The organism is Nostoc sp. ChiSLP03a (assembly GCF_034531215.2).
Lineage (GTDB): Bacteria > Cyanobacteriota > Cyanobacteriia > Cyanobacteriales > Nostocaceae > Nostoc.
Genome location: NZ_JAVRBQ020000040.1, coordinates 1 through 57,671 on the forward strand (window position 1 = coordinate 1; position 57,671 = coordinate 57,671).

The following is a 57,671-nucleotide window of genomic DNA, read 5'->3' on the forward strand; positions in this document are numbered from 1 at the left end:
TCTCTTCTTTACAAGCTTTACGCGAGCGCATCCAAGAAATCTTCGACCAACTCACATTTGAGCAGGTAATTTCTGTCTCTTCTTATAACTTTATCTTGGAAGCTCTATTCTATGCAGCTTCATATTAATTTGGTATTAGAATTGAAAAAAGTGAAAATTATTGTTATACGAGGAGGTCGTAAACCAAAACTATCTATTAAAGAACAAATTATTTTAAAAGGCTCGACCTTAACTTCTCACGAATACATACTGCGTTGTCTTGTAGTCTAAAAATTTACTTTATAAATAGTCTCTTAATTAACGTAACCAATAATTAGTGATGAGCAAATGGGGTCATTAGCTTCATCCACTGTTACATTTCATACCCTAAAACCAAGTATGTCCTTTTGGAATTTAGCACGCGATGTGAAGCAACAAATCGCTACGAATATCCAGCGCAACGAGCTATTTAACGTGAGTTCGACGATTAGAAAAAGGCAACAAGCTTGCTATGTAAGGATTTGGACAACTGAGCATTACAAAGGCGATCGCTATCGTGGATAGAGAATCGGTAAAAAGTCACAAAAAAAGTCGAGACTAAGAATATCTAACAAAAATCAGTGTCTCGGCTATCTCTACCATTGTATCTCGCCTCGATATCACACAAATTTTCTGCGACGTGGATGATTTCTGTCAGCAATGGGAAAATCTTTGGCAACAAGTACCACAATTGCCATCGACAACAGGAGAATGCCGCAGCACTTCCCGAATGCACTTATCAGAAGTGATGACAATAGTCATTGGATTTGATGGCAGTGGATATAAGACTTTCAAAGAATTTTATACAATGCATGTAATTCCTAGTTGGCATAAAGCATTTCCTAATTTGGTTAGCTACACTCGGGAGGGTTACAGTTAATTACCAAGTCTAAAAAGAATATGAAAAACCGCTTGATGAGAATGATTGATAAAATTCTTTTACGCAAGCGGGCAGTAATTGAGTCAGTTAATAACCACCTAAAAAATCTGTGTCAAATAGAACATTATCGTCATCGTAGCGTCTTCAACTTCTTGGTCAACTTGATGGCTGGTTTAGCTGCGTATACCTATTTGTCTCAAAAACCTTCACTTGACATCTATCCTAAAGATTTACCTGCTTTGCCTCCTGCCATTTTTTAATTATCTAACTGATGTTAATTCTCAATCAATCGAGGGCGATCGCTCTTTACTGCCGAGTTGCTCGCATCTCATATCTAGCAAGCTTTTTGCCTTTTTCTAACCGTCGAACTCACGTTAAAAATTAAAGCATAATCAAACCCAGTCGCACACCCACAGCAACAGCCTCAGTGCGGCTAGAGACAGTGAGCTTTTGAAAAATGGATGAAAGATGAAATTTGACAGTATGCTCAGAAATATGCAAACGTTTTGCGATCGCTTTATTTCCCAACCCGGAGCCAAGCATTCCTAAAACTTCTATCTCCCGTGGTGTCAAGCTTTGTACGGGATTTGTTACCACTTTTTCGCGGATAGACAGTAATTCTACAGCATTCGGGTGCAGCACCAGCAAACCAAAAGCGATCGCCTCTACAGCTGCAACAATTTCTGACTCTGTACTAGTACTGGGCAATATTCCCCGAATACCAGAACGTAACGCCGTCTCTAAGTCGATGCTGTCGAGTTCTTCAACAATGACGATTATTCCTAATGGGTATTGCTGTTCTTGAATAATTAGCAATTTTTCCCACACCGCTTGTTGAAAATTACCGCTCAAATCTACCAGCACCACATCCGGCTGTAATTGCCCAACTTCACTCGCCAATACATCCAAATCGGATGCACTCCCCACAACTGTCAACCGAGGATTGGTAGTTACCACAGTTGATAACCCTGCCCGCACCACAGGGGAAGTAGCAACCACCATCACTCGGATCATGTCGCCTCCACAGCAGTTTTATCAGACTGCACGGCAACATAAATCACGAATTGCTGTCTACCGCGTAGGATTTGTAGCGGCACAGATCCTTTACTTTCATGGAGATATTTGGTTAAGTCATTCATGCTAGTGAATAATCGCCCCGAAACTCCAATTAAAACATCGCCGATTTGTATACCAGCATTTTCTGCCGCACTGTTAGGTAAAATTGACAGCACCAATAAACCCAAGCTACGCCTACTTAAAAGCACAGGTTGCAGTGTAACTCCCAACTGCGGACGACTATTTCCCTGTAAAAAACGCTCAACGGTGTTGCTGGGAACCGCCACAGCCAAACCATTAACAATCATCGTATTAATTCCCACGACCAGGCCTTGACAATCGGCAAGTGGCCCCCCAGAATTACCAGGATACAGCTGCAAATCCGCCATAACTGCTCGTGGATTATTTGCATGAATAATTCCAGTTGTCACAGCGCCACTGTCAGCAAAGGGATTACCCACCGCTAAGACTAATTCACCCACTCGTAGCGCCTCCGAATTGCCGATAGTTGCAGCAGTTAAATCAGTAGCAACAATTTTCAGAGCTGCTAAATCTTGCTGTGGATCGAATTGGGTACGCACTGCATCAAATACCCTTCCATCTGCCAATTCCACAGTTGCGCGATTGCTAGTTGCTACATGGGCATTAGTGATAATTAGTCCGTCAGGTTGCCAAATGACACCAGAACCGACTCCCTGAGAGCCGCTTTTTACTTTGACAGTGCGTAGGCGTAGTTTAGCAGCTACCTCTGTCAATTCAGCAGCGATGTTAGTTAATGTTGTGTTTGCCATGTTATACAGTTTTTGAACGTGTGAAAGTAGAATCTAGTGATGTCTTTTGTCATTTGTCCTTTGTCATTTGTCCTTTGTCTTTAGAAACACAAATGACTAATGACTAATGACTAATGACGATTCGAGCAAAAAGGTGCAACTTCCGAGTTCAGAGGCTCAACGTTCGAGCAAAAAGGTGCAACTTCCGAGCAAAAAGATGCAACGTCCGAGCAAAAAGGTGCAACTTCCGAGTTCAGAGGCTCAACGTCCGAGTAAAAAGGTGCAACCTCCGAGCAAAAAGGTGCAACTTCCGAGCAAAAAGGTGCAACCTCCGAGTTCAGAGGCTCAACGTCCGAGTAAAAAGGTCGAATGAATCAAAACATTTAGATAAATATTGACAAAGCTAGTAGTCTGTCAATAAATAATTGATGGATAAATTACCTGTAGAGACGGCAATTTATCGCGTCTCTCTAACCCATCCCAAATTGGCATTATTCCTCCTTAGTAGGTCGTTCGCCAACTGCGATCGCTAACTCAATTAACACTCCACCCCGGACAACTTGGACGTTGACAGCTTTACCAATGCGATCGCTACTATTGAGCAGCGCCAACACATCACCTGTATCGCCTACAGTTACGCCATCGAACGTTACTAAAACATCGCCAAGCAGTATACCTGCATTGTCAGCAGGCCCCGCAGCCTCAACATTGACAACAATTACCCCAGTTGCCGAACTTAAATTGAGGGCAGTTTTCAGATTCTTTGGTAAACGTACAGGTTGCATTCCCACACCCAAGTAGCCCTTAGAAATGCGTCCTTTTGCTACTAATTGGTCAACCACGCGATCGACTGTAGCAGTGGGAATTGTCAGAGCAGTACCACGCCGCCCCGATGTATTCATCCCTACTACAAAACCAGCCGCATCTACGAGCGGCCCGCCTGCAAACCCAGAGTATAGGGTGATATCTGGGCGGATAAATTGGTCAATATTCCCGCCACTCATACTCCGCCAAGTACCGCTAACCACACTCACTGCACCCATCGCCGCCCTTAAATCACCTTCGCTACCTCTTGCCAGTCCTAACACAAGATGACCAACTTTGAGCGTTTTAGCATCACCAACTTTGGCCACAGGTATTTCTGCATTTTCTAGTTTAAAAACAGCTATATCGGTGCTAGAGTCATGACCGACGAGTGTTACTGGTGCAGTACTACCATTTGATAAGGTAATGGTGATATCGTCATAGCGCTGGAGGCACTCATCAGAGGTAACAATGATGCCATTACGCCAATGAATGCCACTTGGGGAAACACGTGTACCCCCATTCACCGCAACCACAGCACTTCCAGCTTCTTCTACGGTGTCAGCTAAACTGTTGGACAAAGCCAGTAATGAAGACATAAGATTTTTGTGCAAACGTTTTTAGATGTTCATATCGTGCCGTTTTATCAACACAGATGACATCGGAAAAATGGAGAGTAATTCATCCTAGAAAAATGGCTAGGATTTACATCAGCTTTTTGGCGTTGCTGAATTCTTGCGGTTATTGGTGTAGATAATTGGTCTTTCAAGACGCGATGAATCGCGTCTCTACATCTTTTGTATTGCGCTATATTATTCAGTTTACGACGGCTAGACTGAGCGCTCAATTTAGCCGTCGTATAGAATTCATTCTGAATCCTGACTCCTGAATTCTGTTTCAAGAAACAAATGCACACCGAATCAAAACAAATCAACCTGCTGACTCCATCGAGAAACTTACCTCTCTATGGCAAGAGAATTTTAATAACAGCACCGAGAAATTATGCTTATAGGTTATCCGAACAAATCATCAAAAAAGGTGGTTTACCTGTTTTCATGCCTACTATCGAAACCTGCTATTTATCAAACTACACTCAGTTAGATGCCGCTTTAGCCGATATAAACGAATTTGATTGGATTCTCTTCACAAGTCGAAACGGAATCACAGCATTTTTTCAGCGGATAAATGATTTGAATATTCCTATATCTGTAGTACAAAAATGCCACTTATGTGCATTAGGAAAAGATGCAGAAAGCTTATTGTCTTTTTGTGGCAAGGTGGATTTAATCCCAACAGAATCTAGCCCAGCCGGAATTGTGGCTGAATTAGCGAAACTTCCGCAAATTCACGAGAAAAAAGTGCTGATCCCGGCTCCAGAAGTTGTGGATTTGCCTGAACCTGATGTTGTACCCAATTTGATTACGGATTTGCAACAATTGGGCATAGAAGTAACTCGCGTACCCACATATATTACGCAGGGTTTAGATAAAACTATCTATGGTATGGAATTAAACCTGATGCGTGAAGGAATTATTGATGTAATTGCCTTTAGTAGCACCGCGGAAGTAGAAAGCTTTTTGACAATGGTCAACTCACAAAGCGATTATGAGGGCTGTGTAATTGCGTGTTTTGGCCCTTACACCACTGCTAATGCACAAAAGTTGGGTATGAATGTCTCTATTGTGTCTAGAGATTATAATTCATTCGAGGGATTTTCTGAAGCGATCGCAGCATTTTTTACTCTTACTTGTGATTAAAACTAAGCGTCTTAAGATGTAAAATAATCAACCAAATTTCACTCTAGACTAGCTGCACATAAACCCGTAGTATCGAAAATGGAGTTTATATTGAGTTAGGAAGTTTTACATGGCAACTTACAAAGTTACATTAAAGACCCCAGACGGCGAACAAGTAATTGACGTTCCTGATGATGAGTATATCCTAGAGATCGCTAACGAGGAATTCGGGCTGGACTTGCCCTATTCCTGTAACGCTGGTTCTTGCTCTACCTGCACTGGCAAACTGATTTCAGGTACAGTTAACCAAGACGATCAGAATTTCCTAGACAACGATCAAGTTGATGCGGGATGGGTTCTCACCTGCGTTGCATATGCCACTTCTGATTGCACTATCCAAACCCATCAAGAGGAAGCGCTTAACGCTTAAGAGCGGGTAAGGGTTGAGGGCATTGGTGTCATACTTCAGCCCCAACCCTTTTTAAATCTCATATCTCTGGCTGAAAATAAATGCTGCTCATTGGGCTGCTCTGCCTCCCTTGCTGGCGGTAGCAGCCCACTATTGTATACTGTTACCCTAAAAAAGTGGGAAAATTAAGCTGCGATCGCAAGTGGTTATAAAATGTGCAGCAACATTTTGATAATTTGCATTCTCTGAAAGATTAGCTAAAACCTACAACCGCTTCCACAATTCCACCGCCGACATTCAACAACTACGCGCACAATAGGCGAAGAGTACTAAGCTTGGAGTAAAAAGGGGAAAAATAAGGGGACAGATGAGTTTGTCTAGGGTGCAGAATCATAGAATATCAGCCCTCACCCCAACCCCGCAGTGCTTGGACATGGGAAATAGAACTACGTCTGTGGGTAGAGAACTTCTAGCCTAGACAATTGTTACAAAAATAGTTTTGTAGGTATGAAAATTGATTTTGGTGCAACTGCTACTGATTATGCAAAACACCGGGCTGGGTTTCCTAGTTCATTATTTAACAAATTGTCTGAATATGGTATAGGTTTACCAGGGCAGAATATTGTTGACCTCGGTACAGGAACAGGAACACTAGCGCGGGGGTTTGCCGATAGAGGTGCTTATGTAATTGGCCTAGATCCATCAGCTTCACTTTTAGAACAAGCCAGACTGTTAAGCGAATCTATGCAACTTAAAGTAGATTATCGAGTTGCAAGTGCCGAGAATACCGAGTTACCAAACGCCAGTGCGGATGTAGTGACAGCTGGACAGTGTTGGCATTGGTTTGACCGTCCGCGTGCTGTCAAGGAAATTACTCGCGTATTGAAAGTAAATGGCTTGCTGGCGATCGCACATTTTGATTGGATACCCTTAAAAGGTAATGTAGTTCACGCAACGGAACAGCTGATCCAAGCTCATAATCCCGCGTGGAATTTGGGCGGCGGTAATGGTTTGTATCCCGTGTGGTTACAGGATATTGGCGAAGGAGGATTCCGAGAAATCCGCACATTTTCTTACGATATGTTTGTGTCTTATACACACGAAGCTTGGCGGGGACGAATTCGTGCTAGTGCTGGTGTAGGAGCCAGTTTGACACCAGAAAAGGTAGAAGTATTTGACCAGGAATTGGCAACATTACTCGAAACAAAATATCCTACGCCAATTCTTCAGGTTCACCACAGAGTTTGGGCTACGATCGCAAAAGCACCACAATCTCATTCGTAATTAAGAGATATCTGTAACACACTATTAACCTACAAAACAATCGCGCAATTTTAGGAAAAATAACCATGATCGATCTTTATTATTGGACAACCCCAAACGGTCATAAAATCACCATTTTCTTAGAAGAAGTCGGCTTACCATACACCATAATTCCTGTGAATATTGGGGCTGGGGATCAATTTAAGCCAGAATTTTTAAAGATTTCTCCTAATAATCGTATGCCTGCGATCGTTGACCGCGAGCCAGCAGATGGAGGTGCGCCAATTTCGGTATTTGAGTCTGGGGCAATCTTGCTATATTTGGCAGAAAAAACCGGGAAATTAATCCCTCAAGATTTACGTAATCGCACTCAAGTTTTAGAATGGTTGTTCTGGCAAATGGCAGGATTAGGGCCAATGGCGGGACAAAATCATCACTTTAGTACTTATGCTCCCGAAAAGATTGAATATGCGATTAAACGCTATGTGAATGAGACGGGACGCTTATATGCAGTTTTGAATAAGCAATTAGCAGATAAAGAATTTGTGGCTGGCGATTATTCCATTGCCGATATTGCTGCTTATCCTTGGATTGTGCCGCATGAACTCCAAAGTCAAAACCTAGAAGATTTTCCTCACCTCAAGCGCTGGTTTGAGACAATAAAAGCGCGTCCAGCAACAATTCGCGCCTACGAAAAAGCCGAAGCATTGAAAACTCAAGCGCTCGATCCAGATAAGTCACGAAATTTGTTATTTAACCAGTCGGCGAAGACTATTCAGCCTTGAGCTTTTTGAATAGTTTTGTCACGGTGGCGATCGCTAATTTAGCTCTAACCCCAGATCATCAGTCGCAACTATGAGCAACGGCTTCTTACTATCTTCTTTTCCTCAATTAGAAACAGCAAGGCTGCTTCTTCGTGAGACAACGTTACAGGATGCTGAAGCTACCTTTGCTGTATTCTCCGATCCGAGCGTGACTCAGTTTCACAATCTTGATACTTTCACTTCTATTAAACCCATATTCCGCAGGTTAATTAAGAAAGAAGATAATATTTTCGACAAGGAGCACCAAAAAACTGGAGAATCCATTGCCTTTCATGGGTTAAGTTGGCAATTTGCTTTATTTGGGCGACAGTAACCAAATGAATTGACATAAAACATTGGAACACTCAACGTAAGGTTGGAGTAGAAGTTGGTTTACCCAACTGATTATCAATAGTTTTTTTGGCTCGTTCTAAGGCTTGACGTAAAGCTCTTTGACCCAGACTATAAACAAGTAGGCACAAACCCATAACCATAGAAGCGTGCAGCAACTCGCTCAGTAGAATTGAGGAATACACTAGAAGTAAAAAATAAAGGATCTTTATTCATCTCATCACAGATGCCTGCGACTATGCCGCAGTGGTCAATATCCTGTACCCTGATATCTAATGGTGATGCTGTCATGCTTCTAAAATGCAGCATTTAGGTCATTTTCAAAAATACAGCATTTACGAGCGCACCTGCGGAATCTGGGTTAAAGAAGCGATCGCTGTCATTGAACGTAGAGCCAAGCGGTTTGAGCGAGGAGATGGAATTCGCTGAGGAATTATTCATAAGCAAGACAACGTTTTGATTGGTTCTTGTGGGTTTACCTGGAACCCACAAGAACACGCTGCTGAAGTCGGTTATGAGCTTGCCAGTACTTTTTGGAGACAAGGTATTATAACTGAGGCAATGGGTACTATCTTGCAATTTGGGTTTCAGAAAATGGGTTTGGGTTTCGTTATTGCCCAATTCATGATTATCTTTAGCTGTCAACAACAAAACTTTATACAGTAATCATTTTACTTTGTAGATATGTCAATTAAAATATCATATCAAATCACTAAGGGAAAGTCTTAGACAAAATAATTTCATCAAAATCTTATAAAGCACGTTTCATAAATTGTTGCACGTTTCCGTACATTTCACCAACCAATCCGTCAAGTTCGTGCTTTATATCTTCATACTTTCCAAGTTTGCTAGTCCACATACCATCATTTAGCTGTTTAGCTATGTGCTGGGGCTTACCGTCTTCCTTTACATATATAGCAATCTTTTCAAATCCAGCTTCAATTTCTGCATTAGTGCATATTTCGTAACCGCAAATTTGGAATGCAATAGTAAATGCTTGTAGTGTTTGCTCTCTAGGAGCACCTTCAGGCCAGTAATAATCCTCTCCAGGAGTAGGAGACCACCAACGGTCATCTTCATTGTTAATTGCCCAAGCAATGCAATTGTATTCAGATGTGAATTTACTTGTGATTTGGTATGTAGTCTTGGCTAAATTAGGCCAATCTACCTCAAGTTCAGCATTTGTATCCATGCTGTCTACCCCAATCCAACCAAGCCTCTGCCATTTTTTTGAGTCTACCTCTATCTTCTGGCTTAATAGGATTATCTCCAGTGATGGATCTTAATGCCCAAAACCAGTGTTCCGGCTCTCTGCTTAGTTCTTCAAGAATTAAAGGCACTGCATCTGTCCCCATGCCTATTATTTGTTGATATGCAGTGTGTAAAATCATATCACTCATTAAAGACATATGCTTGGTTTCGCTACGCCATTGATTAGCAAGCTTAATGAAAGTGTCTTTTAGTTCTGCTTGCCTTGATAGATAACTTGACGGACGGTTTGTTGTTTGCTTCGCTTTCCGAGGTTTACTTTTTTGCAGTAGGGATTGTTCAGAAAAAATACACAACGATTTTTCTTCTCTCCAAGTAAAAACCTCTTGTTTCCAGTTTTTGGTTCTCAATGACCATGCTTTACTTATTTCAGTTTTAATTTGATTACTCAAATCACTATTGAAGTTATTATCTTTGAGTAAATTTAAACTACTGTAATTTTCTTTAATTGGCGCAGGGAAAACACAAGGTAGGCGAAACTTAAGAGAATATGAATATTTGCTTAATTTTTTATTACTTAGTTTTTGATTCCAAGAGTTTGTTTTATCTTTCGCTTTTTCTGATACCAACATATTCCTAGCCTAATTGTTGATTGGAAGTTTTTGATATTTATATGTTTGAATCAATCTTGTTGTTCATTGTTATCTTCTATATTTTCTAACGCTTCAATTTCTAGTACAGGATTTATACACTCTATTTCTGCTTTTTTTAAAACAGATCCAAGAGCATCTCTATTGTCTATTGCAATAACTATTTGTTCATGCAAATTATCTAAATCATCTGAGTCAAGAGCTACATAAAATTCTTTAGTTCCCTCTGCATCTTTATACTGAATTTTAAGCGTATGAATTAAGATAGCAGCTTCTACTTTTCTCTCAGTTTCTGAGTCAAATACAGGTCTTATGTCAGTAACAATCCTTGAGTCTGAAAATATTCGCTCATATTCAATCAGTAAATCAGAGGCTTTATCCGAAATGTCTAAGGAGAAACCAATATTTTCTAAAGCTTTTAATAGGCTAGATAACCTCCGTTTAAAACGTTCTATCTGCTCTGTTTTAAGTGAAAAAAACTCAGCAAAATCAGCGTCTTGTTCTATAGATTTATTGACTAAAGCCACAATAGCTTCATTAGACAAGTTTTCTTCTTTGTATAATTGCCTTAAAGATACTAAAGTAACAACAAGACTTAGAGCAGTATGCCTATCAATTTTTTGTATTTGAACTATTCTTTCAGAAATTTTATATACAACGTTTTCGACGGTCGGAGGAAAATCTCGTAAAGCTGATATAATTACATCAATAGCATCGTCATTAGTGTTTAAAATAAATTCAATACCAGACTTATATTGCTCAGGAATTTTAAAATCCATAAATTATCCCATTCTTACCAAAAATACTTGAAGCACAAATAATATGTAGCAATGGTAGTGTACTTTGCCACACTGAAATGTATATGCATTACATTTTTACCCTATCTGATAAAGATAAGCTTTTAAAAAAATACCTCTTACTCTATATAATATATTATAGTCAATATAAAGATTGATTGCTTTTTATTATAGATTTGATTAATAAATAAGATTTTTTTAATAAACCTTTATTTATTTTTAGTTTTTAGAACATCATTAACACTGGATAAAATTTATACTTTAATAACACCAATAATATGCACGGTAATTATAAATCTCTTTCAGAGATGTATTTTGTACAAGAGGTTGCTGACCGAAACAGATTTATGAGACAGAGCAACTAAATTTATTGTGGGGATTATTAATTTTTAATTTTGAATTTTGAATTCGGAGCAAAGCGACGTAACTTGCGCCTGTAATTTTCCTTCTACTTGAAACGGTAGTTGATAATAGTTGTTAGGTTGATATTCTGGTGTCACTTTCCAATCATATCGTTGCAGCAACGTTGCCAAAAAAATCTTCATTTCCATCTTGGCAAACTCTATTCCAATGCATGTATGTTCGCCACCACCAAAACCAATTAAAGCAAAGGAGTCTTTTTTATCTTCTTCGCGGGGAGGGGCAAAGCGTTCTGGATCGAAACTTTCTGGGTTAGTATAAATCTCGCTCATGCGATGCGTTAACCCTTGAGCAACAATCACCACCCAACCGGGAGGAATACGATAACCTGCGTATTCAATTTCTTTTACAACTCCCCGAAACAGCACTACACCTGCGGGATTGTAAAGTCGTTCTATTTCTTTGAAAAAATAAGTCATTTGATTAAGTTGCTTGAGGTGTCCCAAGTTTAAAGGTTCATCTTTGACAACTTCTCTAAGTTCTTGGCGGAGTCGATCGCGCCATTGCGGACGCGCTGCTAATTCAACCATTGCCCACGTTAAAGATGTCGCAGTAGTGAAGTGCGCTGCATTTAATAAGTGTATCAGTTCGTCTACGATCTGTGACTGGGCTAAAGCATTTCCGTCTTCATCTAATGCTGCCAAAAACAATCCTAATACATCACAAGACTCTTCTAAGTTGCCTTGAAGTTTGCGTTCGCTGATAATTTTTTCTAAAAAAGCTTTCAACTGACGACGAGCATTTTGAGAACGACCATATTTTGTGAATGGTATATCTAACCGTAATAGCGCCAATGCTCCCTGCGTCAAAGTATTATACAACTGTTCGACTTGCTCAACTTCGCTTTGTAGTCGAACACCTAATAATAGCCGAATTCCAATTCGCAATGCTAACTGATTAAATTCATTCTTGATAGAAATTGGACTGTTTTGCACCCAATTTTCTAGGCACTTGTTAACTTCAGTTTGCATGATGTCAAAATAATTAGCAATGGCTTTACTATGAAAGGCTGGAGCCATTAAACGACGAGTCCGGCGATGTTCTTCACCATCTTGAAGCATCATAGGTCGCCCAAAAATATGCTCCATAGCCACTTTCCATCCTAAGTAGGAAGATACATAATCAGCTTTTTCTTGCAAAATTAGTCGATTTGCTTCCACCCCTACCAAAACGGCATATTTCTTTCCTAAAATGCTGGTTTTAAAAACAGGCCCGTAACGTTCATAGTTCTTCGCCAGTCCCCATCCTTGGGTAGCAAATAATCGGAGAGTTTCACCTAAAATGGGTAGCCCAAAGCTACCGGGCATTTCCTGGGCTGGTTTTAGTTGTGTCATTTTTTTTGACTACAGATTCAAAGTGTGGTGATAACTATTAAGTCTAGCTTTAACAATATCGTGCTGTCTCACGCAATCTTCCGAAAACTAGCGTTATCTTCCGAAAAATTCAGTGTAGCTTTTTAAATGCTTGAGGAGTGATGCCGATATATTTGCGAAAAACCTTGGTGAAATGATTTTGACTTTGAAATCCTACCAATTGGGAGACTTGCATAACTGATAATTCTCGCTTTGCAAGTAAATACTTTGCTTTTTCAACTCGGCATTGGATGACATATTGATGAGGTGCTATTCCCATTGATTGCTTAAACAAGCTAGCAAAATAATGCGGACTTATCTGTGCGATCGCCGCAATTTCTGCTAGAGATAAATTTTGGTCTAAATTATCATTGATATAAGCGATCGCTTCTTTTAATTTATGTTTTGGTAATCCACCTGTGTATTCTCGAATGATAAATTTATGTGTTGAATAACGTTTCAATAAATGCACCGCCAGCAGATTTGCTGCTGATTCCATATACAGGGAACTATCAAATCCACTAGTTTCTATTTCTTGCTTGAGTGTCAGTCCAATTTGTTGAATCAATGGATCGTGAGTTTGCAGCTGTTGTACAATTTCAACTGCATCAGGATTTACTGATTCGTAAGCAACACGAGTAATCATCGTTGGTTCAAAACCAAGGTGAATAAACCCTAATTCCTGTTCAAATTGTACTGCTGGAGAAATTTGGTGAGCAGGAAAAATCCCCACATCGGTTGTTGCATAGGATTTACTTTGCCAGTGTCCGTTAATTTTTAATTTTGCCTCAAATTCTTTAGTATAAATAGTAACAATATGCTGAAACGGCGATGTCTCAGGAAGTTGATAGTTTGACTGACGATGATAGGCAAAATAAAAACTATTGCAACCTGCAACTGGGCTGGAAATAATTAAAGGTTTGGGAAGAAATTGTTTTAGTTTGTCTGGTTGAGCAGCATTAATTCTAAAAGGCTGGTCTATTTGCATGACGACTCACACGCTTTTTTCTAAATATAAATTAAGAGGTGTCAATTCCCGTTTTCTATTTTCTAACTTGTTGTGCTAGAGATGAGGAATCCTGGGTGCAAACAGGTAAAATACGGTAAGCCTTCCAAATTAGCGTTGATTCATCCAAAATAAGGCTCAATTATTGTTAATTGTTTGTATAATTGGAAACTCAAATAACTGCTTATGTCAGAACAATATCGTTTTGAAACCCTGCAAGTTCATGCTGGACAAGAGCCGGCTCCTGGAACTAATGCTCGTGCTGTACCGATTTACCAAACAACTTCCTACGTTTTTGACGACACCGACCACGGAGCGCGGTTATTTGCTCTCCAGGAATTTGGTAACATTTACACCCGCATCATGAACCCGACGACGGATGTATTTGAAAAGCGGATTGCTGCGTTAGAAGGGGGTGTAGCAGCATTAGCAACCGCTAGTGGTCAGGCGGCGCAATTCTTGGCAATCAGTACCATCGCTCAGACTGGGGATAATATTGTTTCCACTAGTTTTCTGTATGGTGGGACATATAACCAGTTTAAAGTTTCTTTACCACGATTAGGTATTAAAGTCAAGTTTGTTGAGGGAGATGACCCAGAAAGTTTTCGTCAAGCGATCGACGATCGCACCAAAGCCTTATACGTTGAAACCATTGGCAATCCTCAATTCAATATTCCCGACTTTGCCGCTTTAGCTCACATTGCCCACGAAAACGGCATTCCTTTAATTGTGGATAATACCTTCGGTGCTGGTGGTTATTTAGCTCGACCAATCGAGCATGGTGCAGACATAGTAGTAGAATCTGCAACTAAATGGATTGGTGGGCATGGTACTTCCATTGGTGGTGTAATTGTCGATTCGGGTAAATTTGATTGGGGTAACGGCAAATTTTCTCTATTTACTGAGCCAGCACCCGGCTATCGTGGGCTAAATTTTCAAGAAGTGTTTGGGCCTAGTGGAACATTTGGTAACATTGCCTTTATTATTCGCGCTAGAGTCGAGGGGTTACGAGATTTTGGCCCGTCCTTGAGTCCATTTAACGCCTTTCTGTTACTACAAGGATTAGAAACTCTCTCTTTGCGTGTAGATCGTCATGCGAGCAATGCCCTAGAATTGGCTCAGTGGTTAGAACAGCAAGAGCAAGTATCTTGGGTTAATTATCCCGGACTTCCCAATCACCCTTATCATGAACGAGCAAAAAAATATCTTCGGCATGGTTTTGGGGGAGTTTTAAACTTTGGTATCAAAGGTGGACTAGAAGCGGGTAAAGCTTTTATTAATCATGTGAAATTAGCAAGTCATTTAGCAAATGTTGGTGATGCGAAAACCCTTGTTATTCATCCCGCTTCTACAACCCATCAACAGCTAAGTAATGACGAACAGCTTTCAGCAGGTGTGACACCCGATTTGGTGCGAGTATCAGTGGGAATTGAACATATCGACGACATCAAAGAAGATTTTGAGCAAGCATTCGAGCAAGTTAAGAGTTAATAAATGGGGAATGGGGCATGGGGCATTGGGCATTGGGTATTGGGCATTGGGCATTGGGGAGGCAGTGACGGGTACGCAGGGATCTCCCCAAGTGGAGCAACTGCCGTCAACTGCCGTCATTGGGCATTGGACACAGGGCATTGGTTATTAATTCTTCTCCTCCACTTCTAACTCTTAACTCCTAACTCCTAACTTCCAACTTCTAACTCCCCGCCCTATGATCTACTCAGACTTCATCTCACCGCAAACCCAGTTTTACCAGCTAACAATACCATTTCAATTAGAAGGCGGCGCAACATTAATTGGGGTTCAGGTTGCTTATCGCACCTGGGGACAGTTAAATGCTCAAGGCGATAATGGGGTACTGATTTGTCATGCCTTAACTGGTTCGGCTGATGCTGATGATTGGTGGGAACCTTTATTTGGTTCAGAGAAAGCCTTCAATCCAGAACGCGACTTTATTGTATGCAGCAACATTTTGGGAAGTTGTTACGGCACAACTGGGCCAACTACTGTCAACCCCAAAACGGGAAACCCTTATGGCGTATTCTTCCCTAAAATTACAATCCGAGATATGGTTTGCCTGCAAGTTGCGCTATTAGAATACCTGGGTGTTCAATCTCTGCGGTTAGTAATTGGTGGCTCGCTCGGTGGAATGCAAGCATTGGAGTGGGCGTTGTTATATCCAGAAAAGGTGAAAGCGATCGCACCCATTGCTGTTTCTGGCAGACATTCAGCTTGGTGTATTGGATTAAGTGAAGCCCAAAGACAGGCAATTTATGCCGATCCAAACTGGCAAGGAGGGAAGTACACTCTGGATGCGCCGCCAAACCAAGGACTAGCAGTAGCGCGGATGATGGCAATGTCTACTTACCGTTCTTGGAATAGTTTTACAAACCGCTTTGGACGCGAGTATGATGCATCTGAGCAGTTTACTATAACCAGTTACTTACAGCATCAGGGTCAAAAGCTAACAGAACGATTTGATGCCAACACTTACATCACTCTCACCCATGCAATGGATCGCCACGATATTGCACGCGATCGCACCAGTCCTGATTTGTCAGATTATGAATCTATTCTCCAAAGCATCCAGCAACCAACTTTAGTTGTTGCAATTGATTCTGATATCCTCTATCCTCCAATAGAACAGCAAGAATTGGCAAATTTAATCCCTAATGCTCAACTGGCGTGGCTGAATTCAACCCACGGACATGATGCATTTTTAATTGATATGGCTGCATTGAATGAACTGCTGATCTCTTTTCGGCGTTGCTGAATCAAGGGATGATTCTTGTAGGGTGGGCGACACGAGCGTTCTGAAATACAAGGGACGGGCTTTTCGGCCCATCCTACAAAACTGGCAAAATCATCCCGCTTTCTCTGCAACGCCGTTTTTTCTTTCTTTGTCAGGACTTACGCAACTGGCACAGCGCGATCGCTACTTAATAGTATTTATGTACTAATAAAAATTGGCGTACTCAGCAGGCTCAAGCAAATAAATTTCAGGAATCCCCAAGCGAATTGTATACTTGCCAATTTTCAGGGACTTACCTGCTAAAGGATAGATTAGACTTATTTTGTCCACTGGTAGGCGAATTTGAAGCCTAGAATTATCAGTCAGATGAATCTGACCATTTTCGCTGAGAATACCTGCAATAGTGTGAATATTTAATGTATTTATGTCGTGAACTTGGGATTTAAAATCAGCGATCGCAATAACCATTCTTTATTTAGAAGCCACAATGTCTTCAAAAGCAGATTCCAATGTAGCTGACTCTAAAGCGACTTATTAAACTGCTTGATCCATATCCCAAACCTGTTTTGCCAAATAAGTGAGCATTTTCTGACGCTCTTCAATAGCTTGAGAATTCCAAATTGTAAATTCCTTAAGGTCTTGAACTGCTCGATTAATAGCTGTATTATTTCCAAGTATAGGCTTCTCTGTTATTGACCTAGTTAACAAGAAAACAGACTGCGAATAAGCAGCCTTTTTTTCGGAATAAGTGCCCCTACCAATGGAGGCGTTTATGGTCTTTTCTAATAAAGTCAGATTACCTAGTCTAGATATATATTTTGTTATTTCATTTGGCTTATCAAAATCATCAACAATAGCTTGCTCAGGTTTTTGAGGTAAAATGTGTTCTATTTCTATTTTATTCTGAATGAATGTATTTAAATTTATCCAATTTTCTTCACTACCAAATGCTTTTTCATTAATATACTGACTAAATTTTGCCAACATATACTTTAATCGATATTTTGGCAAATCTTTTTCTTGTAAACTAAGGAATATTTCTTCAAACTTTTGTCTAAGATCCTTTTTAATGGGTAAAATGTACTGATTTACAAACTGATGTAAGGTATCAGCATTTTTTACTTTGCGGATTTCACTAGACCATTCTATAAAAGTGCGTTCTAACTCATTCAGTTTTTTCCCAGTAATAATAAGAGCAAAAAGTGTATTTTCGAGTTGTCGACATAATTCTATAAATAATTCTTTTGGTAATTCAAGACCTGTTAATAATAAACTCATATGTTGTCTAGAATTAGGAGTTAAATGTTTAATGTTGGCTAAATAACGATTATTTGTACCATCTGTATTTTTTCCTTTAATAAAAGAAGCATATGCGTTAGCAGATTTACGTAGCTTTTCTACAAATTCAATTGGTTTTTCCGTATATTGACACACTAAATTATTATTCAAAAACCATTCATAAACTTTTTCTTCTTGTACATCATCACGCTTAACATCAAAATTTGAAAAAATAAAGTAACGTAGAAAACTAAAAGGTTTTTCATTAGCTGATTGTATTGCATCATTTAGTTCTTTCCATTGAGTATTAATATTTTCAAAATTCTCTATATTCGCTTGTTTAAACATAAGGTTCTTTAATAAATCCATAGGATTTAAACCAACACCCCTATCATTAAGAGTTTCAAAAACTCGTAATGCATGATTAACATCTGCTGTTTCAACACGTACAAGTTTGACTTTCTTCGTAAAATGTAAGTAAAATCTCCTTAATTCACTTTCATTTTGCCCAAACTCATTGGAAATAAAGTTGTAAACTATTCCATAAGCATTGACCAGATTCTGGGCAGATTTAGTATTATCAACTATCTGCTCTAAATCAAAATTATCATCTGCAAACTTGTCTAAAACTTTGCTACTATCTTCATACTGAAGTGCTACTTTGTATAGAGGTACATCAAAACCATTAGAATCTGTATCTATCCCGTATATCTGAGTTTTTATGCTATCAACAGCAGCATGATTTTCTAACTTTACAAGATAGTTTTTAACAACACAAGAGAAAATGTGAGCAGTAGTAATTCGTTGTTGTCCATCAATTACTTCATAAAGATTGTTAGTGCCATCAGAACTAGGGCAAACAACAATGCTACCAATAAAATAATCATCTGATTTATGACGAAATTCAAGGGGAGGAAATTCTTTATATACATCATACAAAAGTTGTTCTACTTGCTTTTCTTCCCAAACATACTCTCTTTGATAAGGTGGTATACTGTAAAAATCATCAAATAATTTGTCAATGGTTAAATCTAAGGATTTAATTGTTTGTTGATTCATAAATTACCTACTATTGTAAAATGTTATAAACTCTGCGGCGTCGATATGACTCCTTAGCTTATCGGCAGATGCCCAAATGGGTTGCTTAAAATCTAAAGTCACCCTATTGCCGTTTTTTATGTTCTGTTTTTTCTGACCACTTACCACTAAGTGTTACTCCTCTAATAACCATAAGTTTGTTTTTAGCATCGCTTTAGTATAAAAATCGATTTATTCAAGGTTAAAGCCCAACGTCAATCATTTTGTGATTGTATAGACATATAGCCTCTTGTGCCAGATATCACTTCAAAAAAAATTGCTGGATGTGCTAAGATTTAACTATCCAGCAATAATATCATGTAAATTCACTACAGTATAATTACTGCTTTAATAGTATAAATCATTCAACAGTGACACTTTTAGCTAAATTACGAGGCTGATCGACATCTAAACCGCGACGGGCGGCAATATGATAAGCTAATAATTGCAAAGGAACAACTGTCAGAATTGGAGAAAGTAACTCTTCAACATGAGAGATGGGAAGAAGATCGTTAAAGATTTCCGCAGCTTCGCCATCGTTGACGGGGGTAACACCAATTAACCGAGAATCTCTAGCTTTGGCTTCTTGGGCATTTGAAATAACTTTTTCGTATACACTACCAGGGATGGCGATCGCAACTACTGGTACTTTCGCATCTAAAAGTGCGATTGGGCCATGTTTCATTTCTCCAGCCGGATACCCTTCGGCATGAATATAGCTGATTTCTTTTAATTTCAATGCCCCTTCTAAAGCAATGGGAAAGTTAATTCCTCTACCCACAAAAATGAAATCTTTAGTTTCAGCAAATTCGTGGGCTAGCTGTTCGGTTAAACTTTCCTGACTTTCTAAAGTTGCTTCAATTTCTTTGGGAATCTGCCGCAACCCATTAATAATTTGATCTAATGTATCTTTTGAAACTGTCTGACGACGAGCTGCTAAATCCAATGCCAAAGCATAAAATGCCATCAATTGGGCGGTAAAAGTTTTTGTCGCTGCTACCCCAATTTCAATTCCCGCTAGGGTACTGATAATATGCGGTACCAGATGACCAAGGCTACTTTCGGGGCGATTAGTAATCCCCAGTAGTCGCGCTTGATATTTGGGTTCTTTCCCTTGGCGACGTTCTTTTTCCATCGTCAAAGCTGCTAGGGTATCGGCTGTTTCACCTGATTGGGTAACACCAACGATTAAGGTGTTAGCCGTCACGGGTGATGGTGCATAGCGATACTCAGAAGCATAATGTACTTGAGTGGAAATTCCTGCTAGTTGTTCGAGTAAATATTTTCCGATTAATGCTGCGTGCCAACTGGTACCACAGGCGAGGATCTGAATTTGTTCTAAATCGGTGTATAAATCCGCAGGTAAACTAAGATTGATTGGGGATTCGGTAGATTCGGCTGGATTGAAGTATGCGTCTAAACTAGCTCTTACTACTCCTGGTTGCTCATGAATTTCTTTGAGCATGAAGTGTTTAAATCCCTGCTTTTCTACCATTGCAGGATTGAAGTTGAGCAGCCGGGGTTGTTTTTTCAACCTGTCGCCAGCAAAATTGTAAATCTCAACGCCCAAAGGTGTGAGGCGGGCAATTTCGCCATTTTCCAGAGGTAGCACTGCACGGGTGTAAGCAACGATCGCAGGTGTGTCAGAGGCACAAAATAACTCCCCTTGACCAAAACCAATTACTAAAGGTGCTTGTTGGCGAACAACAATCAATTCATCGGGGAAATCAGCAGAAATAACTGCAAGTGCAAACGCTCCACGCAAATGGTTAACGGCTTGGCGAACTGCGTCGATGAAGGGAGATGAAGGGGGAAGATTCTTTAAAAGCTCGGCTATTAGATGGGGAATGACTTCGGTATCGGTTTCAGAACGAAATTCGTGTCCTTTAGCTTTGAGTTCCTCGCGTAACTCGCGGTAGTTTTCAATAATGCCATTTTGCACCACCGCCACTCGTTTTGCCGTATCCAAATGGGGATGGGCATTATACTCTTCTGGTTTGCCATGAGTTGCCCAACGTGTATGACCAATACCAATTGGGGCAGGGGTTTCTATTTGTTCCAATTTAAAACGCAGGTTATGGAGTTTACCCTTTGCCCGCACACAATTTACCTCACCTTCCCAAACAGTGGCGATTCCAGCCGAATCGTAGCCCCTGTACTCGAGTTTCTCCAGTCCAGCTAGTAAAATGTCTGTCGCCGCTTGAGTGCCTATATATCCAACAATTCCGCACATTCTTCACACCACTTTTTTTCAGGATGATTAAATCCAGTATAGTAGGTAGCATAAAGTGGACGTTTTGCAAAGAAAAAGGGAGTAAAATACTCCCTCTACCACTAGTAGTACGCTTTGGCAACGCAAGCGGGGAAAAGGGTAAGGGGGAAAGGTTTTTTATCCCTTACCATGAGTCCCTTTAACCTTTACCCAACCTCCACCTAACATTTTTAGGTTGACAGACTACTAGGAATTGTTATGGATTTTAGGTTTTTTTACAGCGGATTCGCCGTCAGCTTTTGACCTGACGGTACAAATACAACTTCTAGGATTTAGATACCCAGAGATTATATCCCCAATCTAAAATTGCGATTTCGTAAGGCGGGCAGTGTCCACTCTACGATCGTAAAGGTGCTTGCTATTGAGACAATTAAAAGTCTTGAGTGCTGAGTTCCGAGTTCCGAGTTCCGAGTGAAGAATCAAGAAATTGTGTTTCTGATTTACTTCTTTTTGTCTCAGCACTCAGCACTGGGCACTCAGCACTCAGCTTTTTAGTAAGCTAGACCCATACTGCGAGTTGTTTCAGCGCCCAGGTAAACCCGGATGCTCAAAAAGTCGGTGGGACAAGCAGTTTCGCAACGCTTACAGCCCACGCAGTCTTCTGTACGGGGTGAAGAGGCAATTTGAGCAGCTTTACAGCCATCCCAAGGAACCATCTCAAGTACATCAGTAGGGCAAGCGCGGACGCATTGGGTGCAGCCAATGCAGGTATCGTAGATTTTTACGGTATGAGACATTGAAAAAACGGCTCCTTTCGAGTGTTCTTCTCTGCGAAAGAATCATAATCAACGCATAGTCTACCGCAGTGGTTGATAGGCCGTAATCAAAAGGCTACATAACTTTAAACAATGTAATAAGCACCGTTAAAATTTGCTTTTGCGAGATTGTCCCTATTGACTGATAATCAGCAACATCATCAGAGCGTATTTCCCACAGTTATATACCATAATCAGGTTGAATCGTAAAGATAGATTAAACAAAATTAAAAGCAAATAGGGACATCTCCATAATTTTAACTATGGGGATTTTGGTTAATAATTTGATTTTGCGATCGCCACATCTCCGTGTAAACGAAAATAGGTTGGCAATCTAGATTACGCAAAAACTTGTTTTCATTACTGAATAAAACTGCTGAGTGCGATGTAAATGATTAATTTCGAGACTGCGATCGCACTCAGCAATTTTTTGGCGATCGCTCACTGATAAATTGTATATTTAACTTTTTAAGTCGGGCAATTTCATGATTGATATTCCTATATATTAGAGAATTTCAGAAATTGCAAACTCATCATTTATAGCAGTAATTTGTGTTTGAATACTTGGCTCAATAGCAGTAAATTGCAGTTGTTCATCTAGATTTTTAGTGTCAGTAAAACTATCTTTTACATACTCATTTTCTCGAATTTTCCGAACAATACTTTCTAACAACCAAAGTTGTTCTTCCACAGACAAGGCAAGGATAGAGCGCTCAATTTCTAGTAAATTAGGTGAGATCATTTTAATTTTGATTCCTAGTCAGGTGTATTTTTCAAAGATATTATATTCAGTTTATCTGGTTAACCTAGAGCATCGCTAATTCCTCATTATTTTCCCCACGCTTATCATTTCACAAATCATCAGAGATTGCTATAAATAACTAGAAAGCCGTTTTATTACTTTTTAATTAAGTATTACTGCTGAAGCAAAATGTACGCTAAACTGACTACATGAATTACGAAACAGCTAGGAAACTCCTCATAGATCAGACAATCACAACCGAGGAAAACCCAGATGCGCTGTTAACGCGTATGAAACAGGGCAAACCGCCGGTACCCGGTCAGATCACTTCGATTTTGTTGGCATTGAAAGTGGTGTTTGAAGCCCTCAAAGATGCAAAGAGCGTAGACCGAGAACTGGCTTTAGCCCTTTATCAGTTAAGTATTAAGGCACAACAGCTATTTGGCGCAGGGCGTAAAGCCGGGGTTGATTGGCCACCACTACTCAAAGAAGATTTACTACGAATTTCCTTAGCAGCTGAAAGTATCTTTTCAGGTATATGGCAAACCTTAGCGACTATGGAGTTGGGAAAGAGATGAGAGAGCAGGGAGCAGGGGAGAAATAAATTCAAAATTCAAAATTCAAAATTCAAAATTCAAACATTTTAGAACTTCTGCCTACTCTGCCTCTTGTGTCCCATGCCAAATGACCAATGACCAATGACTAATGACTAATGACTAATGACCAATGACCAATGACTAATAGCCATTAACGAATTTGCAGTTCATTTTCTAACTTGTCTAAGTCAGTTTTGAGCAAAACGGTCATTTGGCCGGTAAAAGCTTTGCCATTCTTGGGTTGGGCAACTTCCACCCAATATACATAGCGATCGCCTACTCGTAATTCTCCCTTTAAAGCTTCCCGAATTGGAGTTTTGGCCAGACGCGCTGAATTAATTACCTTTTCGTTGGGATATTGATACACAACTTGGGCGCGATCGTAGTCTTGATAAATTTCCAAGCCATAAATTACCCGCAAGGATTCTTGGAGACGCGTAAATGTCATGCCGTTAATAGCATCATACATAGTAATGCGCTCAGTCCGAATTGTGCCCCGGTCTTTGGAAAACTCCACCCTACCAGGAGGCAATACTGACGCTTGAAAAGTGAATCGTTGGGCAGCAGTATCAGTCTTTTGCACAAATAATTGCTCCCCTCTTCTGGGGCGGAGTGTCGGATGTGCTTTAATCCAAGTGCCTACTTCTTCTGTACTTTGCCCTGGTAAAGCATTGGCTGGGGAATCAAAAAGCGTTCCCACACAGAGCCAGGGCACTAAAGAAACAGGCAAAATTAAACAGTTAAGTAAAAATTTTTTGAGCATTTTGCTGTTCGGGATTTTTATAGAAATTTCCCCATTTGGGATTAACCATAGTCTTCCCGTTTTTCAGCAAAATTACTTCAATGGATTGTAGCGATCGCGCATCGAAGCCTTTATCGATCGCTCAACGATAGGACTCATATCAATACTGTTCGGTTACAGCCAAGAGACGCGATCAATCGCCGTCAAGACAATAATCAATCATTTTGTCTTGACGGCGATTGATCGCGTCTTTGTGATGATTTATCTAAGCACTTCTCAAAGCCACAATCGGGTCGAGTTTAGCAGCACGACGTGCAGGAACAACGCCAAAGAATAAACCAATACCCCCAGAGACACCAACTGCCATAGTAATCGCTACAGGAGAAAGACTCGCTTCTAAAGGAGTCAAGGCTCCCACTAATAGGATGCTACTGACACCAACCGCAGTCCCAACTAAGCCGCCAGCCGCAGAAACAATCACTGCCTCAATGATGAACTGTAGCAAAATATCTTGCTCAGTTGCGCCGATCGCTTTTCGCAATCCGATTTCTTGGGTGCGTTCGGTGACGGAGACTAGCATAATATTCATAATACCAATGCCGCCGACAAACAGGGATATGCCGGCGATCGCAGCTAGCATAATTGTCAATGCACCTGTAATTTGACCGACAGTTTGCAAAGCATCTTTCTGGGTGCGAAGAGTAAAGTCATCTTCACCATTAATTTTGTGTCTTAGACGCAGTAAATTAGTAATTTGGAACTCTGCTGCATCCACACTCTCTGAATCACGAGCGGCAGCAACGAGATAATCTAAGGCAATACCATAAGGAGAATTTTTGCCCACAAGTCGGTTTGCTGATGTGGTAATTGGGATTAAGGCAGCATCATCATAATCTGCTCCCACGCTGGAACCTTTGGCTGTTAACGTCCCAATCACTTGAAAGCTGGTATTTCCAACTCGCAATTGCTGTCCTACAGGGTTACTATTACCGAATAGTTTTTCTGCCAAATCTCCACCCAGCACTACCACTTGGTTATTTCGCTTGATGTCTACCTCAGAGAAAAACCTGCCTTTATCAGTTTCAAAATCCCGCACTGATAAAAAGGAGGGAGTTGTGCCAATGATATTGACATCGGTATTTCTATTGCGGTATGTAATTACCTGTCTTCTGTTTAACTCTGGTGCAACTCCTACTACTGTTGGTACTTGAGAAGCGATCGCATCCGCATCTTGCAACACCAGAGTTTTTGGCACTTCAAAGGAGATTCGCTGAGTTTCTCGATTCCCTGGCAGTACAAATAGCACATTTGGCCCTAGTGACTCCAGCTGTTTATTCACATACTTCTGCCCACCTTCGCCAATGCCAATCATCGCAATCACCGAGGCATTGCCAATAACTATACCCAACATCGTCAGGGCGCTACGCAGTTTATTTGACAGCAGGGTTTTCCCCGCCATATTCATGCTTTCGAGAAAATTCATACCAATTTTGGATTTTAGATTTTAGATTTTATAGCAACAGTCAAGGTGGTTAGGACATCAACAGACGATAAAACTTAGATACAAAAAGGCTTTTCACCCAGTCCCCATTACCCCTTATCCCCAGAGGGGACCCCACCATCCCCAGTCCCCAGTCCCTTGCTATAGATTAAAAGTCTTTATTCAAAGAAGGACTAAAGCCCTTATTACAAACTTGCTAATACCAAATTGGTATTATTTATTCTGCTGTTCTTTAGCCTTCTCAATTTTGTAATCTTTGGGTGGGTTAACAAAAATCCGATCGCCTTCTTTAACTCCCTCTAAAATCTGAGTTTGATCTTGAATTTGTGCCCCAACTGTAACTTCGCGGAACTGGGGTTTATTTTTTGCATCTGGTACGAGTACGCCAGTTTTACCCTTTTCGGTGACAATTGACACTGTTGGTAATACCAAGGCATTATTAACGCGATCGCCTAAAAAAGTCAGATCCACATTTAAGCCAGAACGCAGTTTATCTATGCCAGTATCGATAGCAACCCGCACCTGAAAGGATGTCACACCTTGTTCCACGACTGCTTCGGGAGCAATCAGGCGCACATGACCTTTAAAAACTTGGTCGGGATAGGCATCAGCGACAATTTCCACCTGCTGTCCCTGTTTCATTCTGCCAAGATCGGCTTCGGGAACTTGAGCTAATATTTCTAAACCGCGTGCTACGGCGACAATTGAACTAGAAGTTGCCGATGCACTAGTAGATGCCGAAGTTGTGGGTGTAACAAATGCACCTGGTTCGGCATACTTTTGGGTAACAATTCCCGACAGAGGAGCGCGAATAATAGTATCTTCCAACTGCACTTGTACACCCTTTAACTGAGCCTCAGCAGATGCAACAGCGGCTTGACGCTGGACAATTTCTTCAGAACGGGTTCCATCTTCTAACAGTACCAATGCTGCCCGTGCTTCGTTAACAGCGGCTTGGCGTTGGTCGATTTCTTCAGTGCGAGTGCCACTTTGGACTAAAGAAAATCGTTTTTTCGCTTCTTCTAAATTGGCTCTAGCACTTTTGTCGTCGCTGATGGCTTGATCGAGTAATTGTTTTTTCTCTGCTCCTTCTTTATATAGATATTGGTAACGCTTTACCTGTTCGCTGGTGTAATTCACCCTTGCTTGAGCCGCATCAACTTGAGATTGAGATTGAGCAATCTCTTGGGGACGATTACCAGCCTTAGCCGCAGCTAATTGGGCTTGAGCTTGGGCTAATCGGGCCCTCGCCTGAGCGATTTCTTGAGGACGACTACCAGCAAGGGCTTGGGCTAGCTGTGCTTGACTTTGGGCTAAGTTGGCACGGTACTGACTCCTTTGAGCCTCAATACCGGCACTATCCATGCGGGCGAGAATTTGCCCTTGTTGAATGCGATCGCCTTGTTCTACGTATAATTGCGATAGCACTCCGGGATTCTTCGGACTAATATTTACGCTCTGAACTGGCACGACTTTGCCACTAGCGGTAATCCGCAACGTCACGTTTTGGGCTGCTACTGGCACAGTTAGTTGAGCAATATCTTCTTTGTTTGTCCCTTGGTTTACCAAGGTGTAAGTTGTTATAGTACCCACAACCAAAGCACTCCCCGCTATCAGCCCAATCAGCCAGCGCGATGGATACTTAACTTTGCCAATAACTGGAATTTCTATGTGCGTAGCCATATTATAGAAGCCTGTAAATCTTGCGGTATAAAAATATTTTTTAGTTAGAGGACAAGTGGAGAGTACGGAGTTGTTAAAGCTTTAGGATTAAATTTTTATGAGTTAACTAACAACTAGACGCATAATCAGCTTCACAGTTGCTTAATCTTACTTCATACTAGGCATTCGTATTTCTGTATGTCTTCACCTGAAAGGGTGACTTTAGCCACAGTATATTAGTGCAATCTGGAACTATTCGTGAGAAACAAGATTCCCGACTTTTTTGAGAAACTGGGAATCTACGGCTGGCAATTCTCACAAATCAGATAGGATTGCTGTAGTGCGATCGCACTTTAATTGCTCTGTATCCTTTGTTTTTTCCCTACTCCCCATTCCCTACCGCAAAGCAGTTTGTAATTATTGCTGAAATTGGGTTAATAACCAAGCACCAACGTGACTGTGATTTATTTGACGAGTTCGCCCTAATGCATTCGCTCATAATATTGCGAAAGAGGAACTTTAACAACGATCGTACAAGTTTAATTTTCCAGCACTAAGCTGACAGCAAAGCTTTAACTGCCTCCTGCTATATATTAGCCCTGCAATTAATTACAAGGCTAATATAGTAGAAGTTGTTAGTTATTTCACTTTTTTAAAACCACATTGAAAGAATTTAAATAGCCATTAATAGTTTTAGCTAATGTCTTCTGCTGTTTTTTGGTAGTGATTGCCATTACTTGATATAGTCTTCCTTCGGCAACATACATTCTACTTATAGTAATTTTGCCTCCAGAATTGATGTACTGAATTTCTTTGCCGGGATGATTATTGTAACTACGAATGTTTCGTTGACTAATTAAATTACTTTTCGTAGTCTTTAAAGCCATATCCTGTGCATTATTAAGTACAGCTTGAGGATCGGCCATTTCACCGTAACTATAAGGAAAATCATTGTAAGCAACTATGTATGCTACTTGTTGCTTTGGTGGTTGAGCAACAAATATTTCTAAAGTAATTTCCCCCATGTAAGTTTTTTGGTATTCGGTATTTCTATTGGGGCTTCCCGGCATCAAAATTGTAAAACGTCCATCTGGAGCAGTGTATAACTTCCATTGTGGCTGCACGGGTTGAGAAACCTTTGGTTTGACAACAGCTACCGGAGATTTGGGTTGACGCGCTTCCACAAGAACAGAGCCACCACAAACAATGGTGGCTGCTATTAGTGGCAACAGACTTTTAACTGTCATATTTTTTGCCCTTTGAGATAGCGATCTCACTGATGATGCCAGCTGTTATAACCTAGCAGCACATAAAGCAGCACCAATTAGGCCGACTTGCGAGTTGAGGATAATATACACCGGGATCTCTTCGAGGAGGCGGCGCATCCTGCCTTTTTGGGTGAAATTTAATAAGAAACCGCTGTTTTGAATTAAGGGCAGAATTTTGGGCGCAATTCCACCAGCGATGTATAAGCCACCGTAAGGTAGGAGTTTCAGGGCGAGATTACCGGCTTCTGCACCGTAAGCTTCTACAAATAATTGCAAAGTTTGTTCCGAGAGGCGATCGCGTTTTTCTAGTGCAGCTGTACCAATGACAGCACCAGGATCGACACTTTTCTCTTCTTGTCCGGCTTCTTGTTCCCAAGTTCTAACGATTTGGGCAATATCTGGTGATTCTGTGGCAAATTTGCGATCGCGCAGAAATTGGTAAATTGCCACAATTCCCATTCCAGAAACCACGCGTTCCACAGAAACGCGCTGGATATCATGTTTACCTAGCAGGTATTTCAATAGTTGAAACTCGATCTCGTTCCGAGGGGCAAAGTCAGCGTGTCCACCTTCTGAAGAAAAAACTTGATAGTGGTTCCCCTGCTTAATTAAAAATCCTTGCCCTAAGCCAGTACCAGCACCAATAATTCCAATGGGGGTTTCGGGTTGAGGTTTGCCAATTTGTAACGTCAGCAAGTCTTCTTTTTGTAAACCTGAAATGCCATAGCCAACGGCGGCGAAGTCATTAATCAAAGAAATATGCGGGATACCCAATTCTTCTTGTAGACGTTCGGTATCTAGGAACCAAGCTAAATTGGTCAGTTTAGCAGTATTTTTGACTATGGGGCCGGCGATCGCAAAACAAGCCTTTTCTGGTGTAGGTGTATTAGCTTTGACCAAAAACTCCTGCACTATCGGTACTAAATCAGGAAAATCGGCACTGTGGTAACTTTCCTGATAAATAGTATGTAAAGCTGGTGAGTCTGATTTTTCAACCAATTGCAGAATAGTTTTCGTACCGCCGATGTCTCCTGCTAGTAACAAAGTCATAGAATTTATTGGTGAATTAAATTACTTTTTTTGTAAGATATACTCAACCTAGCAGAAGTCATGAACACAAATCTCTATCAGAGGTTTAAGCAAATCGAATAACTTCTTCTATGTGGGTTAAATGGGAAGTATCTCCCTTTAGTTCTAATAACCATTCTGGATCTTCGCGTACCACTTTTACCAGAGAACACAAAGAAGCCTTGACTTCTGTTTTGGCAATTTCCCCCACTAGCCCCATTGCTCCCCCCAACACAGATGCACCATGTGCTACTAACAGGATATGTTCTGGTAAGAACTCAGTAGCTAAACATCTAGCAGTTTGCCCAGAACGTTCTCGCACTTTTTCGCGAGTTTCAGGATATTTGGCGGCGATGCGTGAAGTGTAGCTGGTGTCAATTCTGGGGAATAACTCTGCTAAGGCTGGAGTTGAGAGTCTTTCGGGTTCTTCTGTCATCCAAACTGGATTTAGCCATTCACTCAAGCCTGTTTCGAGTTTAATCGGCAAGTCGAGCATTTCTGCAACTGCGTTTGCCGTTTGTACGGTTCGCAGAAAAGGAGAAGCGAAAATATGGCCAATATTTTCTCCTTTTAATCGTTTAGCTAACTGCTGTGCCTGCACCATACCATCATTAGACAAGGGTGGATCGTAGCGTCGTTCAGCGGTAAGAAACCAATCGGGGTTTACGAAGTCGAGGCGGTTAGCGTGTCTTGCTATCCAGACTATTTGACTCATGGGTTTAATTATTCCGATGAATAGAATTCGCCGCTAAACAAATATATAGATATCTGCAAGGACGGCTGCAAATATTAATATAGGACAAAAATCGTAATAATATTTAATAATAATAATGATTAGAAAAACTTATCAGTATAAACTAGTTAAGATTGTGTAATGAACTCAAATGTAAATATCAGATTGGGATGGTTCAAACCAAACTCCACATTCAATAACTGATAGTAGATGGCTGACCGTAATTGTTTTGAGTGTGCCGTAACGTTTGCGATAGTAACACTCAAAAAGTAAAGAAAATAAATGTGGTTCTTCATGGAAGTATCGGTAAAAAACAAACCCCTGCCAATCTATACCAAACTGTTCAGTGATTTTAGAAAATAGTTCATCAACATGATCACCATCTATTTTGAGGTCTTCCCGAAGCCGTATATTAAGAGTAATATTTTTTGTTTGTACACCTAGTTCATTATAAATAATTGCTGCAATTTGGTTAAATCTATCTGTAAATGACATAAGCTTTTTAGGTGAAAAACTCCAGTAGCAAGAATTTTATCAACAAGGAAATTATTACCAGGTAAATACTGGTCAAGTATCTATGAACTGGTAGCAAGATAGGGTTATTGTAGCCATCCAACTTTTGCAATCATCAGATTTAGTCGCAGATATTTTAACTCGTGAAATTATGCCAGCGCTACTAACTGTTTATTTTCATCCAAGCTTTAGATGACTTAATTCTAGTTCTACAAATGTTGGGTTGAGGAACGAAACCCAACCTACTAGTACGGCAAACTTAATTTATTGGATTGAGTAATTCTGTTAATGATTGGACTTTAGTTTCCGTAAGTTTTTGAAACCCAATATTTTAAACTTGCGGTGCTAGTAGGACGAGTTATTGGTTCTCTGTGGGTACTGATTGCCAAGCAAGGCGATGTTTCCAATGTGATGTAAAATTAAGTTGAACTGCTTGCTTAAAGTCCTCCAAAGCTGCTGAAAACGCTTTCTCTTTTTGCTCACCTTGGTTGTTCAACTGTTTAGGGCATTGTAGATTCCATACATATTTTTGACAAGTTTGGTGGGCAATTTCTACATCACTGCCATTTTCAGGATTTTGAAAGACGGGATGATAATGTAACCTGTTGCAACAAACTTGCAACCACTCTTGCCACCCACAGCGCCACAAGCGCACTGTTCCATCAAGACTACCACTGACAATCAGTTTACCATCAGGGCTAAAAGCTGCGGAATTTACCCAATACTCATGCCCGCGCCAAGGTTGGGTGATAGGATTGCCGTCAATATCCCACAAGCGCACTGTCAAATCATTGCTAGCACTGATAATAAACTTGCCATCTGGGCTAAAGGCAACAGAATTCACTTCTTTTTCATGTCCGCGCCAAGGTTGACCGATAGGATTGCCGTCAATATCCCACAAGCGTACTGTAGAATCATTGCTGGCACTGATAATAAACTTGCCATCTGGGCTAAAGGCAACAGAATTCACTTCTTTTTCATGTCCGCGCCAAGGTTCACCAATGGGGTTGCCGTTCATATCCCACAAGCGTACTGTAAAATCATTGCTGGCGCTGATAATAAACTTGCCATCAGGGCTAAAGGCAACAGAATTCACTTCTTTTTCATGTCCGCACCAAGGTTCACCAATGGGGTTGCCCTCCATATCCCACAAGCGCACTGTAGTATCATTGCTGGCGCTGATAATAAACTTGCCATCTGGGCTAAAGGCGACAGAATTCACTTCTTTTTCATGCCCGCGCCAAGGTTGACCGATAGGATTGCCGTTCATATCCCACAAGCGCACTGTAGTATCATTGCTAGCACTGACAATCCAATTGCCATCAGGGCTAAAGGCGACAGAATTCACTTCTTTTTCATGTCCGCGCCAAGGTTCACCAATAGGATTGCCGTTCATATCCCACAAGCGCACTGTAGAATCATTGCTGGCGCTGACAATCAGTTTGCCATCTGGGCTAAAGGCGACAGAATTAACCCAATTCTCATATTTGCGCTGCGATCGCCCGATGACCCGATTTTGTAATATTTGATCTAGCTCCCACAAACGCACAGTTTTATCGCCACCGCTGATAATCAGCTTGTCATTGGGACTAAAGGCTAGGGAATTCACCTGTCCTTCATGTCCGCGCCAAGGTTGAGTCATGGGGTTGCCATTAATATTCCACAAACGTATTGTGCGATCGCAGCTACCACTAACAATAAACTTACCATCAGGGCTAAACGCTACAGAATTTACACTTCCTTCATGCCCGCGCCAAGGTTGACCGACGGGATTACCTTGGATGTCCCACAACCGCACTGTAGAATCACTACTACCACTAATAATAAACTTGCGATCGGGGCTAAAGGCGACGCAAATAATTTTTGCCTCATGTTTGTGCCAGGGTTGAGTAATGGCGTTACCTTGTAAATCCCACAAACACACCGTTCCGTCAAAACCTACACTGATAATGGAATCGCCATTTGGACTAAAGGCAACGGAAATAACTCCTTCCTTGTGTCCGCGCCAAGGTTGAGTAATGACGTTACCTTGTAAATCCCACAAACACACTGTTCCGTCAAAACCAACACTGACAATAGAATCGCTATTTGAGCTAAAGGCGACGGCAATAACTCCTTCCTCATGTCCCTGCCACGGTAGAGTAATCAGATTACCTTGTAGATTCCATAAACACAAAATTCCGTCAATACTGCCACTAACAATAAAGTTGCCATCAGGACTAAAGGCTAGACAATTAACCTCTTGCTCGTGCCCTAACAAAAATTGAGCAGTGGGATTGCCAACGATATTCCACAAACATATCGTAGAATCACTACTACCACTGGCAATAAACTTGCCATCAGGACTAAAGGCTAGACAATTCACCTCTTGCTCGTGTCCGCGCAAGCTATTTCCTTCTGTGGGTGTGTTCGTTGCTTCCTTTAAGCTTCCCAAAACAGGAGCTAGAAGCTGGTTTGGGTTTTTCTCTAAATTCTCACCCATTGTTTGAATTGCCAGCACCAAGCCCTCTAACGGTTGGACGGAGAGTAAATTCAAAACCCTAGCAGATTGTTCGCGCAGTTTTAATTCAGTCAGTGCAAGGTTTAACTTTTGAATCTCTTGTTCCTGTTCTCTCAAATTGCGATCGCGCCACCCAACACTAGGATTAATAAATTGATTAGCTTGTTCGCTGAAACAACTAAATATTTGCTCTTTTAGTTCTTTATAAGTCTTTGTTTTCAGAACCCGGTTTTGAAGATTTTCGCTTTTCCACAGTACATCCAGGGTATATTCCAGAAGTGGTAAAGAATCATCTTGTTGGTGAAAATCATCAATAATTTGCTCAATTAGTCCTTCTTCAAAGGTAACGCCATGTCTCGCCGCAGGTTCAGCGATCGCTAAATTTAATTTTTCATCGCTCATTCTAGTGAGTATACAACTATAGCGATCGTGGATCTTCGCAAGTTGCGGATACTCGCTAAATCTATCCAAAAAATCAGATCGCATTGTTAAAACAATTTTGACAGAGCTATCCTGCTGCTGGAGCAAATGAGAGAGGCTAGCAACAAATTGGTCGCGTTCTGGCTTTTGAGTTTTCGTAAACAGTTCTTCAAATCGGTCGATAAAAATCAGAACGCACTCATAATCTTGTTTGAGGAGTTTAACAATTTGAATTAGGGCATCTTCTCTGATTTCTCGATAGCTATCAGCTATTTTTGAGTGTTTTCCATAAGTAAAAGCCAGACACTTATAAAGAGATTTAAAAGGATTTTCTTCTGGTTGAAAACTTATATTAATTAAGGAATTTTTATGATATCCTAAATAAGGGATTAAACCTGCTAAAATTAATGATGATTTGCCGCTGTATGCTGCTCCTAAAAGTAAGAGTGCATCATCTTTTTTTAAGCGATCGCTAATCTCAGCAATCCACTTATCCCGTCCAAAAAATTTGTCTTTATCTTTAATTTCAAAAGTTTTTATCCCTAAGTAGGGAGAGTCTATTTTGAGTGAACGACGATGAATGTCCTCAGATTGACTGTCAGAAAAAAAGTTGTATTCAGAAATACCTTGGATATGATATCCAATATTTATATCGCTTTCAGAACTGTTAACCATCTATATCTCCTTACCTTTGGACACCCCTAGCTAAATCTTTCCCTCAGTTATAGTTCCTCAGCTAATCTTTTTGACACTCCCTGAATTAGAAATTCGGGGATTCTTGCTTCACAGGGACTCCAATCGTAAAAAATTAAGGTTTTAAATAGCTTTATTCAGCAAAATTACTTAAGTAAATTTCAAAAATATGTAGTAAATTTGTCCTAAAACGCCGGAAATGACAAACGAGATGGAACTTTTTGATAATCTACACCTTGCTATGTTTAGCGGCAAAGGTGGAGTCGGAAAAACAACAATCTCCTGCACCTTTGCATATCGTTGGGCGCAGAAATTTGTCAACGAGCAAATTCTTTTAATCTCAACCGATCCGGCTCACTCTCTTGGAGATGTCTTACAAGTTAGCGTTGATGACATTCCTCGTCCCATAGCGGAACTACCCAATCTAAAAGTAAGGGCGTTGGATGCAAAGCTTCTGCTACAAAAGTTTAAAGAACGTTACGGTCAGATGTTAGAACTTTTAGTGGAGCGCGGTAGTTTTGTTGAAGGAGAAGACTTGCATCCAATTTGGGATTTAAACTGGCCGGGACTGGACGAGTTGATGGGTTTGTTAGAGATCCAACGCCTTTTCAACGAACAGCAGGTAGATCGAGTAGTAGTAGATATGGCTCCTAGCGGTCATACTCTCAACTTGTTTGGCTTGATGGATTTTTTAGACACTTTCCTCCACTCTCTCGAACTATTTCAAGAAAAGCATCGGTATATTAGCAAGACCTTTGCTGGGAGTTACAAACCCGATCGCGCTGACGATTTTTTGCATACCCTAAAAGCTGAACTTTCCCAAGGCCGTCGTCTGCTTCAAGATCCTAAGCATACAGCTTGTTTGTTAGTTGCGATCGCCGAACCAATGAGTTGGTTGGAATCAAAACGATTCCTAGAAGCCTTACAAACCATGCAGATGCCTTGCGGAGGGTTGTTTGTCAACCAAGTTATTACCAGTGCAACTGACCGCGATCGTTACCAAGAACAACAGCCGCTCATCGGCCAGTATACGGCTCTTGCTAACGGCAAGCCGATTTTTATCGTGCCACAGCAAGATAAAGAGCCTTTGGGAATTGTAGCCCTCAGCCATCTGATCGACCAAATCCATGTTCCTCAGATGGAACCGCCATCTCCTATCGATCTACTCCCAGTTCAATGGCCTGAAACAATTCCTCCTAGCTTTGGAGATTTTCTCACCCAAGGTCGCCGCCTGTTACTAATTGGTGGTAAAGGTGGAGTAGGCAAAACCACAGTAGCAGCTGCCATTGGTTGGGCTATGGCTCAACAACATCCCGATCGCAAAATTCGCATTGTTTCCATCGATCCAGCTCACTCCTTGGGCGATGCCTTTGGTTTGAGTTTAGGACACGAACCATATCAAATAACTGCCAATCTTCGAGGTCAGGAAGTAGATAGCGATCGCCTTCTGGAGCAATTCAGAGCCGATTACCTGTGGGAACTGGCCGAAATGATGAGTGGCGAAACCCAAACAAGCGAAGCTATTGAAATGGCATACGCTCCTGTCGCTTGGCGCAAAATTGTCGGTCAAGCTTTACCAGGGATTGATGAAATGCTTTCCCTGTTAACAGTAATGGAATTGCTAGAGCAACAAGAAGAAGACTTGATTATTTTAGACACTGCTCCTACAGGTCATCTTCTGCGTTTTCTAGAAATGCCAACTGCGCTAGCAGACTGGCTAGCATGGATTTTCAAACTCTGGATCAAATATCAGAATGTCCTTGGTCGTACAGAATTTATGGGGCGTTTACGGACTTTGCGACAGCGCGTAGTCAAAGCCCAAAAAGTGCTAAAAGACCCACAACAAACAGAGTTCATTGGAGTTACGCTTAACCAGGCTAGTGTACTTGCCGAACAACAACGCTTGTTCAAATCTCTGCAAGAAATAGGTGTGAGCCAGAATTACCTTGTTCTCAACCGCTTTACTTCTACAGCAACCATTAATTGCGATTTTCCAGGTTTGACAATGGTTCGCTTACCACTGCTTCCTCGCTCAGTTCAGCCTTTAGAACGCATTCAAGCAGCAGCCAGCTGTTTATTTTAACGGCTAATTAGACTAAATACTTTCATACCCAAAGAGAAATTTATTATGCACCGCACTCCAAAACGTGGACAAATTCAAGCCAAACTTAGCTCAATGCCTCCTCAACGTTCTCAAGCAACAGTTTACTTAAATGCTTACAAAATAATGTTAGAGAAAGAGCGTTTAGAGGAGGAACTAGAGAAACTCGAAGCACGCCGACATCAGATTCAGCAGCGTCTTGCCATTTTAAACAGTCAAATCATTACTGAAGAGGACATTACCCATCAGCAAGCAAATACTGGCTTGAAGGACAATACACCAAAATTCAACACCCTAACATTGGAATACTAAGTACTAAGATTTTAGCTTGCCTATTCTTTGCAACTTCCTTGCGCGGTCGGGGCTATCTCAATAGATTTGTATAAGATTTAAATTAATGACCTTTAAACAAATAAATGAATAAAAGATGATAAATATTGATTTATCAAAAGCTTTCCAAACAGGTCAAAGGCTAAATACACGATTTGGTGTTTTTATTCTTAATCCCTATAAAATTGGTGAATTAAACTTAAATTCAGGAAAATTAGTAGCTTGTGATCCCCTAGTTTTTCCTGGTACAGACCCCTTTAGTCCCAATTTTAAACCTGGTTGTTATCCAGTTTTTTTGAGCATTGCACGCAACCTCAATAACGAAGAACCAATGGTTGCTTATGCTATGGTTCAGATTAGCGAAGTAACCGCAGTGCGGTGGGAATTAGCTACTAGAGTTGGTGAGAAATTTAGTGATTGAAAAGAAGGAGAGGGATTTTTTGGTTATGGAGTTGATTCTGGAATAGGGTGCTTTATGGATGCGGATGCTGCTCAAATTATTATTAATAATACTTGGGAAACAGAAATTTATGAAGACACTTTAGCTTGCAAACTAGATAATTTACTCGAACAAGAAAATAGGCTTGGCGTAATGTTGGCTAATATGTGTGTCAATGAGTCCAATGGAGCAAATGTTATTGCATTTGCAACAGCGTTGGGTGATGGGTTTTATTATAATTACTTTGGATACGACACTAATAATAATGTTGTTAACGTTATTACAGTGAGTCTATCTGGAGATATCCAGTAAGAAGAAAGTAAAAATATTTTCTGATAATTTAGCTCGAAAGTCTAAAATATAGAGTTTTCAGCATACATTACCGCGCACCTTGATTGCGCTGTCGAAGTTAGCAGATAGAAAAACCATTTATCAAACATTTCACAGTACATGGCGGAATTTTTCATCAATCGTTGGGATACCCCATAGGCAATAAAGCTTATCTTAAACCCTTATATATTTAGCTTTGCGCTAGGCAGAAAAATTCGTTGCTTAGTTATTTATTACTTCTACTCAATTGCCTAAAATTAGCCAGATAACTTCACAAGAAATGGAGAATCAACATCTAAAAGCCAATTTTCATCAATAAATTCTAGATTTTCATCATAAACAAGAACTAATTCACCAAGTTTTTGAGCATTGCTACTTGCAGTTGTCGTATTATCAACAGCATCAGCTATGAGTAAAAACTTTAGTTGTAAAAAACGTTCTTTGTGAGTAACGCCTATTGAACTGCTAACTAATTCGGCTTCTAGGGTACGAGGTAACGTAATTTTCTCATAATATTCATCTTGTTCATCCCAATAGCCACACACTTTATAATCACACTGGTCAAGATGTTCCTGAACAAGAAGATTAGTATCTAAACTTTGTAATATTTCAGTTAAATCTTGCCAAACTTGATGGTTTTTAATTCGAGCCTTGTCATAGTTATCCCAACGTTAATTCACCCGATTGTATATCAACGACTAACCGACGATTTATTAACCATTGACGACCGAGCAAAACTTCTGTTAAATCTTTGCCAACATGTACAGGTGTGTCAAACTCTTGACCGTCAAATAGTACTTGACCAACATAGATTTCAAATTTCACATCTCCGCGTGCAGTTCGCATTGTTTGCTCTCGCAAACGCTCCCAACCAAGTGCATCTATATCTTGCTCATTAATCGCTAACCAATACGAAAAACCTGTATCAAACATCGCCTCAACAGGTAATTCTAATCCATCTGATGTTATTAAATTAATTTCAAAAAGTAGTGCATCCTCATCACCAAAAAAACCGGAAATCGTCATATTGTGCCGCAAGCCTCAGACTCATTAATCCGAAAAGCATAGTGTATTTTGCCTGGATGCTGTTCGCGACACCGTAATGAAACCACTTCTAAATCTTTATCAACAAAATATTCTCCACTATCCGGTTCAACTGCAACAAACCAGTTGTAGTGAGTTTCAATTAATTCTGATTTGACTCGCTCAAAAATAGGTTTACAACGTTGGTAAAAAGCCTCGCGTTCGGCTTCATGTCGTGCTTTTTGTTCTTCATTCCACTGAATTTCAGGGAATATTCGTCCCCTGCGTGCGGTACGAGTGGGTTTGGTTTCAGTCATGGCTGATTATATTCGGAATCGCAATACTTATATTTTCTCTCATCCACACATCACAGATTAAATTCGATGAAAAAAGCCTCGCGATCAGGGGTGTAGTTCCTCCTCTGCCTCCTGCCTTACTCTTGTGTGCGATCGCCTTCCTGCTTTTCTGCTTCCAGAATCGCTAATAAAAGTGCTTCTTCCTGAATTTCAAACTCTTCTTCGGGAATTTCTCCCATATCAAAAGCAAGTTGCAGTGCAAGAAGCTGCTTGCTGAGATTTTCTTTATCATCAATTTCAGTACTTGCTTGTTCTAAAATTTTTTCCCCAAGCCACGTTACTCCCATTAATGGGCCGGTAATCGGTAATAGTAAAAAGCGCAGAACCATATCACTTTACACTCGTGTGGATTTATTAAAGCTGTCCTCGCAAGACCGTAATCATGCTGATGACATAAATATTAAACATTACTAGTCTTGTGTTGATGCCAAAATGCTTGGGATTTGAGTCCAGTTGAGGCTTATTGACATCTGTATTTTATATATCCGATGTACAAAAAATTACTTTTTTATAAAATTCTTATTTCGGAGGTACTTAGAGCTTGACAACAGTATTAAACGCATCTCCCCAGCGATTTGTCAATACCCCTGCTGTTCAACGCGTCGCTCAACGTGCTTTGCGCTATTTACAGTCAGGTTTTTCAGTACATTTACGTGGCGCGGCTGGAGTCGGAAAAACTACTCTGGCAATGCATCTGGCTGATTTGCTCAACCAGCCTATCATCCTCTTATTTGGAGATGATGAGTTTAAAACCTCAGACTTGATTGGTAATCAATTAGGTTACACCCGCAAAAAGGTTGTCGATAACTTCATCCACAGCGTTGTGAAAGTTGAGGATGAACTCCGACAACACTGGGTTGATGCCCGATTAACCTTAGCTTGTAAAGAAGGATTTACGCTGGTTTACGACGAATTCAATCGATCGCACCCGGAGGTAAATAACGTTTTACTCTCGGTACTTGAGGAGAGGTTGTTAGTCTTGCCAACAAACCAACATCGAGCCGAGTATATCCGGGTTCATCCTAAGTTTCGGGCAATCTTAACATCGAATCCTCAAGAGTATTGTGGAGTCCATGCAACTCAGGATGCTTTGATGGATCGTGTTATTACCATCGATATGCCTCCACCTGATGAACTAACTCAGCAGGAGATTGTAATTCAGAAAACAGGCATAGATTCTGAGAAAGCAGACAAAATCGTGCGCTTAGTGCGGATGTTTTGGAGTCGATCTGGCTCTGGACAAGGTGGTGGCTTACGTTCGTGTCTGATGATTGCTAGAATCTGCCACGAACACGAAATTTCCGTAAACTTTGAAGAGCCTAACTTCCAAGATATTTGTGCCGATATCCTGCTTACTCGCACAAATCAACCTCGTATGGAAGCAACTCGGCTACTGGAAGAGGTTTTGCGTGAATTGTATCATAGTACAAATACTCAATCTCAGCCGACAGAAGAGATAATACCAGACAGTCAAAATCAGATTGTATTGGAACAACGAGTACCTTACGAGCATGAAGTCTACAACTACCTGTGCAAGTCTCCGGGAAGGCGTTTCTCTGATTTGGCAGCAGAATTAGGGATCGATCGCAGTCAAATTGTAGCTGCACTCAAGTCTCTCAGAGAGCAAGGAGTATTATTGCAAATGCAAGGCACTGAACTGCCAAACATATCACAAGTGGCTTTTGATTCTGGCCATTTAATAAAGAAATGAGTACTAATACTAATCGGGGAGCAATCACCACATCAACTCAAGGTTCTACCTTGGCAGATATTCTCGAACGGGTTTTGGATAAAGGCATTGTGATTGCAGGAGATATTTCTGTTTCTGTCGGCTCCACAGAACTGCTCAACATCCGAATTCGTTTGTTGATTTCTTCTGTTGATAAAGCCAAAGAGATTGGAATTAACTGGTGGGAGAGCGACCCCTATCTTAATAGTCAAGCTCGCACCTTATTAACAACTAATCAACAACTTCAAGAGCGTGTTGCCAGTCTAGAAACAGAACTGCGATCGCTCAAAGCACTCAATCCTATTAATCATCAGAATGCAGGCGATTAGCAAATCAAAAGGTTCCGATTCCGGTTTAGCACCGTTGTTACTGACGGTTGTGGAACTGATACGCCAACTCATGGAAGCTCAGGTAATCCGGCGCATGGATGCTGGCAACCTCAGCGACTCTGAGTTAGATCGGGCTGCCGAAAGCCTGCGACAGCTTGAAAAACAGGTTATTCAGCTTTGTGAAGTCTTTGATATTGACCCAGCCGATCTAAATATTAACTTGGGTGAAATAGGAACTTTACTTCCCCAATCTGGAGGATATTACCCTGGCGAAACCTCTAGTCAACCCTCTATTCTAGAACTCCTCGATCGCCTATTAAATACAGGCGTAGTGGTTGAAGGTGACTTAGACTTAGGACTGGCTCAATTAAACTTAATTCATGCCAAGTTAAGACTAGTACTCACCTCTAAACCCCTGTAATACCAATTTTGGATTTTAGATTTTGGATTTTGGATTTTGGATTAAAAGCCTTTGCTAGGAAGGTGTTCCAAGAATTTCAAACAATACTTGCTATCCATTTTGTGTAACTTTTTTATCTACATTCTTCTTGGTAATACATTGTTATGAGTTACGGCTTTTACATTTATGGAATTCTGACCTTGCCTGCTCCAGAAAATTTAAATTTAGAAGGGTTAGATCGGCAACCCGTACAAATTAAAATTTTGGATGGTTTTGCAGTCATCTACTCCGAAGCAGAGCAAGAGCGTTATTTGGCAAGCCGTCGTAACCTGCTAAGTCATGAGAAAGTCCTTGAGGACATCATGGAAGCAGGCGATCGCAATTTACTGCCCATGCAATTTGGACTTTTGATTTCAAGCTGGGAAACGGTTTCAGAGCAATTAATTCGTCCTCATCAAGAAGAATTGACGCAATTGCTTGCGAAGTTATCGGGTTGTCGAGAAGTTAGTGTCAAAGTTTTTTGGGATACTGAGGCAGAAATTCAGGGATTGTTAGCAGAACATCCAAATCTCAAAACTCAAAGGGATAAGCTAGTGGGTCAACCCTTGAGTATGGAGCAAGCGATCCAAATAGGGCAAGCCATCGAACAGGGAATGAGCGATCGCAAGCAAGGCATCATAGATGTATTTCAAGGCACGCTCAACTCCATTGCGATCGATATGGTGGAAAATACTCCCCAAATGGACACAATGATCTACAATGCAGCCTACCTAATTCCTTGGGAAGCAGAATCACAATTTAGCGAACACGTTGAAGCACTCGATCGTCAATTTGAAGACCGTTTGCGAATTCGCTACAACAATTTCACTGCCCCCTTTAACTTTGCTCGTCTTCGATTATTGGTTTCCAACTGAATTAATTTTTTTCACTGTTGAACAGCAATAAAAATTGAAAATCAAAAATTATTGAAAATTTTAATTTTTTTGGGACTTAATTTTTTCTGCCTTTTATTTAAGTAAAATCAATGGACGACATATTTAAAGGATTTGAACAGCTATTAGAAATTGCCAAAGCTTTAGAAGAAAAAGTAGAGAAAGGGGAGTTAAAAACTTCTATTGAAATTCGGTCTCATAATCTCAGTAGTATTCCCCGGCAAGGCAATATTCCGAGAAAAACTAGTTCCAGCCGAGTTCGATCTAATTCCACCGATGCAGCTACACCAATGGATAATGCTGATGATGTCACCACCCCATCAGCTAACAAGAGCTCAAAAGCTTCTTGGCAAGGTGTCGGCGGCTTGGGTGATGTTCTCAAGGAAATCAGAGAGTTAGTCGAAATTCCCCTAAAACGTCCAGACTTATTAGCGAAACTAGGCTTAGAGCCTCCGCGTGGGGTTTTGCTAGTTGGCCCGCCCGGTACGGGAAAAACTTTAACAGCCCGTGTTTTGGCAGAAGAGTTAGAGTTAAACTACATTGCCATCAATGGGCCGGAGGTAATGAGCAAGTATTACGGGGAAGCTGAAGCTCGTTTGCGAAGCATTTTTGAGAAAGCAACTCGTTCTGCTCCCTGCCTAATATTTATTGATGAAATTGACAGTCTCGCCCCAGATCGCAGTCAAGTAGAAGGTGAAGTTGAAAAAAGACTAGTGGCGCAGTTGCTGGGGTTAATGGATGGGTTTGCCAAAACCGAGGGCGTACTCGTACTAGCGGCAACAAATCGTCCCGATTATCTCGATCCGGCACTACGTCGTCCGGGACGCTTCGATCGCGAAGTTCATTTTCGCGTTCCCGATCGCAATGGACGATTGGAAATTCTCACGATTTTAACAAGTGCCATGCCCTTGGAGACTGCGGTTGATTTAGGAGCGCTCGCTGATTTGGCTGTCGGTTTTGTCGGTGCGGATATTAAAGCACTTTGTCAAAAAGCAGCCTACATTGCCCTGCGTCGTCAAGTCCCCTCGCTCAACAGTTCCATTCCTGAGAACATGACTGTCATCCAGCAGGATTTTCTCGAAGCAATTAAGGAGATAAAACCCTCAGTTCTCAGGTCTGTAGCAGTTGAAGCGCCGAGTGTCAGTTGGGATGACATTGGTGGTTTGGATGATGTTAAACAAAAACTTCAAGAATCTGTAGAGGGCGCACTCCTTTATCCCGAACTATACGAGCAAACGAAAGCCAAGCCTCCCCGTGGGATTCTATTGTGGGGGCCGCCAGGAACCGGAAAAACATTACTGGCAAAAGCGATCGCTTCCCAGGCTAGAGCCAACTTTATTGCTGTGAATGGCCCGGAATTACTCAGCCGATGGGTAGGAGCCGCAGAACAAGCAGTCAGAGAACTTTTTAGCAAAGCTCGACAAGCAGCACCTTGTGTTGTGTTTGTAGATGAAATTGATACCCTAGCACCAGCACGAGGACGATTCAGCGGTGATTCTGGAGTTAGCGATCGCGTTGTTGGTCAACTGCTCACCGAATTGGATGGGTTACATGAATGCCCGAAAGTATTGTTAGTAGGAGCAACCAATCGTCCAGAAACCCTCGATCCTGCCTTGCTCAGAGCCGGAAGATTAGACTTACAAATCAAAATCGATCTACCAGATAGAGCCAGCCGATTAGCGATTTTACGAGTTCACAATCTAGATCGTCCCTTGGTTGATGTCGATTTAGAAACCTGGGCGACAGTTACCGAAGGTTGGAATGGCGCAGACTTGGCTTTGTTAAGCAATCAAGCTGCTTTAAGCGCAATTCGTCGATACCGCGCCCAAGGATTAAGCGACTCCAGTCTGATTCAGATTACCAATGATGATTTTCAAGTTACATACCAAATGCTTGCTAATCAGCACCATGAGGGCTTATAGATCCCCGACTTCTTTAAGAAGTCAGGGATCTAAACACCCGCACTTGAAAAAACGCAAAAAGCCAGTATTTATACTGATTTAATGTACTTAATAAGTATCCAAAATTTATGTCAATATACGCCTATGCTCTTTTAGTCCCCACCGCCTCACCGCTTGTTCTACCTGTAGGGATGGAAAGGAATACCGAACTTGTTTACTCTTCTGGTTTAGCCGCGATCGTAGAGCCGGAAATCTCACTGGAAGCATTACAGGCAACCGATGAGCGTTTACTTCAATCTGTTTTAACCCACGATCGCGTAATTCGAGAACTTTTTCAACAAACTCCCCTTCTTCCCCTACGCTTTGGCAGCGGTTTTACCTCGCAAGAAAAACTGCTGAATCATCTAGAACAGCACCAAGAGCAATATCTAGAAACCCTAACTCAGCTAGCAGACAAAGTTGAGTACACTTTAAAATTGACGCCCAGTTGTTTGCTTGATGAATCTGACACTATTGATGCTAGAGGAAAAGCCTATTTATTAGCGAAAAAACAACGCTATCAAACACAGCAAACATTTCAAGCACAACAATGCCAACAGTGGGAACTCTTGCACCAGCTAATTCTCAAAACATATACGAATGTTATCTGTGAAACTCGACAGCAAGATGTGCGGCAAATCCACTTTTTGGCACAGCGCAACGATTCAACGCTCAGTACGCAGCAGTTTTCCCTTTGGCAGGTACAATGCTCGCACTGGCAATTGGCACTCAGCGAACCTCTGCCACCCTATCATTCTCTAAAAAATACTCTCATATAAATTCATAAAAAATAATAATTATAACTTTCCCAGAAAAAATAAAGACGGGCCGATCTTTTCTTTAATTTTTTTTTCTAAAAAAATATTGTTAACTTTTTAGTATTTTTTTATTTTATTATATTTATCTCAAATTTTTGGGAACACTAAACTCAGGAAGAATAAAACACATTGTGTAAGTTTTACCTATTGCTCAATCAGAGCAAGATGAAATAAATAATTAGAGTTGTGAGAGGAAAAGAAAATGGCTGTTGAAAAAGTTAACTCATCTTCAAGTCTGGCTGAAGTTATTGACCGCATTTTGGATAAAGGAATTGTAGTTGATGCTTGGGTACGTGTTTCTTTAGTTGGTATTGAACTGCTATCAATAGAAGCTCGGATTGTGATTGCTTCAGTTGAAACTTACTTAAGATATGCCGAGGCAGTTGGTTTAACATCTCAGGCTGCTGTTCCATCTGCTGCTTAACACCATATTAGAAAAAGGGAGTCTTCATGGCTCCTATTTAATATTGCTAGTTAACAAAATAGGAGATTTCAGCTGATGGCTCTCAAGAATTTATGGGAACAAGAGCGACAAGAGCGATTGCAAATAACTGCTGAACGCCGTCAACAAATTAACCAGTGGAAACAGCTAACTCAACAAGAATTGCAGCTGCAAGCAGAATTGCTTCATCAAGAATTGAGCAGTTCTGTTATTAGCCTTCACAACAATAGAAAGTTACAACAGCAGCAATTTCAGCAAGAGATTGTGGAACGGCAATTAGAAATATTGCAAATAAAAACAGATGTCTGCCAACGCCAACAAGAATACCGCCAACAGCGGGCAGCAAAGGCTCAGGCATTATTCCAAGATTTGCAAAATTTCCGGACAATTTTACATCAAAATGTTTGGGGAGATGACACTCACAAACAAGCAGTTTCCCCACATCCTGCTAAAACAGAGAAATTAGTGGCAACGGTTTCAAAATGGTCAGTATCTCGTTCTGGAATTAAAGCTACTGGTTTTCGTCCTTCCGTCAATACCATGACTAGAAAAGTGCCTACATCGAATGCAGATACTAAATCTAAAGTGCAGCAATATATTCAGCAAGCCCAAGGAGCTACTCTAACAGAAATTGAAGAAGTAATAGGCTTAACCAGGGTGCAAACTATAGATATCCTGCGCTCCTTAATCAAGCAAGGGATACTAGAACAACGCGATCGCCAATACTTTATTCGGCAACAAGCAATTTCTTGACAAACTGGATTCAAGCTCATTTTTTGTAATTGCAGACTAGCTGCTCTTGCGATCGCTTGTGGCTTTTGCCTGAAGCCGGCATAGTACGCAATCGATAAGCATTAAAGCTGGTCTATGCTTTGTAGTATTCAAAATTTCCATCTTTTTTTAAGGTCTGTATTGACAAGCAATTGTCTCAGTATATGTAACGTTGCAAAAGTAATATAGATAACTTGTTTCTAATTAAAAAAAGAGCTTAAATCTTTGTTCGAGCTTCCGGCTTTGAACTTTCAAAATGTTCGGATTGGAAAGGGATATAACAAGCTGGGGTAGCTCGATCGAGGTTTTGAACTGTGCTATTGGCGATCGCAAAATGGGGTTAGTAAGCTTGATTGTTTGAGAAATTCTAATCTAAATGCAAAACTCAAGATATATAAGGAGGTGCGATCCATTGTGAATCAATTGATCGAGCAACTTCAAACTAAATTATTCACAGGTAGGCTGAATCTTGAAGCAAGGGACGGGCCGACTTGGACGCTATATTTTCGTTTAGGACGATTAATTTGGCAGGGTGGCGGTTCTAATGCCGATGAGCGATGGCGACGGCACTTGTCGCAATACTGTCCTAATCTGGATGTGGCAAAGTTGGAGGGGCTTGTCTCTCCCCAGGAAAGTTATCGCGAGTATTGCATTCTTAGTAAATTGCGAGAACAAAAATTAATCGAACAACAACAACTTGTTAGCCTGATTACAAGCCTAATAGCTGAAGTCCTGTTTGATATAATCCAGTACGTTGAAGCCAAAAGAAATGGCAACAATCCAGCAGGGCAGTTGTCACCTAGTACCGTTGTTGGTGCAGTTCCTGGGTTTCTCTTAGCTGTACTACCAACTGAGGAAGTCTTAAAACAAGCTACACAAGCCTGGCAAGAATGGCGAGATGCAGGATTGGCAAGTTACTCGCCTAATTTATATCCTGTCATTGACAAACTTGAACTACTCCAAGGACAAGCATCCGCTAAACAGATTATTTCTCTAGTTGATGGCACAAAAACTTTACGAGGTCTAGGGCAAAAAACCAATCGGGATGTCTTAGCTTTGACCCGGTTCTTGATGCCATTAATAAAAACAGGGGCGATCGCTTTTTCCCCCACTCCAAGCCCCAGAAAGGTTGGGATTCAAGAAACTGGCAACCAGTCCAGTACAGTGAATAATCTTAATTCTTCACCCAAGACAGAAGAGAACACTGTTATACAAGTTGCAACCCCAGCGGCTAGCAAACAAATTGTCAGTCCGTCAAGTGCAGTTAATCATCCCAATTTTTCACCCAAGACAGAAGAGAACACTGTTATACAAGTTGCTCTCCCAGCGACTAGCAAACAAATTGTCAGTCCGTCTATTACAGTTAATAATCCCAATTCTTCACCCAAGACAGAAGAGAACACTGTTATACAAGTTGCTCCCCCAGCAGCTAACAAAGCAATTATTGATGCCTCAAGACCTTTAATAGCTTGTGTGGATGATAGTCCGACGATCTGTCGTAGTTTGGAGGAAATTCTCACCCATCAAAATTATCGCTTTGTTGGCATTCAAGATTCCTTGACAGCAGTTTTAAAGCTAATTAAAAGCAAGCCAGATTTCATTTTTTTGGATCTGTTGATGCCAAAAGTGAATGGCTATGAAATTTGTTCTCAAATCCGTAAAACTCCAAGTCTCAAAGATGTGCCGATTGTCATCTTAACAGGGAAAGATGGAATAGTAGATCGGATGCGAACAAAATTAGTAGGGGCAACTGACTTTTTGGGTAAACCCGTAGAGGCAGAAAAAGTACTCAATATGCTTCACAAGTATTTAAGTGTTTAGGTTGAAGCGACAATCATGCTAGAGGCTCCCCTGTATCCTTTTTCAAAACAACTATTCATGCCCATTTTTGGCACAACTAAGTATGAAAATTCTTAAACCTTCCTTCTGCCGATTGGTGAGCGAAGCCGAACCACTGCCCTCTGTCTTATTTTCAAATTTTGAATTAAATAGTTAGGAATAAAAATGAAAAAAGTTCTATTAGTTGAAGATAGCCTCACAGAATCCGAAAAGATGACACGTTACCTGGAGCAAGGAGGATATTCAGTTTATGAAGTTCGCAGTGGTGAAGAAGCTCAACTGCGGTTGAAACAACAAAAACCTGACTTGATCTTACTGGATTTGATTTTGCCGGGTCAAAGTGGATTTGAGTTCTGCCGCAAGTTAAAAGCCGATCCGACAACAAAAGCAATCCCGGTAGTGATTTGCTCAACTAAAAACACAGATGTTGATAGAACTTGGGGCAATATGAGTGGTGCCGATGGCTATTTAGTCAAACCTGTAGATGAAAATACCTTGCTCCAGACTGTTAGTAAATTTATTCGCTAAAGGAAACTGGGGCAATGGTACAGGGCAACGATCGCTTTAGAGAGCTACCCATTAATAGCCAATTTCGACTTGAAAACTCTCCCCAAGGAAACAACCAGAGGTTTTTAAGATTTCCGTTGAATGGAAAGGTGAATGGTTTACTCCCACTAGCTGATTTGCGGGGAGTAATTCAGGTTGCGCTGACCGAGATTTTGCCAGTACCCCAGGTAGCAGAATTCTTGTTAGGCATCATGAATTGGCGGGGAGAAGCTATCTGGATTCTTGATTTAGCAGGTTTGTTAGGAGCAACACACTGGTGTCGGCGAGAAAGTGTGCGTAACTCTGGCATGGCAATGCTCGTTCAAGTCCAGAATCAAACCGTCGGGCTGTTGGTGGAGCAAGTCAATACCATTGAAGTTTATGACCCCCAAGAGCGATTACCGATTTCGGCATCGATGTTACCTGCCCGACTAGGCTCGTTCTTGCAGGGTTACTTTGTGGATTCTCAAGGTAGCCCTTTGATGTTAATTGACACCCATGTTGTGATTCAAGCCCTTCAGCCTCTTTAAAGTTCAGAGCTTCCTGCCTTCTGCCTCCTTAACTTACTTTGACAACCTTCATAGCAAGAAAGATTATGGTAATGCATACACCCAGCCAACCACACTCAAATTCCGGCAACGGTTATAAGGACACCAATAACGGGCATACCGACGATCTAAGAGCAAAACAGCAAATCACCTCCACTCTCGAAGAATTGCGGACTGAACTAGATCAAGCTGATTGGGTGGAAACAGGGCCATTGCGAGACAGAATCCGCAAGTTAAAAGAACTGGTAAGTGTGTTGCCATATCAAGACAAAGGAGATGGATTCGAGGTAGAGCAATTACAGGCGATCGCCAGCAAAATCCGTCAATTTTCCGATCTAGATACTTTGCTTGCTACTGCTGTCATAGAGGTACAAAACGCCCTGCAAGTCGATCGCGTGGTGGTGTATGAGTTTACCAATCCAACGTTGGGGATAGTTGCTGCGGAGGCAATGAGGGATGGCTTTACCCCAATGCTGAAGGAAAAACTGCCCGCCGTTACTTTTGGGTTAGGTTCTGCCAAGCTTTATCAACAAGAAAAATTAGTAGCGATCGCAGATACCTACACTGCAAGTTTGTCTCCTTACCAAAAGCAACTCGCGGATCGGTTTCAGATCGGGGCTTGTTTGAGCTTGCCAATCTTAACAAAAGATGGGGTTTGGGGTTTGTTGGTAGTGCAGCAATGCACTGCACCTCGTCAGTGGCAGAATGCTGAAATTAAGTCACTAAAATTGCTCACGCAGGAATTAGAAGCGCAACTGCAAGTTGCCATGATTCAAGCTACATTGCAACAAGAAGTAGAAAAAGACCAAATCCTGACTGGTGTAGCAAATAAAATTCTCCAGTCCAAAGATATGGATACCATCTTTCGCGTTGCCACCCAAGAAGTGCGACAGTCATTAAAATGCGATCGCGTGGCAATTTATCGTTTCAATCCTGACTGGAGTGGGGAATTTGTTGCTGAATCTGTTGGAACTGAGTGGGTTTCTCTGTTACAAGAACAGCGAAACAACCCTGCAATTGTCAAGAACGTTAACTATTGCAGTGTTAGGAACTTTGCAGACGAAGGGGGATTAGTTGGGACAACAGGGCGATCGCACGATAGCTACATTCAGCACACCCAAGGCAAAACTTTCCATCGCGGACAGGTCTATCGAGTCACTAATGATATCTACAGTGCTGGTTTTTCAGACTGCTATATCAAAATTTTAGAAAGCTATCAAGCCAAAGCATACATTATTGTTGCCATCTTCCAAGGCGAACAATTGTGGGGCTTGCTTGCTGGTTATCAAAATTCCCAGCCTCGTCAGTGGAGAGATAGTGAAGTGCGACTGATGGTGCAGGTGGCATCTCTGTCTAGTATTGCTATTCAACAGTTGCAATATCAGCAACAACTTTATCAACGCTCTGAAGAGTCAGCCAAACTTGTTGAAAGAGAACGTACTGTTTTCGGCATCATTGAAAAGATTGGGCAAGCAACGGAGCTTCGCACCCTTTTCCGCACTACAACCCAAGAATTGCGGCGATTTTTAAAATGCGATCGCGTTGTCGTTTATCAATTTTATCCAGACTGGAGTGGAGAAGTTATTGCTGAATCTGTGGCTGCTGGTTGGTCGTCTCTGTTGGATATTCAGGAACAAGAAAGCATTTTAAAAACAGGCATGGTATCTTCAGAGCGTTGCCATGTTAAAGACTATGGCTCCCCTGCGAAACTCGATACCGATACATATCTCAAGGAAACGCAGGGTGGAATGTACGCCAAAGAAAAGCGCTTCCGCAAAGTTAACGATATTTATGCTGCTGGTTTTTCACCTTGCTATGTAGAAGCATTAGAGAAATTTCAAGCCAAAGCGTACATTATTGTTCCCATTTTCCGCACTGGTAAGCTTTGGGGTTTGTTAGCAGCTTATCAAAATTCTGATGCCCGGCAATGGACTGAAGAAGAGACTGGCGCTTTGTTGCAGATTAGCGAACCTTTAAGTATTGCCCTCCAGCAAGCTGAATATATCGAACAGCTACGGTTAAAAAATCTAGAAATGACCCAAGTAGCTGAAGTAGAAAACGCGATCGCCCGCATGGCGGAGAGAATGCGTCATTCCCAACAGCCAGAAACGATTTACCGCACTACCTTGGCAGAATTGCGGCAGTTGTTCAAATGCGATCGCCTGGCAATCTATCGCTTCAACTCTGACTGGGGTGGTGAATTTATTGCTGAATCTGTAGGAAGTGACTGGGTGCCTCTGGTTGGCCCCGATATCAAAACCGTATGGGAAGACGAACACCTACAGCAAACCCAAGGCGGACGCTATCGCAACAATGAAATCTTTGTCGTCAATGACATCTATACTGTTGGTCATGCCCAGTGCCACATCGACCTGCTGGAGCAGTTCCAGGTTAAAGCCTACACCATCACCCCGATTTTTGCTGCCAACAAACTTTGGGGTTTGTTAGGAGCTTACCAAAATAGCGCCCCCCGCCAGTGGAATTCCGAAGAAGTGCGATTGCTGACCAAATTGGGCATTCAGTTAGGGTTAACCGTGCAGCAAGCCGAGTATATCGAACAACTGAAAACGAAAAATGCTGAGTTGGCACGAACAGCAGAAGAGGAACAAGTGCTGACAGCGATGGTAGAAAAAATCCGTCAGGCACAGGATACAGACACAATTTTCGAGAATGTATTGCCAAGTTTACGCAAACAAATACAGTGCGATCGCCTAGCAGTATTTCGTTTTAATTCCGACTGGAGTGTAGAGTTTATTGCCGAATCCGTAAAAGATCAATGGCTATCTTTAGGTGGTTCCGACACCAAAACAATTTGGATGGACGATCACTTACAAGAAACTCAGGGCGGACGCTATCGCAATCATGAAACCTTCGTTGTCGACGATATTTACACTGTCGGTCACGTTCAGTGCTACTTAGAGATATTAGAAAAAATCCAGGCCAAGGCTTACGCGATCGCTCCTATCTTTACTGGCAGCAAACTCTGGGGCTTTTTAGGAGCATACCAAAATACTGGCCCTCGGCAGTGGAAATCCAAGGATGTGCAACTGTTGCGAAAACTAGCTGTGCAAATGGGTATAGGCTTGCAGCAGATTAAGTATGTCGAACAGCTCAAGAAGAAGAATGCAGAGTTAGCGCGAACTGCAGAAGGGGAACGAGCATTGACACGGCTGTCAGAAAAAATCCGCCAAGTTCAAGAGCTAGATACAATTTTCCGCAATGCCTTGCCAGAATTGCGATCGCACTTGGAATGCGATCGGCTTGCAGTATATCGCTTCAATCCAGATTGGGGTGGGGAGTTTGTTGCCGAATCCGTAAGTCGTGAATGGGTGGCTTTGGTTGGCCCCGATATCAGGACTGTATGGGAAGACGAACACCTACAACAAACCCAAGGTGGACGCTATCGCCACAACGAGACGTTTGTAATCAATGACATTTACACTTCTGGTCATGCCCAGTGCCACATAAAAATTCTAGAGCAATTCCAGATTAGAGCGTATATCATCACCCCAATTATTGCCGGCAACAAGCTCTGGGGTTTGTTAGGAGCATATCAGAATGACGGGCCGAGGCAATGGCAAGAGAATGAAATCAACTTGGTAGCGAAAATCGGCACGCAGTTTGGGGTAGCCGTCCAACAATCGCAATACTTACAGCAAACCTTAAACAAGAATGAGGAACTGACAAAACTGGCAGAACGAGAAGTAGCAAACGCCAGATTTTCCTATCGCTTGCCAAGTCGGTTAACAGAGATGGCCCAAAGTCATGGTGATGTTCTGGAATTTGTCCAGTTTGCCACCCACGAACTTCGTCAACTGCTGAAAGTAGATCGAGTTGGGGTTTACCGTTTTGAACCTGATTGGTCTGGAGAATTTGTCGTTGAGTCTGTAACCGGGGATTGGCCGAAGCTTGTGGGAACTAGTCTTGCCAGAGTTAGAGATACCTATCTCCAGTACAACAAAGGCGGGCGTTATGCCCGTAAAGAAAGTTTACGGGTTGACAATATATATACTGTCGGTCATGACGAATGTCACATTCAATTGTTAGAAACCTGGGGAACTAAAGCCTACATGATTTCTCCGATTTTTCAAGAAGATCGGCTATGGGGGCTGATGGGAGTTTATCAAAATAGCGCACCGCGCCAGTGGGAGCAATCTGAGGAGGATGTTCTCAACCAAGCCAGCGTCCAGATTGGTATTGCCCTCAATCTTGCAGAGTACCTCAAACAGGTGCGTACTCAAGAACAGCAACTAGCAGAAGCAGCAGAGCGCGAACGCACTGCGCGGGAAAAACTGCAACAAGGAGCAATACGCGTTCTCATGGCTTTGGAACCATCCTTCAGAGGCGATCTCACCGTTCGCGCGCCCCTATCTGAAGATGAAATTGGGACGATCGCCGATGGTTACAATACTACAATCCAAAGTTTGCGGGATTTAGTGCGACAAGTGCAGATTGCTGCTGGCAGGGTGAGTGAAACTTCCAGCAATAACACTATCTCAGTAGTGAAACTATCTGACCAAGCTCAACAGCAGGCAGAACGGCTCGAAAACGCTCTAGAACAATTACAAATGATGGTAACTTCCACCCAGGTAGTTGCTGCTGATGCTCAAAAAGTAGGGCAGGCAGTTCAAAGAGCTAATAACACCGTCCAAGCTGGCGATTCTCTGATGGAAAGAACCGTAGATGGCATTTTGGAGATTCGGGAAACCGTCTCGGAAACAGCGAAGAAGATTAAACGCCTCGGTGAAGCTTCTCAGAAAATCTCGAAAGTAGTGAGTCTGATTGAAAACTTTGCCACTCAAACTAATTTGCTGGCGCTGAATGCGGCGATTGAGGCTACCCGTGCTGGAGAATACGGTAAAGGCTTTGCCGTGGTTGCAGATGAAGTTCGTTCCCTGGCTTATCAGTCAGCGAGTGCCACCACAGAAATTGAGCGACTCGTGGAAGAAATTCAAAATGGCACCAACGAAGTTACCCAAGCAATGGAAGTAGGGATTAGCCAAGTTGTCCAAGGATCGAACTTGATCGATGAGACTCGTCATTCCCTGAGTGCGATCGTGGCAGCCACCAACGAAATTGGTGGATTGGTGCAAGGAATTACTCAAGCAGTTTCCCATCAAAGTCAGCAATCTCAGATATTGACAGAGGCAATGACGGATGTTTCGGCCATCGCCCGCAAGACTTCACAAAGTGCCATGAACATTTCCGAGTCTTTTGAGGAACTGCTGACGACTTCACAACAACTGGAAACCAGCGTTAGCCAATTCAAGGTTGACTAAGTAGGTCGTGGTGAATATTTATTCTCAGGATAAAGCAGGAGGCAGAAGTCAGGAGGCAGAAGGCAGAAGGCAGAAGTGAAGACTTATCTTCCTTGTCTCCCTTGTCTTCCCCTGCCTCCCCTGCCTTAACAGATAAATCTCCTTGACACCAAGCGTATTGTGTTATGAACCCCGATCCCAGTAATCAAGAGCAGCTAGAGCAGGCTTTTCTTGCTGAAGCGGCAGAGTTGTTGCAAACCATCGAGCAGAATCTTATCGGTTTACTTGATGAAAAAACCATAGAAAAAGTTCATGCCTTGATGCGAAGCGCTCATACTATCAAAGGGAGTGCTGCCAGTGTTGGGCAGGAAACGATTAAGACAATTGCCCATCATTTGGAAGATGTATTCCAAGCGTTATACGCTCCAGAACTGGAAATCGATCCAGAATTGGGTGCTTTGCTTCTAGATGCTTATGAGTGCCTGCGAACTCCCTTGAGTGCAGCCTTGATGGGCTTGTCCTGCAATGAGGCAGAAATACTCGATAAAACTGCCTCAATTTTTGCTCAACTTCAACATAAACTAGGCGACTTTTTTGGTCGTGAGGCTCCGCTTCCCAGTTCGGAAGAACTTGGCTTTGATGTGGTAGAGTCAATCTTTTCCGGGAGTGTAACCCAGGATTTGCAACAGCTCTCAGCTGACATCGAAAGCCAAGATCCGCAACAAATTCAAACAACACTCAACTCTCAAGCAGAATTTTTTGCCGAACTAGCAGCATCTTATGGCTTATCTGGATTGGAAGAAATTGCCCAAGCAACCCTAAACGCGCTCAAAGCACATCCAGACAAAGTATTGCAAATCGCTCAGGTGGCTTTAGAAAATTTTAAAGCAGCTCAAGCAGTAGTACTCGCAGGCGATCGCACTCAAGGGGGAGAAATCTCTCCACAATTGCGAGAATGGGCAGGGCTAAATACTACTGTCCCAGAACCGCAAAAGCAGCCAGTTTCTATAGCTGCCCCACCAACACAAACGACTACAACTGAAAATCAGCCATCTCCCCTCCCCAGTGCAAACGAAGCGGAATCAATTTGGTCGTTTTTCCCGAAGCGGACTGATAACTCCGTAGCGAAAGCACCAGAGGTACTCGAACCAATTTCTCAGGATGCGGTAGTAGCCCCCTCTGCCATAGATCGGATTTTACAATCAATCTGGATCGGAGATCCACAGACATCCTGCCGCTACTCAGACTCAGAACTGCCCGCTTCTCCACCACCAGCACCAAGCCTCCAGGCTCAGTCATCAGCATCACTTCCCAGTATCCGGGTAGCGATCGAACAACTCGACCGCCTCAGCCATACGATTGGGGAATTGCTAATCAACGAAAACCAACAAAACCTGCAATCTAATCACATCCACAAAGCAGCTCAAGACACTCTACTACAGTTTTTGTACTGTCAACAACAACTTAGTAAAGTTTTTACTTGGTCGGATCGACATCTGTTGCTTCCCGAACGCAAGCAGCGACATATACATGGATCTCCACGCTCAGTTCCAACTGCCGAGGCAAAATCCAATTTTGATGCCTTAGAAATGGATAACTATAGCGAGTTGCACATTCTCCTGCAAAATCTTACAGAAGACATGGTGCAATTAGGAGAACGGATTGAGGCTGTTAATGGCTTAGTTCAGCAATCTCGCTTCAGTCTCGGAAAGCGCAAGCAACTGCTCTCAGGAGCGCAGGAAGATTTGCTGCAAGCCAGAATGGTGCCACTGGGAACAGTGTTGAATCGATTACCCCGGCTGCTGCAACAGATGGTAGCAACTTATCATAAGCCTGTGGAAATCAAGCTTGGCGGTACGAAGGTACTGGTGGATAAAGCCATTTCTGAGCAGTTGTACGATCCCTTGCTGCACATGATTCGCAATGCCTTCGATCACGGCATTGAACCGCTAGAAACTCGCCGCCAGCAGGGTAAACCAGAAACCGGAAAAATTACAATTCAAGCCTACCATCAAGGCAACCGCACTACTATTGAGGTACGAGATGATGGTCGAGGCTTTAACTGGGAATCGATTCGTAAGCGAGGTATAGAAAAACACCTTTTAACACCAGAACAAGCCGCCTACGCCTCCGAAGATCAACTGGCAGAGTTATTATTTGAACCAGGCTTTTCTACCGCTAACCAGATTGGTGAGTTATCTGGTCGCGGTATCGGCTTAGATGTCGTTCGCACGCAATTGCAGGCTTTACAAGGTTCGATTGTAGTGCGATCGCTTTCAGGTCAAGGAACCACTTTCATCCTACAATTGCCTCTGAGCTTGACAACAGCACGCTTGCTCGTTTGTCAATCTGAAGGTATTACTTATGGCTTGCTGTCTGAAGGAATTAGCCAGGTTTTATTACCGCAGCCAGAGCAGATTCAAGTCCAGCAATCTTTACACGGGCAAGGTAGCCAAAAATTCTGGCAGTGGGGAGAAGGGCAAAATCAGCAACTAGTTCCTATCCGTCCGCTGGCGAATTTGCTGGATTACAAATACCCTTTATTCACCCAAGACCACAATTTAACCCTCAGTCCTTTTCCTGTCAAACAACGCAACACCGTTGAACCTCTGCTGCTGTTGCAAACAGAGCAGCAATACCTGTGTTTGCAAGTCGATCAGATTTTGGTCGAGCAGGAATTAGTAATTAAATCCCTCGGCAGAGTCCTGACTTTACCTAGTTACATCCAAGGCTACAGCGTGTTGGGAAATGGTAGTCTCACCCTCATCGTTGACCCGTTGGAGTTAGTTCGTCAAACCTGGGAGACAGATATAATGCCGACTTCCCCGGCATCAAGTCTTACAACTAAACTCTTGCCTGCGCCTGAGCCTGTTCTTACTCTAGAGGGGCAGCAATCCGAGCTAACTATAACGCAACCGCAACAACAGCCAATGGAAGTTAATACAGCCGTTGCTCAACCTAACCGAGTGGCGGTATTAGTGGTGGAAGATTCGGTTGTCCAAAGGCAAAGTTTGGTGCAAACGCTCCAGAAAGCCGATTATCAAGTGTTGCAAGCAGGCGATGGTCGAGAAGCGATCGCGCAAATGCTGCAACATAGTGATGTCGGTCTAGTGATTTGTGACATTGAAATGCCGCAGATGAATGGATTTGAGTTTTTAGAACACCATCGCCAAGACGAGCGTTTGTCTGGGGTTCCTGTGGTGATGCTGACTACTCGTAGCGGCCAGAAGCACCGCCAATTAGCTTTAGCTCTAGGGGCGAAAGCTTACCTGACCAAACCCTATTCCGAACAAAACTTCCTAACCACCATCGCTGAACTGGTTAAGTAGAAGGCACTACCGTGTATACACAAGTCGAGTTGGCAATCAAATCAACGAAAAACAACGGAAAATTTTTTTTAAAATCTTTGATTTTCCGTTAGGACTCTATCAATAAGCTGACACTATT

At 41.8% G+C, this 57,671-nt stretch carries 54 protein-coding genes and 3 pseudogenes; 31 read left to right on the forward strand and 26 right to left on the reverse strand.

The window, feature by feature from the left end:
• Positions 1-378 precede the first annotated feature (378 nt).
• From RMY32_RS06035 to RMY32_RS06045, 3 genes and pseudogenes are all read left to right on the forward strand, one after another.
• Positions 379-543 carry a hypothetical protein gene (locus tag RMY32_RS06035; protein ID WP_409882352.1) on the forward strand — a complete coding sequence of 55 codons (165 nt, stop codon included), beginning with the start codon at positions 379-381 and terminating at the stop codon, positions 541-543.
• Positions 544-658: 115 nt separating this feature from the next.
• Positions 659-898 (forward strand): hypothetical protein, encoded by a 240-nt coding sequence (locus RMY32_RS06040; protein WP_409882354.1) that lies wholly within the window; start codon positions 659-661, stop codon positions 896-898.
• Positions 874-1,158, forward strand: a pseudogene (locus tag RMY32_RS06045) (transposase); the annotation flags it as partial. The gene RMY32_RS06040 and the pseudogene RMY32_RS06045, both read left to right, overlap by 25 nt.
• Positions 1,159-1,279: 121 nt before the next feature.
• Here RMY32_RS06045 and RMY32_RS06050 read toward each other — a convergent pair.
• Together RMY32_RS06050 and RMY32_RS06055 are read right to left on the reverse strand one after the other, a co-directional pair.
• Entirely contained in the window at positions 1,280-1,912 is a 633-nt protein-coding gene (locus tag RMY32_RS06050) for a response regulator transcription factor (protein WP_322713244.1), read from the reverse strand.
• Positions 1,909-2,745: a S1C family serine protease gene (locus RMY32_RS06055; RefSeq protein ID WP_322713245.1), complete on the reverse strand. Its 837-nt coding sequence runs from the start codon at positions 2,743-2,745 to the stop codon at positions 1,909-1,911. Before RMY32_RS06055 ends, RMY32_RS06050 begins: the two co-directional genes overlap by 4 nt.
• A 106-nt stretch (positions 2,746-2,851) precedes the next feature.
• Between RMY32_RS06055 and RMY32_RS06060 the strand changes: the two genes are divergently transcribed.
• Positions 2,852-3,097 (forward strand): hypothetical protein, encoded by a 246-nt coding sequence (locus RMY32_RS06060; RefSeq protein WP_322713246.1) that lies wholly within the window; start codon positions 2,852-2,854, stop codon positions 3,095-3,097.
• A 118-nt stretch (positions 3,098-3,215) separates the two neighbouring features.
• On the opposite strand, the gene RMY32_RS06065 is transcribed toward RMY32_RS06060, so the two are convergent.
• Positions 3,216-4,127 carry a S1C family serine protease gene (locus tag RMY32_RS06065; RefSeq protein ID WP_322713247.1) on the reverse strand — a complete coding sequence of 304 codons (912 nt, stop codon included), beginning with the start codon at positions 4,125-4,127 and terminating at the stop codon, positions 3,216-3,218.
• 309 nt (positions 4,128-4,436) lie between these two features.
• Here RMY32_RS06065 and RMY32_RS06070 point away from each other — a divergent pair, with 309 nt between their 5' ends.
• The 5 genes from RMY32_RS06070 to RMY32_RS06090 all read left to right on the forward strand — a co-directional run bounded on the left by RMY32_RS06070 (position 4,437) and on the right by RMY32_RS06090 (position 8,073).
• Positions 4,437-5,285, forward strand: coding sequence for a uroporphyrinogen-III synthase (locus RMY32_RS06070; RefSeq protein ID WP_322713248.1), 849 nt, complete (start codon positions 4,437-4,439; stop codon positions 5,283-5,285).
• 109 nt (positions 5,286-5,394) lie between these two features.
• Positions 5,395-5,694: a ferredoxin gene (locus tag RMY32_RS06075; protein ID WP_322694273.1), complete on the forward strand. Its 300-nt coding sequence runs from the start codon at positions 5,395-5,397 to the stop codon at positions 5,692-5,694.
• Between the two features lie 486 nt (positions 5,695-6,180).
• Positions 6,181-6,957 (forward strand): class I SAM-dependent methyltransferase, encoded by a 777-nt coding sequence (locus RMY32_RS06080; RefSeq protein ID WP_322713249.1) that lies wholly within the window; start codon positions 6,181-6,183, stop codon positions 6,955-6,957.
• A 65-nt stretch (positions 6,958-7,022) separates the two neighbouring features.
• Complete coding sequence (locus tag RMY32_RS06085; protein ID WP_322713250.1) at positions 7,023-7,721, forward strand: glutathione binding-like protein; 699 nt, start codon at positions 7,023-7,025, stop codon at positions 7,719-7,721.
• A gap of 70 nt (positions 7,722-7,791) precedes the next feature.
• Entirely contained in the window at positions 7,792-8,073 is a 282-nt protein-coding gene (locus RMY32_RS06090) for a hypothetical protein (protein WP_322713289.1), read from the forward strand.
• Here the strand turns inward: RMY32_RS06090 and RMY32_RS06095 are convergent.
• Positions 7,970-8,300: pseudogene (locus tag RMY32_RS06095) on the reverse strand (IS1634 family transposase); the annotation flags it as partial. The gene RMY32_RS06090 and the pseudogene RMY32_RS06095 sit on opposite strands and share 104 nt — an antisense overlap.
• Before the next feature lie 90 nt (positions 8,301-8,390).
• Between RMY32_RS06095 and RMY32_RS06100 the strand changes: the two are divergent.
• Together RMY32_RS06100 and RMY32_RS06105 are read left to right on the forward strand one after the other, a co-directional pair.
• Positions 8,391-8,519, forward strand: a complete 129-nt coding sequence (locus RMY32_RS06100; protein ID WP_322713251.1) for a hypothetical protein — start codon at positions 8,391-8,393, stop codon at positions 8,517-8,519.
• Positions 8,520-8,525: 6 nt separating this feature from the next.
• A complete protein-coding gene (locus RMY32_RS06105; RefSeq protein WP_322713287.1) occupies positions 8,526-8,756 on the forward strand; it encodes a GNAT family N-acetyltransferase in 231 nt (76 codons plus the stop codon).
• Between the two features lie 85 nt (positions 8,757-8,841).
• On the opposite strand, the gene RMY32_RS06110 is transcribed toward RMY32_RS06105, so the two are convergent.
• The 5 genes from RMY32_RS06110 to RMY32_RS06130 form a co-directional block, all read right to left on the reverse strand.
• Entirely contained in the window at positions 8,842-9,282 is a 441-nt protein-coding gene (locus RMY32_RS06110) for a hypothetical protein (RefSeq protein WP_322713252.1), read from the reverse strand.
• Positions 9,266-9,931 (reverse strand): hypothetical protein, encoded by a 666-nt coding sequence (locus RMY32_RS06115; RefSeq protein ID WP_322713253.1) that lies wholly within the window; start codon positions 9,929-9,931, stop codon positions 9,266-9,268. Before RMY32_RS06115 ends, RMY32_RS06110 begins: the two co-directional genes overlap by 17 nt.
• Positions 9,932-9,981: 50 nt before the next feature.
• Entirely contained in the window at positions 9,982-10,728 is a 747-nt protein-coding gene (locus RMY32_RS06120; RefSeq protein WP_322713254.1) for a hypothetical protein, read from the reverse strand.
• 407 nt (positions 10,729-11,135) lie between these two features.
• On the reverse strand, positions 11,136-12,500 hold the full coding sequence (locus RMY32_RS06125; RefSeq protein ID WP_322713255.1) for a cytochrome P450: 1,365 nt from the start codon (positions 12,498-12,500) through the stop codon (positions 11,136-11,138).
• Between the two features lie 109 nt (positions 12,501-12,609).
• Entirely contained in the window at positions 12,610-13,506 is an 897-nt protein-coding gene (locus RMY32_RS06130) for an AraC family transcriptional regulator (protein WP_322713256.1), read from the reverse strand.
• A 204-nt stretch (positions 13,507-13,710) separates the two neighbouring features.
• On the opposite strand from RMY32_RS06130, the gene RMY32_RS06135 reads away from it, so the two are divergent.
• From RMY32_RS06135 to metX, 3 genes are all read left to right on the forward strand, one after another.
• Positions 13,711-15,015, forward strand: a complete 1,305-nt coding sequence (locus RMY32_RS06135; protein WP_322713257.1) for an O-acetylhomoserine aminocarboxypropyltransferase/cysteine synthase — start codon at positions 13,711-13,713, stop codon at positions 15,013-15,015.
• 10 nt (positions 15,016-15,025) lie between these two features.
• Positions 15,026-15,166 (forward strand): hypothetical protein, encoded by a 141-nt coding sequence (locus RMY32_RS06140; RefSeq protein ID WP_322713258.1) that lies wholly within the window; start codon positions 15,026-15,028, stop codon positions 15,164-15,166.
• A 66-nt stretch (positions 15,167-15,232) separates the two neighbouring features.
• A complete protein-coding gene (gene metX, locus RMY32_RS06145; RefSeq protein WP_322713259.1) occupies positions 15,233-16,294 on the forward strand; it encodes a homoserine O-acetyltransferase in 1,062 nt (353 codons plus the stop codon).
• Positions 16,295-16,477: 183 nt separating this feature from the next.
• Here metX and RMY32_RS06150 read toward each other — a convergent pair whose 3' ends face one another.
• From RMY32_RS06150 to RMY32_RS06170, 5 genes are all read right to left on the reverse strand, one after another.
• The gene (locus RMY32_RS06150; protein WP_322713260.1) at positions 16,478-16,741 is read right to left on the reverse strand and encodes a type I-MYXAN CRISPR-associated protein Cas6/Cmx6; all 264 of its coding nucleotides are present in this window, start codon (positions 16,739-16,741) and stop codon (positions 16,478-16,480) included.
• A gap of 66 nt (positions 16,742-16,807) precedes the next feature.
• Complete coding sequence (locus RMY32_RS06155; protein ID WP_322713261.1) at positions 16,808-18,610, reverse strand: DUF262 domain-containing HNH endonuclease family protein; 1,803 nt, start codon at positions 18,608-18,610, stop codon at positions 16,808-16,810.
• 379 nt (positions 18,611-18,989) lie between these two features.
• Positions 18,990-20,861, reverse strand: a complete 1,872-nt coding sequence (gene glmS, locus RMY32_RS06160; protein WP_322713262.1) for a glutamine--fructose-6-phosphate transaminase (isomerizing) — start codon at positions 20,859-20,861, stop codon at positions 18,990-18,992.
• 530 nt (positions 20,862-21,391) lie between these two features.
• The gene (gene psaC, locus RMY32_RS06165) at positions 21,392-21,637 is read right to left on the reverse strand and encodes a photosystem I iron-sulfur center protein PsaC (RefSeq protein ID WP_012411495.1); all 246 of its coding nucleotides are present in this window, start codon (positions 21,635-21,637) and stop codon (positions 21,392-21,394) included.
• A gap of 523 nt (positions 21,638-22,160) precedes the next feature.
• Entirely contained in the window at positions 22,161-22,397 is a 237-nt protein-coding gene (locus RMY32_RS06170) for a hypothetical protein (RefSeq protein ID WP_322713263.1), read from the reverse strand.
• Between the two features lie 209 nt (positions 22,398-22,606).
• On the opposite strand from RMY32_RS06170, the gene RMY32_RS06175 reads away from it, so the two are divergent.
• Positions 22,607-22,975, forward strand: a complete 369-nt coding sequence (locus RMY32_RS06175; protein ID WP_322713264.1) for a Dethiobiotin synthetase — start codon at positions 22,607-22,609, stop codon at positions 22,973-22,975.
• A gap of 169 nt (positions 22,976-23,144) precedes the next feature.
• Here RMY32_RS06175 and RMY32_RS06180 read toward each other — a convergent pair whose 3' ends face one another.
• From RMY32_RS06180 to RMY32_RS06215, 8 genes are all read right to left on the reverse strand, one after another.
• Complete coding sequence (locus RMY32_RS06180; protein ID WP_322713265.1) at positions 23,145-23,756, reverse strand: hypothetical protein; 612 nt, start codon at positions 23,754-23,756, stop codon at positions 23,145-23,147.
• Positions 23,757-24,000: 244 nt separating this feature from the next.
• Complete coding sequence (locus RMY32_RS06185; protein ID WP_322713266.1) at positions 24,001-25,218, reverse strand: ABC transporter permease; 1,218 nt, start codon at positions 25,216-25,218, stop codon at positions 24,001-24,003.
• A 231-nt stretch (positions 25,219-25,449) separates the two neighbouring features.
• Entirely contained in the window at positions 25,450-26,919 is a 1,470-nt protein-coding gene (locus RMY32_RS06190; RefSeq protein ID WP_322713267.1) for an efflux RND transporter periplasmic adaptor subunit, read from the reverse strand.
• Positions 26,920-27,542: 623 nt separating this feature from the next.
• The gene (locus RMY32_RS06195) at positions 27,543-28,145 is read right to left on the reverse strand and encodes a hypothetical protein (RefSeq protein WP_322713268.1); all 603 of its coding nucleotides are present in this window, start codon (positions 28,143-28,145) and stop codon (positions 27,543-27,545) included.
• A 45-nt stretch (positions 28,146-28,190) separates the two neighbouring features.
• Positions 28,191-29,216, reverse strand: a complete 1,026-nt coding sequence (locus tag RMY32_RS06200; protein WP_322713269.1) for a glucokinase — start codon at positions 29,214-29,216, stop codon at positions 28,191-28,193.
• 85 nt (positions 29,217-29,301) lie between these two features.
• Entirely contained in the window at positions 29,302-29,949 is a 648-nt protein-coding gene (locus tag RMY32_RS06205) for a histidine phosphatase family protein (RefSeq protein WP_322713270.1), read from the reverse strand.
• Positions 29,950-30,114: 165 nt separating this feature from the next.
• Positions 30,115-30,462 (reverse strand): DUF1493 family protein, encoded by a 348-nt coding sequence (locus RMY32_RS06210; protein WP_322713271.1) that lies wholly within the window; start codon positions 30,460-30,462, stop codon positions 30,115-30,117.
• A gap of 376 nt (positions 30,463-30,838) precedes the next feature.
• Positions 30,839-34,075: a WD40 repeat domain-containing protein gene (locus RMY32_RS06215; protein ID WP_322713272.1), complete on the reverse strand. Its 3,237-nt coding sequence runs from the start codon at positions 34,073-34,075 to the stop codon at positions 30,839-30,841.
• Positions 34,076-34,292: 217 nt separating this feature from the next.
• Between RMY32_RS06215 and RMY32_RS06220 the strand changes: the two genes are divergently transcribed.
• The 3 genes and pseudogenes from RMY32_RS06220 (at position 34,293) to RMY32_RS06230 (ending at position 37,275) form a co-directional block, all read left to right on the forward strand.
• Positions 34,293-36,176 carry an ArsA family ATPase gene (locus RMY32_RS06220; protein WP_322713273.1) on the forward strand — a complete coding sequence of 628 codons (1,884 nt, stop codon included), beginning with the start codon at positions 34,293-34,295 and terminating at the stop codon, positions 36,174-36,176.
• Between the two features lie 45 nt (positions 36,177-36,221).
• Positions 36,222-36,506: a hypothetical protein gene (locus tag RMY32_RS06225; RefSeq protein ID WP_322713274.1), complete on the forward strand. Its 285-nt coding sequence runs from the start codon at positions 36,222-36,224 to the stop codon at positions 36,504-36,506.
• Between the two features lie 115 nt (positions 36,507-36,621).
• Positions 36,622-37,275 (forward strand): annotated as a pseudogene (locus RMY32_RS06230) (DUF4241 domain-containing protein).
• Between the two features lie 275 nt (positions 37,276-37,550).
• Here RMY32_RS06230 and RMY32_RS06235 read toward each other — a convergent pair.
• The 4 genes from RMY32_RS06235 to RMY32_RS06250 form a co-directional block, all read right to left on the reverse strand.
• On the reverse strand, positions 37,551-37,838 hold the full coding sequence (locus tag RMY32_RS06235) for a hypothetical protein (RefSeq protein ID WP_409882365.1): 288 nt from the start codon (positions 37,836-37,838) through the stop codon (positions 37,551-37,553).
• A 115-nt stretch (positions 37,839-37,953) separates the two neighbouring features.
• Entirely contained in the window at positions 37,954-38,319 is a 366-nt protein-coding gene (locus RMY32_RS06240) for a retroviral-like aspartic protease family protein (protein ID WP_322713275.1), read from the reverse strand.
• On the reverse strand, positions 38,316-38,633 hold the full coding sequence (locus RMY32_RS06245; protein WP_322713276.1) for a hypothetical protein: 318 nt from the start codon (positions 38,631-38,633) through the stop codon (positions 38,316-38,318). Before RMY32_RS06245 ends, RMY32_RS06240 begins: the two co-directional genes overlap by 4 nt.
• Before the next feature lie 116 nt (positions 38,634-38,749).
• A complete protein-coding gene (locus RMY32_RS06250) occupies positions 38,750-39,001 on the reverse strand; it encodes a gas vesicle protein GvpG (RefSeq protein WP_322713277.1) in 252 nt (83 codons plus the stop codon).
• A gap of 212 nt (positions 39,002-39,213) precedes the next feature.
• Between RMY32_RS06250 and gvpN the strand changes: the two genes are divergently transcribed.
• From gvpN to RMY32_RS06315, 13 genes are all read left to right on the forward strand, one after another.
• Positions 39,214-40,383, forward strand: a complete 1,170-nt coding sequence (gene gvpN / locus RMY32_RS06255) for a gas vesicle protein GvpN (protein ID WP_322713278.1) — start codon at positions 39,214-39,216, stop codon at positions 40,381-40,383.
• Positions 40,380-40,730: a gas vesicle protein gene (locus RMY32_RS06260; RefSeq protein WP_322694299.1), complete on the forward strand. Its 351-nt coding sequence runs from the start codon at positions 40,380-40,382 to the stop codon at positions 40,728-40,730. Before gvpN ends, RMY32_RS06260 begins: the two co-directional genes overlap by 4 nt.
• Positions 40,717-41,151, forward strand: coding sequence for a gas vesicle protein K (locus tag RMY32_RS06265; RefSeq protein ID WP_322694300.1), 435 nt, complete (start codon positions 40,717-40,719; stop codon positions 41,149-41,151). Before RMY32_RS06260 ends, RMY32_RS06265 begins: the two co-directional genes overlap by 14 nt.
• Before the next feature lie 143 nt (positions 41,152-41,294).
• Positions 41,295-42,044, forward strand: a complete 750-nt coding sequence (locus tag RMY32_RS06270) for a GvpL/GvpF family gas vesicle protein (protein ID WP_322713279.1) — start codon at positions 41,295-41,297, stop codon at positions 42,042-42,044.
• Between the two features lie 110 nt (positions 42,045-42,154).
• On the forward strand, positions 42,155-43,984 hold the full coding sequence (locus RMY32_RS06275) for an AAA family ATPase (RefSeq protein WP_322713280.1): 1,830 nt from the start codon (positions 42,155-42,157) through the stop codon (positions 43,982-43,984).
• 107 nt (positions 43,985-44,091) lie between these two features.
• Complete coding sequence (locus RMY32_RS06280) at positions 44,092-44,781, forward strand: GvpL/GvpF family gas vesicle protein (protein WP_322713281.1); 690 nt, start codon at positions 44,092-44,094, stop codon at positions 44,779-44,781.
• Positions 44,782-45,022: 241 nt separating this feature from the next.
• Positions 45,023-45,244 (forward strand): gas vesicle structural protein GvpA, encoded by a 222-nt coding sequence (gene gvpA / locus RMY32_RS06285; protein WP_163931998.1) that lies wholly within the window; start codon positions 45,023-45,025, stop codon positions 45,242-45,244.
• A 75-nt stretch (positions 45,245-45,319) separates the two neighbouring features.
• Positions 45,320-46,015 (forward strand): gas vesicle protein GvpC, encoded by a 696-nt coding sequence (locus RMY32_RS06290; protein WP_322713282.1) that lies wholly within the window; start codon positions 45,320-45,322, stop codon positions 46,013-46,015.
• A gap of 432 nt (positions 46,016-46,447) precedes the next feature.
• Positions 46,448-47,854 (forward strand): response regulator, encoded by a 1,407-nt coding sequence (locus tag RMY32_RS06295; RefSeq protein WP_322713283.1) that lies wholly within the window; start codon positions 46,448-46,450, stop codon positions 47,852-47,854.
• A gap of 183 nt (positions 47,855-48,037) precedes the next feature.
• Entirely contained in the window at positions 48,038-48,400 is a 363-nt protein-coding gene (locus RMY32_RS06300) for a response regulator transcription factor (protein WP_229538106.1), read from the forward strand.
• 14 nt (positions 48,401-48,414) lie between these two features.
• Positions 48,415-48,948, forward strand: coding sequence for a chemotaxis protein CheW (locus RMY32_RS06305; RefSeq protein ID WP_322713284.1), 534 nt, complete (start codon positions 48,415-48,417; stop codon positions 48,946-48,948).
• Between the two features lie 65 nt (positions 48,949-49,013).
• Positions 49,014-54,245, forward strand: coding sequence for a GAF domain-containing protein (locus tag RMY32_RS06310; RefSeq protein WP_322713285.1), 5,232 nt, complete (start codon positions 49,014-49,016; stop codon positions 54,243-54,245).
• Positions 54,246-54,409: 164 nt separating this feature from the next.
• Positions 54,410-57,553 (forward strand): hybrid sensor histidine kinase/response regulator, encoded by a 3,144-nt coding sequence (locus RMY32_RS06315; RefSeq protein WP_322713286.1) that lies wholly within the window; start codon positions 54,410-54,412, stop codon positions 57,551-57,553.
• The last annotated feature ends 118 nt before the right edge of the window (positions 57,554-57,671 follow it).

Bases quoted from the DNA above. Each gene is read 5' to 3' on its own strand.
- RMY32_RS06035 (WP_409882352.1), top strand. From the start codon at position 379: ATGTCCTTTTGGAATTTAGCACGCGATGTGAAGCAACAAATCGCTACG.
- RMY32_RS06050 (WP_322713244.1), bottom strand. From the start codon at position 1,912: ATGATCCGAGTGATGGTGGTTGCTACTTCCCCTGTGGTGCGGGCAGGG.
- RMY32_RS06055 (WP_322713245.1), bottom strand. From the start codon at position 2,745: ATGGCAAACACAACATTAACTAACATCGCTGCTGAATTGACAGAGGTA.
- RMY32_RS06060 (WP_322713246.1), top strand. From the start codon at position 2,852: ATGACTAATGACGATTCGAGCAAAAAGGTGCAACTTCCGAGTTCAGAG.
- RMY32_RS06065 (WP_322713247.1), bottom strand. From the start codon at position 4,127: ATGTCTTCATTACTGGCTTTGTCCAACAGTTTAGCTGACACCGTAGAA.
- RMY32_RS06070 (WP_322713248.1), top strand. From the start codon at position 4,437: ATGCACACCGAATCAAAACAAATCAACCTGCTGACTCCATCGAGAAAC.
- RMY32_RS06075 (WP_322694273.1), top strand. From the start codon at position 5,395: ATGGCAACTTACAAAGTTACATTAAAGACCCCAGACGGCGAACAAGTA.
- RMY32_RS06080 (WP_322713249.1), top strand. From the start codon at position 6,181: ATGAAAATTGATTTTGGTGCAACTGCTACTGATTATGCAAAACACCGG.
- RMY32_RS06085 (WP_322713250.1), top strand. From the start codon at position 7,023: ATGATCGATCTTTATTATTGGACAACCCCAAACGGTCATAAAATCACC.
- RMY32_RS06090 (WP_322713289.1), top strand. From the start codon at position 7,792: ATGAGCAACGGCTTCTTACTATCTTCTTTTCCTCAATTAGAAACAGCA.
- RMY32_RS06100 (WP_322713251.1), top strand. From the start codon at position 8,391: ATGCAGCATTTAGGTCATTTTCAAAAATACAGCATTTACGAGCGCACC.
- RMY32_RS06110 (WP_322713252.1), bottom strand. From the start codon at position 9,282: ATGGATACAAATGCTGAACTTGAGGTAGATTGGCCTAATTTAGCCAAG.
- RMY32_RS06115 (WP_322713253.1), bottom strand. From the start codon at position 9,931: ATGTTGGTATCAGAAAAAGCGAAAGATAAAACAAACTCTTGGAATCAA.
- RMY32_RS06120 (WP_322713254.1), bottom strand. From the start codon at position 10,728: ATGGATTTTAAAATTCCTGAGCAATATAAGTCTGGTATTGAATTTATT.
- RMY32_RS06125 (WP_322713255.1), bottom strand. From the start codon at position 12,500: ATGACACAACTAAAACCAGCCCAGGAAATGCCCGGTAGCTTTGGGCTA.
- RMY32_RS06130 (WP_322713256.1), bottom strand. From the start codon at position 13,506: ATGCAAATAGACCAGCCTTTTAGAATTAATGCTGCTCAACCAGACAAA.
- RMY32_RS06135 (WP_322713257.1), top strand. From the start codon at position 13,711: ATGTCAGAACAATATCGTTTTGAAACCCTGCAAGTTCATGCTGGACAA.
- RMY32_RS06140 (WP_322713258.1), top strand. From the start codon at position 15,026: ATGGGGCATGGGGCATTGGGCATTGGGTATTGGGCATTGGGCATTGGG.
- metX (WP_322713259.1), top strand. From the start codon at position 15,233: ATGATCTACTCAGACTTCATCTCACCGCAAACCCAGTTTTACCAGCTA.
- RMY32_RS06150 (WP_322713260.1), bottom strand. From the start codon at position 16,741: ATGGTTATTGCGATCGCTGATTTTAAATCCCAAGTTCACGACATAAAT.
- RMY32_RS06155 (WP_322713261.1), bottom strand. From the start codon at position 18,610: ATGAATCAACAAACAATTAAATCCTTAGATTTAACCATTGACAAATTA.
- glmS (WP_322713262.1), bottom strand. From the start codon at position 20,861: ATGTGCGGAATTGTTGGATATATAGGCACTCAAGCGGCGACAGACATT.
- psaC (WP_012411495.1), bottom strand. From the start codon at position 21,637: ATGTCTCATACCGTAAAAATCTACGATACCTGCATTGGCTGCACCCAA.
- RMY32_RS06170 (WP_322713263.1), bottom strand. From the start codon at position 22,397: ATGATCTCACCTAATTTACTAGAAATTGAGCGCTCTATCCTTGCCTTG.
- RMY32_RS06175 (WP_322713264.1), top strand. From the start codon at position 22,607: ATGAATTACGAAACAGCTAGGAAACTCCTCATAGATCAGACAATCACA.
- RMY32_RS06180 (WP_322713265.1), bottom strand. From the start codon at position 23,756: ATGCTCAAAAAATTTTTACTTAACTGTTTAATTTTGCCTGTTTCTTTA.
- RMY32_RS06185 (WP_322713266.1), bottom strand. From the start codon at position 25,218: ATGAATTTTCTCGAAAGCATGAATATGGCGGGGAAAACCCTGCTGTCA.
- RMY32_RS06190 (WP_322713267.1), bottom strand. From the start codon at position 26,919: ATGGCTACGCACATAGAAATTCCAGTTATTGGCAAAGTTAAGTATCCA.
- RMY32_RS06195 (WP_322713268.1), bottom strand. From the start codon at position 28,145: ATGACAGTTAAAAGTCTGTTGCCACTAATAGCAGCCACCATTGTTTGT.
- RMY32_RS06200 (WP_322713269.1), bottom strand. From the start codon at position 29,216: ATGACTTTGTTACTAGCAGGAGACATCGGCGGTACGAAAACTATTCTG.
- RMY32_RS06205 (WP_322713270.1), bottom strand. From the start codon at position 29,949: ATGAGTCAAATAGTCTGGATAGCAAGACACGCTAACCGCCTCGACTTC.
- RMY32_RS06210 (WP_322713271.1), bottom strand. From the start codon at position 30,462: ATGTCATTTACAGATAGATTTAACCAAATTGCAGCAATTATTTATAAT.
- RMY32_RS06215 (WP_322713272.1), bottom strand. From the start codon at position 34,075: ATGGTTAACAGTTCTGAAAGCGATATAAATATTGGATATCATATCCAA.
- RMY32_RS06220 (WP_322713273.1), top strand. From the start codon at position 34,293: ATGACAAACGAGATGGAACTTTTTGATAATCTACACCTTGCTATGTTT.
- RMY32_RS06225 (WP_322713274.1), top strand. From the start codon at position 36,222: ATGCACCGCACTCCAAAACGTGGACAAATTCAAGCCAAACTTAGCTCA.
- RMY32_RS06240 (WP_322713275.1), bottom strand. From the start codon at position 38,319: ATGACGATTTCCGGTTTTTTTGGTGATGAGGATGCACTACTTTTTGAA.
- RMY32_RS06245 (WP_322713276.1), bottom strand. From the start codon at position 38,633: ATGACTGAAACCAAACCCACTCGTACCGCACGCAGGGGACGAATATTC.
- RMY32_RS06250 (WP_322713277.1), bottom strand. From the start codon at position 39,001: ATGGTTCTGCGCTTTTTACTATTACCGATTACCGGCCCATTAATGGGA.
- RMY32_RS06260 (WP_322694299.1), top strand. From the start codon at position 40,380: ATGAGTACTAATACTAATCGGGGAGCAATCACCACATCAACTCAAGGT.
- RMY32_RS06265 (WP_322694300.1), top strand. From the start codon at position 40,717: ATGCAGGCGATTAGCAAATCAAAAGGTTCCGATTCCGGTTTAGCACCG.
- RMY32_RS06270 (WP_322713279.1), top strand. From the start codon at position 41,295: ATGAGTTACGGCTTTTACATTTATGGAATTCTGACCTTGCCTGCTCCA.
- RMY32_RS06275 (WP_322713280.1), top strand. From the start codon at position 42,155: ATGGACGACATATTTAAAGGATTTGAACAGCTATTAGAAATTGCCAAA.
- RMY32_RS06280 (WP_322713281.1), top strand. From the start codon at position 44,092: ATGTCAATATACGCCTATGCTCTTTTAGTCCCCACCGCCTCACCGCTT.
- gvpA (WP_163931998.1), top strand. From the start codon at position 45,023: ATGGCTGTTGAAAAAGTTAACTCATCTTCAAGTCTGGCTGAAGTTATT.
- RMY32_RS06290 (WP_322713282.1), top strand. From the start codon at position 45,320: ATGGCTCTCAAGAATTTATGGGAACAAGAGCGACAAGAGCGATTGCAA.
- RMY32_RS06300 (WP_229538106.1), top strand. From the start codon at position 48,038: ATGAAAAAAGTTCTATTAGTTGAAGATAGCCTCACAGAATCCGAAAAG.
- RMY32_RS06305 (WP_322713284.1), top strand. From the start codon at position 48,415: ATGGTACAGGGCAACGATCGCTTTAGAGAGCTACCCATTAATAGCCAA.
- RMY32_RS06310 (WP_322713285.1), top strand. From the start codon at position 49,014: ATGGTAATGCATACACCCAGCCAACCACACTCAAATTCCGGCAACGGT.
- RMY32_RS06315 (WP_322713286.1), top strand. From the start codon at position 54,410: ATGAACCCCGATCCCAGTAATCAAGAGCAGCTAGAGCAGGCTTTTCTT.